Raw genomic sequence first — 57,671 nt, 5'->3', positions numbered from 1 at the left:
AGACTTTTTCGAACAGGTGCCGGCAGCCGACGTCTACGTCTTGTCCGCAATCCTGCAGGACTGGAGCGACGCTTACGCCCTGCGGATCCTCGCCAACGTCAAAGCCGCCGCACCAACCGACGCGCGCCTGGTGGTGATCGACATGGTGGATCCCGACGCCGATGTTCCCGATCCCGGCACTGCCGTCGACATCATCATGCTTGCGATGGTGGGCGGACGGCAACGCAGCCGAGCCGAATGGTCAGATCTCATGGCGCGTGCGGGATTCTCGGTGCGGCGCATCGTTCGCGGCTCGGGCAGCCACGTCGCGCTCGAGGCGACCCTCGCATGAGACGACCGCCACGCCCACTTTGGCCGGAATGCGCACGCTTTTGGACGGATGACGCCGGTTCGCCACGTCGGCGGGTTGGGGGCACTATCGATGGGGATAGCGTTGTCGTGCACGGGTGGGAGGCAGATGCAAACGAGACAAGCCGAGGATGTCGAGAACAAAGGGGCAGAGCATGTTTCGCACGCGTGCGCGTGGGGGACGCCGAAGAGTTTCGATGATTTCGCGCTCGCCTGCTGCGGTCACCCACACCTGAATCTGAGGACGGATCCGGAATTGTTTTCAGTCGTTCAGCGGCTCGGCCAGGTGGGCGCGGTCACGGTGTCCGATTTCGTGGTCGGCTCGGACACCTGGATGGATAACGGTGCGGAGTGCAGCGCGTATCGGGTGCTCGTGCTGGAAGCGGGCCGCGCGGAACGGGTTCAGCAAGGCTTGCCCAGTACGGCCGGTCCCGGCAGCGCCACCGTGTACGCGCCCCATGGCCTGGGGGCCGTGCGCTGGGTGGCGGCAACCAAGGTGACCTGTTTCCGGATCGACGCATGCACGTTGCACGACGCACTCAGCGATACCCTCGGTCGTCCTGTGACGCCGCCTATCGACGTCAATCCCGTGCTGCCGACCACGGCGGAATCGACCCGAAGCTGGATCGAGATGCTGTTGCTGTTCAAGCAACAGCTTTTCCGCGCGGACGGCCTGCTCCGGCAGCCAATGGTCGGATTGCCATTCGCGGAGAGCCTGGTACGGGGGTTCCTGCTGGCCGCCGAGCACCCGCACCGTGACGCCCTGTCGGGGCACGAGCGGCTCGCCGCACCTCGCGCTATCCGCGCCGCGGTCGAAATCATCGAAGAGGAAGCGCATTTGCCGTTGACGCTGTCCGAGATCGCGACTCGTTGTCACACGAGCGTCCGTTCATTGCAGCAGGGCTTTCAACGGCATCTGGCAACGCCGCCGATGTCGTATCTGCGTGACGTGCGGCTGCGCCGGGCCCACCAAGCGCTGCTGGACTCCGACCCCTCGACGGTCACGGTTGCATCGGTGGCGTACCGATGGGGATTCACCAATCTCGGCCGGTTCGCCGCTGCCCACGCCGCACGCTACGGCGAGCCGCCGTCGAAGACGTTACGCCGCAACGGGTAGCCGCGTTTTCCGGCTGCCGCGACGCGTACTTTGGCTAGACGAGTTCGCTTGGGGTGCATAACGTTAGCCCACATGGGGGCGAAACCGAACACACTTGATATCGACCTGACCGACGGCCACTTCTACTCCGGCGGGCGTGCCCGCGAAGCCTATCGCTGGATGCGTCAGAATCAGCCGGTCTTCCGCGACGCCACCGGACTGGCCGCGGCAGCCACCTATCAGGCCGTTATCGACGCCGAGCGCAATCCGCAGCTCTTCTCCAATGCCGGCGGCATCCGACCCGCATTCGCGCGGATGCCCTACATGATCGACATGGACGATCCCGAACATCTGCTGCGGCGCAAGCTGGTCAGCGCCGCCTTCACCGGCAAGAGGGTACGGAACAAGGCGCCGGCAATCCTGCGGATGTGCGACGCCCTGATCGACGACGTCTGCGAATCAGGAACCTGCGACCTTGTCCGCGACATCGCCGCGCCGCTGCCGATGGCGGTGATCGGTGACATGCTGGGCGTTTTGCCCGAGGAGCGCGCGACGCTGCTGAAGTGGTCGGAAGCGTTGGTGGGCGGCCCCAGCGCGCCGGACGACGAGGCGTCGGTGCAAGCGGTGATGGACGCATTCGCCGCGTACACATCGTTCGCCAGGGACGCCATCGTCGAACGCCGGAGCCGCCCGACGGATGACCTGTTCAGCGTGCTGGCCAACGCCGAAATCGACGGCCGTAGGCTGTCGGACGACGAACTCATTTACGAGTCACTGCTGATCCTCATCGGCGGCGATGAAACCACCCGCCACACCCTCTCCGGCGGGATCGAACAGTTGCTGCGGCACCGCGACCAATGGGAAGGGCTGCGCAACGACCCGAGCCTGCTGCCCTGGGCGGTCGAGGAAATGCTGCGGTGGACGTCGCCGATCAAGAACATGTGCCGCACCCTCACAACAGAAACCGAGTTCCACGGTGTGCGGCTGCAGACCGGCGAAAAGATCATGCTCTTGTTCGAGTCGGCCAACTTCGACGAGACGGTTTTCGGTGACCCCGAAAACTTTCGGATAGACCGAAACCCGAACAATCACCTCGCATTCGGCTTTGGAACCCACTTCTGCCTGGGCAACCAGTTGGCGCGGCTGGAGCTCTCGCTGATGCTCGCCCGGGTGCTGGACCGTCTGCCCGACCTGCGCCTCGCCGACAGCGCCGAATTACCCCGGCGTCCAGCGAATTTCGTCAGTGGATTGGAATCGATGCCAGTCGTGTTCACGCCGTCGAGGCCTGTTGCACCGCAATAGCCTGCCCGGCCGCCGCGTCTCTTCCGAGGCGGCTGCGCGCTTCGCGTCACCGCACAGCCCGTCGCTCACAGGTGCCGCCGGCGCGGCGTGAACTCCAGCGTCAACAGCACGACCACCAACTGGACCAGCTGGGTCATCGAGATCACCGCGTAGCGCCGGGCGTCCATCGCGTGGAACTTGCGCACGTAGCGGTACAGCGACTCGAGCGCGATCAGCGGGTCGAGCACGTGGATCAGCCGGTAGAACACCCGCTGGACCCGGCCGCGGTCCTTGTCCTCGAAGATCTCCGGAAACGCCGCGAACGACAGCGATACCCGTTGCGCACCAGCTTCTTTCGCGGCCATGATCATGTCGACGCTGAGCCGCTCGTCGATGCCGTTGGGCGCCCCGCGGCGACGCCACGGCACGTCGAGGCTGACGTCGCTGCCCCCGCCGGCGGTCGCGTACCGATGAAAACCCTGCACCCGGCCCGAGGCGTCCCTGGCGATGATCAGCCGGATGCCCGGGAACCGGCCCTCCAGCACGCCGTCGAGGTTCATGTAGAAGCCGCGATCATAATGAGCGCCGCTGGGCGAGGAGCGCACCACGTCCGTGAGCTCGGCAAGCAGTTTCTCGTCGAGTTGCTGCTCGTCCACGATCTCGGTGGTGACGCCGAAGTTGTGGGTGCGCTTCACCGCCTGCCGCAGGTTGCGGAACTTGCGTCCCTCCATCTCGAAGCTCGCCACGTCGACGACGACGTCGCGCCCGATCGGTATCGCGCGCAACGTTTGCCCGAGCACCGCCGGGTCGCGCCATAGGCCGAGTCGGCGCTCGCTGCACCCGACCACCGCGATCCGCCACCCGTGGGTGTGGCACATGGCGGCGAAGTCGGCGACCAACTCGGGGAACTTCGCTGCGTCGCCGACGGGGTCGCCACCGACCGCGGCGTAACCCAGCCGGGTCCGATACGCCAGCGCGGCGGTGCCGTCCGGCGTGAAGTGGTAGCACTTGCCCGTCTGCATGGTGAACGGGGCCAGCGGGTCGTCGGTGCTGGCATCGATCAACTTCCAGATGCGGGGCAGGTCCTCGGGCCGCGGGTGCGCGGTGGTCGGCCACATCAGCACCATCCCGGAGCCAACGATCAGCAAGTCCCCGAGCAGGTCGAAGGACAGCACGTGCGCGCCCAGCCCCGCCACCACGAAAAGCGCCGCGGCGACGGCGTGCATGGCCGTCACCGGACGGCCCAGGAAGATGCCGCGCGCGATGAAGGCCACCGCGCCCAGGACCGTCAGCGACCAGCCCAGCCGGTCGGAGTAGTGCCAGTAAGGCTGTTGGTGGTGGCGCGCCAAGATGAGGATCAACCACCCGGCCGCGCACAGCATGGCCAGCGCCCCAACCCAGCGCGCGGCCCGTGAATCGACGTGGACGACAACGCGTTCCCCCGCGCGGGGTTTGGCTGCGACGTCAACGGGCCCGTTCACTCTCACCTCCCGATGCGATAAGTCCAGCTTGGCGGCCTGATCACCGCCTTCGCAGCGAATACCCGGCTGATTGGAACTTACGCCCGATCACGGCCCGAGTGGGCGCAAATCAGGCGGTTTTCCTGCGGGTATGCCGCACTGTGACCTGTCTATCGTCCGGAAGCCGGGAAATATAACAGCACGCCCTCCTGCACCACCGTGGCGACGACCTGCCCGGAGCGGTCGAAGAAATGGCCGGTGCCGAGCCCGCGGGAATCCGCGGCCACCGGCGAGGACGTCGAGTACAACACCCAGTTGTTGAAATCGACCTGTCGGTGGAACCACACCGAATGGTTGGCGGACGCCGCGAAGATGCGGTCAAAGCCCCAGGACAGCCCGTGCGTGGTGATGGCCGAGTCCAGCACCGTGGTGTCCGAGGAGAACAACATGGTCGCGGTGTGCAGCACCGGGTCGTCGGGCAACGCACCCAGCGCCTTCATCCAGACCCTGTTATGGGGCAGCCGCTCGCCCTTGTCGCGCATGACCCACGAGGGATCGTTGGTGAAGCGCCATTCGATCGGCTGCAGGGCATTGACGAAGTGCGGCACGATCTTTTCGTAGCCGCGCAACAGCTCGGCGAGCGACGGCTGCGCGTGCGGCGAGGCGACCTGCGGCGGGTCGACGCCGTGCTCGAGGCCGGGGCCGCCCGACATGTAGGAGATCAGCGCCGTGGACAGCAGGATCCCGTCCTGCACGGCGTCGACGCGCCGGTTGGCGAACCGCCGCTCGTCGCGCAGGCGCGTCACATGGAATTCGATGTCCTTCGTGATGTCGCCGCCGTTGATGAAGTGCACCGAGAGCGCGCTGGGCGGCAGATCGTCCTGAGCCAGCGTGCGGCTGCTCGCGACGAACGACTGCGCCATGAGCTGGCCGCCGAACGTGCGCATCGGGTTCTTGCTGGGATGGGAGCCGACGAACTGATTTTCGGAGATGCAGTTCAGATCGAGCAGGGCTAGCAGTTCCTCGAAATCGTTGCCAGCCGGCACGGGCACTCCTCAGCTCCTTAGACGTCGTCCTCCCCGATCCGGTGCACATGGATCAGGTTGGTCGAGCCTACTGTGCCCGGCGGCGCGCCCGCGACGATGACCACCAGGTCCCCGCGCTTGTAGCGACCGAGCTCGAGCAGCGACTTGTCGACCTGGCGGATCATGCCGTCGGTCGACGTCATCATCGGGACGATGAACGTCTCGGTACCCCAGGTCATCGCGAGTTGGCTGCGCACCTCGGGCCACGCGGTGAAGGCGAGCAGCGGCAGCGGGGTGTGCAGCCGCGCCAACCGCTTCACTGTGTCGCCGGATTGGGTGAATGCGACCAGCGCCTTGGCGTCCAGGCGCTCGCCGATGTCGCGGGCGGCGTAGGAGATCACTCCCCGCTTGGTGCGCGGCACGTGCGCCAACGGCGGGGCGGCGGTGGAATTCTCCTCCACCGCGCAGATGATGCGCGCCATCGTGCGGACCGCCGCCAGCGGATACTTGCCCACCGACGTCTCGCCGGACAGCATCACCGCGTCGGTGCCGTCGAGCACGGCGTTGGCGACGTCGGACGCCTCGGCGCGGGTGGGGCGCGAGCTTTCGATCATCGAGTCCAGCATCTGGGTCGCCACGATGACGGGTTTGGCGTTCTCCCTGGCGATCTGGATGGCCCGCTTCTGCACCAGCGGCACCTCTTCCAGCGGCAGCTCGACGCCCAGGTCGCCGCGGGCCACCATGATGGCGTCGAAGGCCAGCACGATGGCTTCCAGGTTGTCGACGGCCTCGGGCTTCTCCAGCTTGGCGATCACCGGTACCCGCCGCCCGATCTGATCCATCACCTCGTGCACCAGCTCGACGTCGGACGGCGAGCGGACGAACGACAGCGCGACCAGGTCGACGCCCAGGTTCAGCGCGAAGGTCAGATCCTCGATGTCCTTTTCGGACAAGGCGGGGGCGGAGACGTTCATGCCGGGCAGCGAGATGCCCTTGTTGTTGCTGACCGGGCCGCCCTCGACGACGGTGCAGACGACGTCGTCGCCGTCGATGGCGTCGACGACGAGGCCCACCTTGCCGTCGTCGATCAGGACGCGGTCACCGACCGTGGCGTCCTTGGCCAACTTCTTGTAGGTGGTCGAGACCCGGTCGTGGGTGCCTTCGCAGTCCGCGACGGTGATCCGGACCGTGTCCCCGTCGGCCCAGAACGTCGATCCCGTCGCGAAGCGCCCGAGCCTGATCTTCGGGCCCTGCAGGTCGGCGAGCACGCCGACCGCGCGCCCGGTGGTGTCCGAGGCGGCCCGCACGCGGTCGTAGGCAGCCTTGTGGTCGGCGTAATCGCCGTGGCTGAAGTTCATTCGGGCGACGTCCATTCCGGCCTCCACCAGCGCCAGAATCATCTCGTCCGAGTTGGTTGCAGGGCCAAGGGTGCAGACGATCTTCCCGCGTCTACTCACGGCGACCCAGCATAGTCGTGCTAGGCGATCGCAGCCCGAGTTAACCGACTCGACGGACTGCGGCTACCCGCTGAGGACGGTCGGCACCAACGGGAAACCCGGAAGATTGCGCAGTACCGTCCAGGCGATCGCCGCGACCACGACGGTCACCACCGCCGGCATCGGCAGGACCGACCGGCCGGTGCGGCGGCGAAGCAGGATCCATCCGGCCAGCATCGGGATACCGAACAGCAGGAAGACGTTGTCGTTGATGGTGGCCATCAGGTCACCGTGCAGCAGGTCGTGCGTCATGCGCAGGCCACCGCAGAGGGGACAATTCCAGCCGGTGAGCCACTTGAACGGGCACAGCGGATACACCGAATTCACGTTGTGTGGGTCGACCAGGCCGACATAGCCGAGCGCGCCGGCCAGCAACACCCCGGTGCCCGCCGCGACGGCGGTCCGGTGACGGTGCGTGGCGTCCGGCACGCGCGATGAGGAATCAGGTGCCATCGCGCAGCGGGCGTCCCTGTGAGTCGGGGACGTTGCCGGTCAACATCAGAATCGCGTCGACGATCGGCCAGATCAGTCCGATTCCACAGGTGAGCCAGCCCACCAGCAGCTGTGCGACGCCGATCCCGATGTCACCGATGTAGAAGCGCCCGATGCCGCCGACGCCGATCAGGCTGAGCAGCTGCAGCAGGCCCGCGACGGTTTTCGATTTGTCCGAAAACGGTTGCCCGGTCACCGGATGCCGGCCATAGGGCGCCGCCGGGTCGTAGTAAGGGCCAGCCGCGGGATGTTGCGGGTACTGCGGCGGATATCCGGGCTGATATCCCGGCTGCTGCGGCGGCGGGCCCGACGGGGTGGCGTCGTTCCACGGCTGGTCAGTCACGATTTCAGCATGCCAGATCCGGTCCCCGCCCGCCGAAGAGTTTTGGCCGTCAGCCGCGGCGTCGGGTCCTCAGCCGGAAGTTCAGCCGCCGCCGGGTTGAACCGGTGTCATCGGCGGGGGTTTCGTCGGCGTCCGTCGCGGGCTCGGCCTGCTGCTCCTCGGCCGCGGGTTCGTCCGGTTCGGGCGGCTCCGAATCATCTTGCGGCTCTTCGGCTTCGGGCTCGTCGGCCTCCGATTCCTCGGCTTCCGGTTCCGCCTCGGCCTCGGGTTCCGCCTCGGCCTCGGGTTCGAGCTCTTCAGCTTCGGGCTCCTCGACTTCGGCGTCCGCAGCCTCGGTCGCGACGGCCTCATCCTCCGCGGCCTCCGCGGGCTCGGCTTCCGCGGGTTCACTTTCGACCGCCTCCGCCACGGCGGCCTCCGCGTCCGCGACCTCTCCCTCGTCAGATTCTTCGGTCTCGGGCTCTTCGGCCTCGGCTTCTTCGGCTTCGGCTGTTTTGGGCTCTTCGGTCGCGGCCTCTTCGGCCCCGACTTCTTCGGCCTCGGCGTCCGCTTCGGCTTCCTCAGGCTCTGGAGTTTCGGGCTCCGCTACTTCCGGTTCCGCGACCTCGGCCTCGGCAGTTTCGGCCTGTTCCTCTTCAGCCTCTTCGGCCTCGGCTTCGGCGGTTTCGGGCTCTTCGGTCGCGGGCTCTTCGGCTTCTTCGGCTTCGGCCCCGGCTTCTTCGGCTTCGGCCTCCGCTTCGGCTTCCTCAGGCTCTGGGGTTTTGGCCTCCGCTACTTCCGGTTCCGCGACCTCGGCCTCGGCAGTTTCGGCCTGTTCCTCTTCAGCCTCTTCGGCTTCCGCGACCTCTTCCTCAGCGGTTTCGGCTTCTTCAGGCTCCGCGACTTCGGCCTCGACGGTTGCCGGCTCTTCGACCGTCGGCTCGGCGGCCTCCGCTTTCACGGTCTCGGCCTCGTCGGCTTCTGCCTCGTCGGCCTCCAGCGGACCCGACCGCCTCCGCGGTATCAGCCGTTTCGTCGCCTTCCCCGCCGCCAAGACCGCGGCCACCCCGGCCGCCGGCAATACCCGCAAGCCGGTGATCGGCTCGAGTTCGGGCTCAGCTTCCGGCTCGCGGTCAGGCTTGGGTGCCGGCTTGGGCTTTGGCGCTTCCTCGGCGCCGTGATCGGTGCCGTGCAGAGTCGCGGGGTCTTCGCGGCCCTTGGGCGCCAGGATGATGTAGACAACGGCCCCGATGAACACGAAAGTTGCTGTGAAGACGTTGATCCGGATCCCGGCGATCTGCGTGGCCGTGTCGTTGCGCAGCAGCTCGACGCCGAAGCGCCCGACGCAGTAGGCGGCGACGTAGAGCGCGAAGAGCCGCCCATGGCCGAAGTTGAATCGCCGGTCGATGTAGATCAATGCGACGAAAACCAGCAGGTTCCAAAGCAATTCGTACAGGAACGTCGGTTGCACGACGAGCGCGACCTGACCCGTCGAGACGCCGTCGAGCGAATGCGGGTCGACGTATCCGGAGGGATCACGCCGGTAAAAGATCTCCAAACCCCACGGCAGTGTGGTGTCCCGGCCATAGAGCTCCTGGTTGAAGTAGTTTCCCAGCCGGCCGATCGCCTGCGCCAAGATGATTCCGGGCGCTATCGCGTCGCCGAACGCCGGCAACGGAATTCCGTGACGCCGGCAGCCTATCCACGCGCCGACGGCGCCGAGGGCCACCGCGCCCCAGATGCCCAGGCCGCCGTCCCAGATGCGCAGCGCCGCCACGGAACCGGCGCCGCCCGGACCCCAATAGGTCCGCCAGTCGGTGGCCAGGTGATAGAGCCTGCCGCCCACCAAGCCGAACGGCACTGCCCACAGCGCGATGTCGTAGATCACGCCGCGCTGCCCGCCGCGCGCCTCCCAGCGCCGGTCGCCGATCATCAGCGCCGCCACGATGCCGGCGATGATGAACAAGGCATAGGCCCGAATGGGCACCGGCCCCAGGTGCCACACGCCCTGCGGCGGGCTGGGGATGTAGGCGAGCAGATGCGTCACGATGCGGCCACCCTGAGCCGCACACCGGCGGCCAGTTCTGCCGTCAGCGCGCGCAGCGCGGGCAATCCGCCGTCGCCCAGCGCCGACACCAACGCGGACCCGACGATCACCCCGTCGGCGTAGCTGCCGATCTGCGCGGCCTGCTCCCGCGAGCGGACCCCGAGGCCGACGCCGACGGGAATGTCGGACACCTCTTTGACCCGGCGCACCAATTCGGGCGCCGCCTGAGACACCGCGTCACGCGCGCCCGTCACCCCCATGGTCGAAGCGGCGTAGACGAATCCCCGCGACGCCTCAACCGTCGTGACCAACCGCTGCGGGGTCGAGGACGGCGCCACCAGGAAGATGCGATCCAACCGATGCTCCTCGGACGCCGCCAGCCACTGCCCGGCTTCGTCGGGAATGAGGTCGGGGGTGATCAGGCCGTGCCCGCCCGCCGCGGCCAGATCGCGCGCGAAGGCGGCAACGCCGTAGCGCAGCACCGGGTTCCAGTACGTCATCACCACCGCGCGCCCGCCGGCCGCGCTGATCGCCTCGACCGCGGCCAGCGTGTCGTGGACCCGCACTCCCCCGTGCAGCGCCGCCTCGGTGGCCCGGGCGATGGTGGGGCCGTCCATGCCCGGATCCGAATACGGCACGCCGACTTCGATGATGTCGCAACCGGATTCGACGAGGGCGATCATCGCTTCCCGCGAAGTGGCCACGTCGGGATAACCGGTGGGCAGATAACCGATCAGCGCCGCGCGATTGTCCTTGCGGCAGGCATCGAAGGTCGGCCCCAGCCGGCTTGCTTGGCTCTGTTCGACCGTCACTTGTCGCCGGACCCCAGCAGGCCGAACCACTTCGCGGCCGTCTCGACGTCCTTGTCGCCGCGCCCCGACAGGTTCACGACGATGACCGCACCCTTGCCCAGCTCGGCGCCGAGCTTGACGGCGCCGGCCACCGCGTGCGCGGATTCGATGGCCGGGATGATGCCCTCGGTACGGCACAGGAGCCCGAACGCGTCCATCGCCTCGGCGTCGGTGATGGGCCGGTATTCGGCGCGTCCGGTTTCCCGCAGCCACGCGTGTTCGGGGCCCACGCCCGGGTAGTCCAGACCGGCTGAGATGGAATGGGATTCGATGGTCTGGCCGTCCTCGTCCTGCAACAGGTACGAGTACGACCCCTGGAATGCCCCCGGGGAACCGCCGGTGAACGTCGCCGCGTGCCGGCCGGTCTCGACGCCGTCCCCGGCCGCCTCGAACCCGATCAGCCGCACGCTCGGATCGTCGATGAAGGCGTGGAAGATGCCGATGGCGTTGGACCCGCCGCCGATGCACGCGGTGACCGCGTCGGGCAACCGGCCGGCCTGCGCCTGGATCTGAGCGCGGGCCTCCAGGCCGATGACGCGCTGAAAGTCGCGCACCATGGTCGGGAACGGGTGTGGGCCCGCCGCGGTGCCGAAGCAGTAGTAGGTGTTGTCGGCGTTGGTGACCCAGTCGCGGAACGCCTCGTTGATGGCGTCCTTGAGCGTTTGCGAGCCGCTGTCGACGGAGACGACCTCGGTGCCCAACAGCCGCATCCGCGCCACGTTGAGCGCCTGGCGCGCGGTGTCCACGGCGCCCATGTAGACCACGCAGTCCAGCCCGAGCAATGCGCACGCGGTGGCGGTGGCCACGCCGTGCTGGCCGGCGCCCGTTTCGGCGATCACCCGGGTCTTGCCCATCCTCTTGGCCAGCAGAGCCTGGCCCAGCACATTGTTGATCTTGTGAGAACCGGTGTGGTTCAAGTCTTCTCGCTTGAGGAAGATCCGCGCCGACCCGGCGTGCTCGGACAGCCGGGTGGCCTCGTAGAGCGGCGAGGGCCGGCCCGCGTAGTTGGCCTGCAGGTCGTCGAGGGTGTCCAGGAAGTCGGGGTTGACGCGTTCCTTTTCGTACGCGGCGGTGACTTCCTCGATCACCGCCATCAGCGCCTCGGCGACGTAACGGCCGCCGTACACGCCGAAATGACCACCCGGATCGGGGTCGTGACGGGTGGGTTCGGCGATGGCCGCACTCGAAAGCGGAAGCTCCGGGCGGGACAGGTCTACCATCACCAATTCTCGACGCGGGGACGGCTCATCGGCGTCCTAGCGAGACGGTTTCGGGCAGGACGGGTGGGTGCCCGCGGTGACCAGATCGGCAACCGCCGCGCGGGGGTCACCGGCTTTGACCAGTCCTTCACCGACCAGCACGGCGTCGGCGCCGGCGCCGGCGTAGGCCAGCAGGTCCCCGGTGCCGCGGACGCCGGATTCGGCGATCCTGATCACGTTGCTGGGCAGCCCCGGAGCGATGCGCGCGAAGCAATCCCGGTCCACGTTCAGCGTGGTGAGATCGCGCGCGTTCACGCCGATCACGTTGGCCCCCGCCTTCAAAGCCCGGTCGGCCTCTTCCTCGGTGTGCACCTCGACGAGCGCGGTCATACCGAGCGACTCGGTGCGGTCGAGCATCGACACCAGCGCCGACTGCTCCAGCGCGGCGACGATGAGCAACAGCATGTCCGCGCCGTGCGCACGCGCCTCGTGGATCTGATAGGGCTGCACCACAAAGTCCTTGCGCAGGACGGGAATTGAGACCGCGGCGCGCACCGCGTCGAGGTCGTCGAGCGAGCCGTTGAAACGCCGTTCCTCGGTCAGGACGCTGATGATGCGGGCGCCACCGTCTTCGTAGGCCCGGGCCAGCTTGGCCGGATCGGCAATCGGCGCTAGTGAACCCGCCGACGGGCTGGCGCGCTTGACCTCGGCGATGACGCCGATACCGGGCTCGCGCAACGCTGCCATGACGTCCAAGGGCGGGGGCGCCGCGGCGGCGGCCGCTTTGATCTCGCTCAGGCTGACAACGGCTTCGCGCGCGGCAACGTCGGCTCGGACTCCCTCGAGGATGGAGTCAAGCACGGATGCCGGACTCATGCCTGTCGTTCCCTTCCCACTGCCATCCCACTGTCACTCGGTTACTCAGCCGATTTCGATGACGTCAATGAAGGGTAGCGACCGTCGCCTCACGGCTCATCACCGACCCTCGCTGTCTGACCCACCGGCCCGATCGGTCGGGTCGTGTCCCTCGTCAAGCGCATCCCAAATCATCCGCTCCGACATCTCCGGCTGCTGCCCCTCCAGCATCGCCCCGCGATCGGTTTCGCGTAGCGCATTCGAACGGCGGGTCGCGGGCGCCGCGTATTTCGTTGCGCTCTCGCGCGGCAGCCCACCGGACCGCATCAACAAGACGGCCGTGATCAGTGTGCACACGGCGGCGGCCACCGCGACCGCGGCGCCGACGTACCGCCGTTCGCTTCCGACCAGGAACATCAGCGGGACATGCGCCAGTTCGGCGCCGCGCGCGGCCACCTCCGGAAGCACCCACAGGCTGATCCCCAGATAGCCGACCGCCAGGCTGGCCGCGGCCAGCAGCACGGCCAGGATCCGCAGCGGCCAGCCCCGCACCGCGAGCGCCGCGACGGCGGTGGCCAGCATCAGCAGCGCCAACGGCAGCAGCGCCGTCGACCAGGAGCCGCCCGACAACGTCACCTGCTTCGGGGGGCCCAGCCCGTCGAACGAGCGGATCACCACCCACGGCAGCCGCGACGCCACCCACAGCGCGCCCGCGGCCACCACCAGCAGCAGTTGGGCGATAACGATCGGGAGCCGGGACCGGCGGGAATCAGCCATCGCGGCCCGGCGGCGGCGCGGTCAGCGTCTCCGCGGCCGCGATCGCGTTGAGCACCGCCCGCGCCTTGTTGGAGGCCTCGGTGTACTCGTAGGGGCCGTTGGAATCGGCCACCACCCCACCGCCGGCCTGAACGTAGGCGGTGCCGTCGCGCATCAGCGCGGTGCGGATGGCGATCGCGAAGTCGGCGTTGCCGGCGAAGTCGAGGTAACCGACCACGCCGCCGTAGAGGCCGCGGCGGGTCTTCTCCACCTCCTCGATGAGCTCCATCGCCCGCACCTTGGGCGCGCCCGAGAGCGTGCCGGCCGGGAAGCAGGCCGTCACCGCGTCCAGCGCGGTGCGGCCCTCGCCGAGCATCCCGGTCACCGTCGACACCAGGTGCATGACGTGGCTGTAGCGCTCGATGTGGCTGTAGTCGTCGACGCGGACGGTGCCGGGGGTGCAGACCCGGCCGAGGTCGTTGCGGCCCAGGTCGACGAGCATCAGGTGCTCGGCGCGTTCCTTGTCGTCGGCCAGCAGTTCCTTTTCCAGCAGCTGATCCTCTTCGTCGGTGTCGCCGCGCCAGCGGGTCCCGGCAATGGGGTGCGTGGTGGCCCAGCCGTCGGCGACGGTGACCAGCGCCTCCGGGCTGGACCCGACGATCGAAAAGTCCGTTGCCCCAGCGCTGTTGGGCACGTGCACCAGGTACATGTAGGGGCTCGGGTTGGTGGCCCGCAGCATCCGGTACACGTCGATGGGGTCGACGTCGGTGTCCATCTCGAAGCGCTGCGAGGGCACCACCTGGAACGCCTCGCCCGCCGCGATCTGCTCGACGAGGTAGTCGACGATCTTGCCGTATTCCTCGACGGTGCGCTGCGAGCGGTGCCTGGGCTCGGGCCGAGCGAACGTGGCGACGGTCGACGGCAGCGGCTGGCCCAGCGCCTTGGTCATCACGTCCAGGCGAGCAACCGCGTCGTCGTAGGCCTCGTCGACGCGCTCGTCGGTGCCGTTCCAGTTCACGGCGTTGGCGATCAGCGTGATGGTGCCCTCGTGGTGGTCCACGGCCGCGAGGTCGGTGGCCAGGAGCAGCAGCATGTCGGGCAGGTGCAGGTCGTCGACGGCCAGTTCGGGCAGGCGTTCCAGCCGTCGCACCAGGTCGTAGGCGAAAAAGCCGACCATGCCGCCCGACAGCGGCGGCAGCCCGGGCATGGCGGCGGTGGCCAGCAGCTCGAGGGTGGCGCGCAGCGCCCGCAGCGGGTCGCCGCCCGTCGGCGCATCCTGCGGCACTGCGCCCAGCCACACCGCTTCGCCGTCGCGCACGGTCAGCGCCGACGGCGCCCCCGCGCCGATGAAGGACCACCGCGACCAGGACCGCCCATTTTCCGCGGACTCCAGCAGAAACGTGCCGGGCCGGTTGTCGGCGAGCTTGCGATAGGCCGACAGCGGAGTTTCGCTGTCGGCCAAGACCTTGCGGGTCACCGGGACCACACGGTGCTCCGCGGCGAGGTGGCGGAACTCCTCCCGTGAGGTGCCGGAGGCGAGGTGGGCGTGCACCGACCCATCTTCCCAGACGTGTGTGGGCGGCCCGCGAGCGTAACGTGGCTGCGATTTCAGGGCCCGCTTTTCGCACTGCCGTTACGCTCGCGGCACGCGTAGCGTGACGCGCATGAAACCTGGTGACACCGTGGCCGACTTCGAGCTCCCCGACCAGACGGGAACGCCGCGCAAGCTGAGCGCCCTGCTTGCCGACGGCCCCGTGGTGCTGTTCTTCTACCCCGCCGCGATGACGCCCGGCTGCACCAAGGAGGCCTGCCACTTCCGCGACCTGGCCTCCGAATTCGCCGCCGTCGGCGCCAACCGGGTCGGCATCAGCGCCGACCCCGTCGAGAAGCAGGCCAAGTTCGCCGACCTGCGCAAGTTCGACTACCCGCTGCTGTCGGACACCGAGGGCACGGTCGCCGCGCAGTTCGGCGTCAAGCGTGGCCTGCTCGGCAAGCTGATGCCGGTCAAGCGCACGACGTTCGTCATCGACACCGACCGCACAGTGCTCGACGTGATCGCCAGCGAATTCAGCATGGACACCCACGCCGACAAGGCGCTGGAGACGCTGCGGGCACGGTCTTCGGCGTAGCACCGCCCTCCTCGCGAACAGACGCAAAATCGCCCTAAATCGTGTCGTTTTGGGCGATTTTGTGTCTTCTCGCGGTCTTTGATCAGGGAATGATCGCCAAAAACACGTAGGCGGCGAGCAACACCAGGTGCACCTCGCCCTGCAGCCGGGTGGCGCGGCCGGGCACCACGGTCAGCATGCTGATCACCACGGTCAGGGCCAGCAGCACCAACTGAGTGGGCGCCAGGCCGAGCACCAGCGGCCCTTTCAGCCAAATGCTCGCCAGCGCGATGGCGGGGATCGTGAGCCCGATGCTGGCCATCGCGGAGCCGTAGGCGAGATTGAGGCTGGTCTGGATGCGGCCGCGTCGGGCCGCGCGCACCGCCGCGAGCGTCTCGGGCAGCAGCACCAGCATCGCGATCACGACGCCGACGAACGACTGGGGGAAGCCGGCCGCCGTCACCAGGCGTTCGACGGCCGGCGACTCCTGTTCGGCCAGGCCCACCACCGCCACCAGCGCGACGAGCAGCAACACCAGGCTGACCAGCGCCGCACGCGCGCTCGGCGGGTCGGCGTGGTTCTCGTCCTCCTCGAAGAGCCGCTTCTGGCCCTTCTGCGCGACCGGCAGGAAGAAGTCGCGATGCCGGACGGTCTGGGTGAACACGAACAGCAGGTAGAGCAGGAGCGAGATGACCGCCGTGAAGATGAGCTGGCCCGGCGAGAACTCCTTGCCGGGATGGCTGATGGTGAACGCGGGCAGCGCGAGGCTCAGGGTCGCCAATGTCGTCAGCGTGGCCAAGGCGGCTCCGCTGCCCTCGGCGTTGAACAACGTCACGCCGTAGCGCCGGGAACCCCACGACAGCGACAAACCCGCGATCCCGTTGGTGGTGATCATGAACGCGGCGAACGCGGTGTCCCGGGCGAGCGTGGCCGCCTCGTTGCCGCCCGACGCCATCAACTCGACGATCAGGGCCACCTCGATGATCGTCACCGCGCCCGCGAGCACCAGCGACCCGAACGGCTCGCCGACGCGGGCCGCGACCACCTCGGCGTGCTGGACGGCCGCCAGCACGGCGCCGATCAACAGCACGGCCTGCAGCGCGATCAGCACCGGCCCGAGGTGCTCGCCCCAGGTGGCGGTCAGCACGAAGACGGCGATCACCGGCACCGCTGTGGTCCAGGACGCCCAGGACAGCCGTTTCAGCATCGCCCGCCATTGTCGCCGATGACGCGCACCGGCGCCCGACGGGTGCGCCCGGGTCAGGCCGGCTTCACGCCTTGGTCGCCGCCACGAAGTAGCCGCGCGGCACGCCGGGCACGTCCATCGGGACGACCGGGTGCTCCCAACGGTGCCACCGACTGCGGGGTTCGGCCACGTCGGTGACGACGGCGGTCCAGCCGCGGCCCTCGACGAGGGCGCCCGGTGTGTCGGTGCCGAAGACCCATGGCGCGCCGAGGCGGCGCATGAATTCCTGCGTCGACTGCAGGAACGGCGCCTCCAGCAGGGTCTGGCCGATCACGTTGTAGAGCAGCACATGCCCCGGGGCCGACAGCGCGTCGATGCGCGCGAACAGGCTGTCGACGGCCTCCGCCTCGATGTACTGCAGCAAGCCCTCCACCAGCCACGCCGTCTTCGCCGATGACGAATACCCTTGGCGGACAAGCGCTTCCGGCCAATCGTCGGACAGGTCGATGCCGACCGCGACACGGCGGCATCGCGGCGTCGCACCGGCCAGTCGCTCGTCCTTGGCCGCGATCACCTGCGGCTGGTCCACCTCGTAGACCGTCGTGCCCGGTCGCCACTGAAGGCGGTATGCGCGGGCGTCCATGCCGGCGGCCAGGATCACCACCTGCGACGCGCCGTCGCGCTGGGCGTCGAGCAGAGCCTCGTCGAAAAAGCGTGTGCGAATGGCGATCTCCGCCGGCGACTGTCCGGTCGCCGCGACCGCGTCGGCCAGCAACCGTCGGCCGTCGTCGCCGGCCAGCCGTTCGGCGAACGGGTCGGCGAAGAGCGGCTCGTCGCGCCCGGCTTCCTCGGCGCGCACCGCCGCCGCGAGCAGCCCGGTGGCCGCTACCGCTTCTCTGGTGTTGTCCATGCCCCGATCATGACGCCGCCGGCGTGGGCGGTATTGGATTTTTGTGCCCCTCGACGGGGACGTGGCTGGGCAGCACGAGCGGCTGCCGACCGTATTGCGTCGGCGTCATCGCGGTAAACGCGCGGAACTCGCGAACGAAGTGTGCCTGGTCGAAATAACCGGTGTCCGCGGCGATGCGCGCACCGCCCGCGGTCGCCGCGCCGAGCTGCCGCAGCGCCGCCTGCAGGCGACGCACCCGCGCGTAGGCCTTCGGCGCCAGCCCGACCTCGGCCCGGAACAGCGCGATCATCCGCTTGGTCGACAGCCCCGTCAGGCGGCGCAGTTCGGCCATCCGCACCGAGGGGTTGGCCTCGACGGCCCCCAGCGCGGCGGCGACACCCGGGTCGCGGCGCACGGAGAACCGGGCCCGCGACAGCAAGAACTCTTCGAGGATGCCGAACCGGGCGGCGACCGACGGGGCGGCGATCAAGCTCTCGTGCAGCTCGCTGCCGCTGCGCCCCCAGATGTCGTCGAGGCCCACGGCGACGTCTTGCAGGTCGCCGAGCGGGATCCCGAGAAACGGAAACGCGCCCCCGGGCCGGAAGTGAATGGCCATGGCGGGCTCGTCGGCCGCGATGTCTGTGATGTACGCCGCGCGGTGCGGTCCGGTCACGACCGCGGGCGGAACCGTCAAACGGGTGCGGCCGTCGGCGGCGTAGAAGTCCAGGCGCTGACGCCGCCCGACGTCGAAGACGATGGTCACCGCGCCGCGGGGCAGCGCCCGGCTTCGGTAGGTGGGCCCGCGGTGTCGCCAATGACCGAAGAACTCGACATGCTCGGCCAGGGGCCGCGCGGGCCGGTACAGCGCGGGTCGGGCCGACACCATGGGCAGCTCCTTGCGATTACGGCTTTGCGTGTCCGCTGGCTCAGTACCATGCTCACATGCCAGAAAGCGGTGCCCGCAGCGCAGGCCTGACCGAGGGGCAGGTTTTCGCCGGGTACACGATCATTCGGCGTCTGGGGACCGGCGGCATGGGCCAGGTGTATCTGGCGCAGCACCCGCGGCTGCCGCGCCGCGACGCCCTGAAGATCCTGCCCAGCGAGCTGACCGCGAACGACGAATTCCGCCAGCGCTTCAACCGCGAGGCCGACCTGGCGGCGAGCCTGTACAACGAGCACATCGTCGGCATCCACGACCGCGGGGAATACGACGGGCAGCTGTGGATCTCGATGGACTACGTGGAGGGAACCGACGCGGCGAAGCTGCTGCGGACTCAGTATCCGTCCGGGATGCCGAAAGCCGATGTGGTCGAGATCATTTCGGCCGTCGCCGACGCGCTCGACTACGCCCATTCACGCGGGCTGCTGCATCGCGACGTCAAGCCGGCCAACATCCTGCTCACCGATGCAAGCCCGCGACGGCGAGTTCTGCTCGCCGACTTCGGGATTGCCCGCGAGCTCGGCGACATCAGCGGCCTGACCGCGACCAACATGTTGGTGGGCACCACCGCGTACTGCGCGCCCGAGCAGCTGCAGGGCCTCGACGTGGACGGGCGGGCCGACCAATACGCGCTGGGCTGCACCGCGTTCGACCTGCTGGCCGGGTCCGCCCCGTTTCACCACTCCAACCCGGCGGTGGTCATCACCCAGCACCTGTCCGCGCCGCCGCCGAACATCAGCGAGCGCAGGCCCGAGCTGGCCGACCTCGACGGCGCCATCGCCAAGGCCCTCGCGAAGAAACCCGAGGACCGCTACCCGACGTGCGCCGACTTCGCCGCGGCGCTGGGCGGCCAGGTCGGCACCGCCGCGTCAGAAGTGACCGCCGGGCCCACCACGGTCATTCCGGCGCCGACGGCGGTGATCCCGAAGTCCACGAGCGCGCCGCCGCCCGCGCCCAAGGCAGGCGGGCGCGGCCCGGTCGTGGCGATCGCGGCCCTCGTCGCAATCGCGGTGGTCGCCGTCGGCGCCTACTTCGGGGTTCGCGCCCTGGGCACCCGAAGCCACCGGCACAACCCCGCCGCGTCGTCGGCGTCGGTCGCGCCGTCGGCGCCCGGCAACGCCGCTACAACCCCGGCGCCGATCCAGCTCTCCGGACAGATCACCGATCAGTCGGGCGTGCTGGGCCCGCTCGAGTACGACGCGGTGAACCGCGCGCTCACCAACCTGTACAACGGGCGCGGCACCCGACTGTGGGTGGTATACGTCCCGAGCTTCGGCGGCCTCAAGCCGTTCAAGTGGGCCGAAAACGTCATGGTCGCAAACCATTTCACCGATAGCGACGCCATCCTGGCGGTGGCCACCGGCGAAACCGCGTTTTCCTTCCGGGTGCCCAACGCGGCGCTCACCGGAAAGGCCATCGACTTGGAGATGATCCGCCGTGATCGCATCGCGCCGGCCGTGTTCCGCCACGAATGGGCGCGCGCCGCGATCGCCGCGGCCACCGGGTTGGACGTCGCGCCGAGCTGAGCCGATGGCGGCGACCCGCAGCGCCCGGCTACGCCGCGCTTGCGATCGCCACTAGGATCGATCAGTCCTGGGGCCCCAGCAACTGGTCGGCGTCGAAGCAACTGTGATCGCCGGTGTGGCAGGCGGCGCCGACCTGATCGACGGTCAGCAGGACGGTGTCCCCGTCGCAGTCCAGGCGCACCGAGTGGACGTGCTGGGTGTGGCCCGAGGTCGCCCCCTTGATCCACTGTTCGCCGCGGGATCGCGAATAGTACGTGGCCTCACGGGTTTCCAGGGTCCGGGCCAGCGCGTCGTCGTCCATCCAGGCGACCATGAGCACGTCGCCGCTGCCGCGCTCCTGTACGACGGCGGTGACGAGGCCTTCGGCGTTGCGCTTCAACCGCGCGGCGATGTTCGGGTCGAGCGTCATCGGACCGTGATCTGTTCTGCCGCCATCGCGGCCTTCACCTGGCCGATGGTCAGCTCGCGGAAGTGAAACACGCTGGCCGCCAAGACCGCATCCGCCCCGGCGGCGACGGCGGGCGCGAAGTGTTCCACCGCCCCGGCTCCGCCGCTGGCGATCACCGGCACCGTGACGGCCGCGCGGACCGCGCGCAGCATCGGCAGGTCGAAGCCCGCCTTGGTGCCGTCGGCGTCCATCGAGTTGAGCAGGATCTCCCCCACCCCGAGCTCGGCGCCGCGGGCCGCCCATTCGACGGCGTCGATGCCGGTGCCCCGGCGCCCGCCGTGGGTGGTGACCTCCCAGCCCGACGGCGTCGGCGCCGATCCGGCGGGCACCTTGCGGGCGTCGACGGACAACACGATGCACTGAGAACCGAATTGCGTTGCCATTTCGGCGAGCAGGTCGGGCCGCGCGATCGCGGCGGTGTTGACGGAGACCTTGTCGGCGCCCGCGCGCAACAGGGTGTCGACGTCGGCCACGGTGCGCACCCCGCCGCCGACCGTGAGCGGGATGAACACCTGCTCGGCGGTGCGGCGCACCACGTCGAGCATGGTCGCCCTGCCCGACGACGACGCCGTCACGTCCAGGAAAGTGAGCTCGTCGGCGCCTTCGGCGTCATAGGCCGCGGCCAGCTCGACCGGATCACCGGCGTCGCGGAGGTTTTCGAAGTTGACGCCCTTGACCACCCGCCCGGCGTCGACGTCCAGGCATGGGATTACCCGCACGGCAAGGCCGGTATCCGCGTACATCTCAGTAGTCCTCCGGATCGCCGACGGCACGCAGGATCTCGAGGATCTCGCCGTGCGCCCCGGGCGCCGCGGCCAGCACCGAGTCCGACTTGGGCGTCCACGGTTCGCCGGCCAGGTCGGTGACGATGCCACCCGCGGACCTCACCTGCGCCACCCCGGCGGCGTGATCCCATACGTGTCCGCCGAAACTTATTGCGGCGCCCAGTATTCCGTCGGCGACGTAGACGAGGTCGATGCCGGTGGAGCCGTGCATGCGCAGCCGCGACGAGACCCGGCTCAGGTTCTCCAGCAGGGCAATCCGGTAGCGCCCCGGGAACCGGCCGCGTGAGTCGGCGCTGAACGTTCCGACCGCGAGGAGGCTGTCGGCGAGCTGCGTGTTTTCCAGGGACGGTTGCGGCGTACCGTTTTTGACCAGCGGACCGCCCGCGATGGCGGTGTAGCGCTCGCCGACGAACGGCAGCCAGGTCAGGCCAGCGACCGGCTCGCCGTCGTGCAGCAGGGCCAGCAGGATCGCGGCCATCGGCGACCCGGCGGCGTAATTGAACGTGCCGTCGACGGGATCCAGCACCCACACCCACGGCGAGTCCACGTCGGTGCCGCCGAATTCCTCGCCGTGCACGCCGATCCCAGTGGTGGCCTGCAGCGCGGTGACGACCTGCCGCTCGATCGCGAGGTCGATCTCGGTGGCGAAGTCGTTGCCCTTCTTGGCAACCGCGGAATCGGCGCGGTGGCCCTCGAGGAAGCGCGGCACCGCGGCGTCGAGGATGACGGACGCCTTGTCGACCAAGGGCGACACCATCGCGTTGAGGTCCATGTGGCTAGGCCCTCACCGCGGCCAGGGCCTGCGGCAGGGTGAACCGCCCGGCGTACAGCGCCTTGCCGACGATGGCGCCCTCCACCCCGCGGTCGGTGAGCGTGGTGATGGCGCGCAGGTCGTCCAGGCTCGACACGCCGCCCGACGCGATCACCGGGGCCGCGGTGCGGTCGGCCACCGCGCCCAGCAGCTCCAGGTTGGGGCCGCCCAGGGTTCCGTCCTTGGTGACGTCGGTGACGACGTACCGCGAACACCCTTGGCCGTCAAGGCGTTCCAGCACTTCCCAGAGGTCGCCGCCGTCGCTCTCCCAGCCGCGTCCGCGCAGCCGATGCTGGCCGTCAACGATCTGCACGTCGAGCCCGACGGCCACCTTGTCACCGTGTTCGTCGATCGCCCGCGCGCACCATTGCGGGTTCTCCAAAGCGGCCGTGCCGAGGTTGACCCGCGCGCAGCCGGTGGCCAGCGCGGCGGCCAGCGAGTCGTCGTCGCGGATCCCGCCGGACAGTTCCACGTTCACGTCGAGCTCGCCCACCACCTCGGCGAGCAGCTCGCGGTTGGAGCCGCGGCCGAACGCGGCGTCTAGGTCGACCAGATGGATCCACTCGGCGCCGTCGCGCTGCCAGCCCAGCGCGGCGTCCAGCGCCGAGCCGTACTCGGTTTCGCTGCCGGCTTTGCCTTGCACCAGGCGCACGGCACGGCCCTCGACCACGTCGACGGCCGGTAACAGAATCAACGGCATTTACAGTCCCTCAACCCAATTGCTCAGCACGGCCGCTCCGGCGTCACCGCTCTTCTCCGGGTGGAATTGGGTGGCGGACAGGGGGCCGTCCTCGACCGCGGCCAGGAACGGCACCTGGTGTGTCGCCCACGTCAGCAACGCCTCGTCCGAACCCTCCCAGCGCTGTGCGGCGTAGGAGTGCACGAAGTAGAAGCGAGCGTCGGCGGCCAGCCCCTTGAACAGCACGCTGCCGGGCGCGGCGTTGACGACGTTCCAGCCCATGTGCGGGATCACCGGGGCGTCCAGCCGCGTGACGGACCCCGGCCACTGCCCGCAGCCCCTGGTCTCCACTCCGAATTCCACCCCGCGGGCGAACAGGATCTGCATGCCCACGCACACGCCCAGCACGGGGCGCCCGGCGGCCACCCGCTCGGCGATGATGCGATCTCCCCCGACCTTCCGCAGGCCCGTCATGCAGGCCTCGAAGGCGCCGACCCCCGGCACCACCAGCCCGTCGGCTGCCGCAGCGGCGCCCGCGTCGGCGGTCACCTCGACCGACGCGCCGACCCGCTGCAGCGCGCGTTGCGCCGACCGCAGGTTGCCCGAGCCGTAGTCGAGCACCACGATTGATTTCGTCACAGAACACCCTTGGTGGACGGCACACCCGACACCCGGGAATCGAGCTCGACCGCCTGACGCAGCGCGCGGGCCACCGCCTTGTACTCGGCTTCGGTGATGTGGTGCGGGTCGCGGCCGTACAGGACGCGCACGTGCAGCGCGATGCGGGCATTCGAGGCCAGCGTCTCGAACACGTGCCGGTTGACGACGGTGTGATACGGCACCGAGCTGCCGGTGATCGTGGTGTGCTGCAGGTGATCCGGCTCGCCGGTGTGCACGCAGTAGGGACGCCCGGACACGTCGACCGCGGCGTGGGCCAGCGCCTCGTCCATCGGGATGAAGGCGTCCCCGAAGCGCCGGATGCCCTTCTTGTCGCCCAGCGCCTGCCCGAGCGCCTGGCCCAGCGCGATGGCGGTGTCCTCGATGGTGTGGTGGCCCTCGATCTCGGTGTCGCCCTTGGTGCGCACGGTCAGGTCGAAGCTGGCGTGGCTGCCCAGCGCCGTGAGCATGTGGTCGTAGAACGGCACCCCGGTGTCGACCTCGACCTGTCCGGTGCCGTCGAGGTCGAGCTCGACGACGATGTCGGATTCCTTGGTGCGCCGTTCGATTCGCGCGCGGCGTGCTTCGGTGGTCACGGGGCTCCTACTGAGGTGGCTGGGGCCAGTTCGGTGGCCGCGATCTGGGCGCTGGCCCGCAGGAAGGCGTCGTTCTCCTCGGCCAGGCCCGTCGTGGCGCGCAGGTAGCCGGGGATGCCGACGTCGCGGATCAGCACGCCGGCGTCCAGGTAGCGCTGCCAGGTGGCCGGCGCGTCGGCGAATTCCCCGAACAGCACGAAGTTCGCATCGCTGGGGATCACCCGAAAACCCATGCTGCTCAACGCCGTTGCGACCCGTTCCCGTTCGGCGATCAGCGTGGCGACGCTGCCCAGGGTGTCGTCGGCGTGCCGCAGCGCGGCGCGGGCCGCGGCCTGGGTGACCGACGACAGGTGATACGGCAGCCGCACCAGCAGCATCGCGTCGATCATCGCCGGCGTGGCGATCAGGTAGCCGAGCCGGCCGCCGGCGAACGCGAACGCCTTGCTCATGGTGCGGGTGACGACGAGCTTGGTCGGATACTCCTGGACCAACGCCACCGCGCTGGGCTGCGAGGAGAATTCGCCGTAGGCCTCGTCGAGGATCAGGATGCCCGGCACCACGTCGAGCAGCCGCCGCAGGTCGTTGAGCGAAACGCTTTGCCCGGACGGGTTATTCGGGCTGGCGACGAAGACGACGTCGGGTTGGCGTTCGGTGACGGCAGCGACCGCGGCGTCCACGTCGAGGCTGAAGTCGTCGGCGCGCGCCGCCTCGAGCCACTCGGTGCGGGTGCCGTCGGCGATGATCGGGTGCATCGAGTAGGACGGGACGAACCCGATCGCGCTGCGCCCCGGCCCGCCGAACGCCTGCAGCAGCTGTTGCAGGATCTCGTTGGAACCGTTTGCGGCCCAGAGGTTTTCGACGTCGAGCGGGGTCCCGGTCTGGGCGGTGAGGTAGGCGGCCAGGTCGCGGCGCAGGGCCACCGCGTCGCGGTCGGGGTAGCGGTGCAGGTCGACCGCGGCCTCGCGCACCGACCGCACCACGTCGTCCACCAGCGCCTTGGTGGGCGGGTGCGGGTTCTCGTTGGTGTTCAGGCGCACCGGAACCGCCAATTGCGGTGCCCCGTACGGCGATTTGCCGCGCAGGTCGTCGCGCAGCGGCAGGTCGTCCAGCGTGGGCTGCTTGCGTTCCGTCATCGCTCGAACCTCCGCCGGACCGCCTCGCCGTGCGACGGCAGGTCCTCGGCCTCGGCCAGCGCGACCACATGTCCGGAGACGTCTTTCAGCGCCGCCTCGGTGTAATCGACGACGTGGATGCCGCGCAGGAACGTCTGCACCGACAGGCCGCTGGAGTGGCGGGCGCTCCCGCCGGTCGGCAGCACGTGGTTGGACCCGGCGCAGTAGTCGCCGAGGCTCACCGGGGCATACGGGCCCACGAAAATGGCTCCGGCCGAACGGATCCGGCCCGCGACCGCTGCCGCGTCGGCCGTCTGGATTTCCAGGTGTTCGGCGGCGTAGGCGTTGACCACCTCGACGCCGGCGTCCAGGTCGTCGACCAGGATGATCGCGGACTGGGGGCCGCTTAGTGCGGCCGTCACCCGTTCACGGTGCACCGTCGTTTGCAGCTGGGCGGCCAGCTCGGTGTCGGTGGCGGCGGCCAGGCTTTCGCTGGGGGTCACCAGCACACTGCCCGCCATCTCGTCGTGCTCGGCCTGGCTGATCAGGTCGGCGGCCACGTGCGCGGGGTCGGCGGTGTGGTCGGCGAGGATGGCGATCTCGGTAGGCCCCGCCTCGGCGTCGATGCCGACCCGGGAGCGGCATAGCCGCTTGGCGGCGGTGACGTAGATGTTGCCGGGGCCGGTGATCATGTCGACCGGCACCAGCTCCCTACCGTCGGTGTCGGTGCCACCGTAGGCCAGCAGCGCGACGGCCTGGGCGCCGCCGACGGCCCACACCTCGTCGACGCCGAGCAGCCGGGCCGCGGCCAGGATCGTCGGGTGAGGCAGCCCGTCGAAGGCGGCCTGCGGCGGGCTGGCCACCACCAGCGAGCCGACCCCGGCGGCCTGCGCCGGAACCACGTTCATCACCACGCTGGACGGATAGACAGCGTTGCCGCCGGGTACGTACAACCCGACGCGCTCGACGGGAACCCACCGCTCGGTGACCGTCGCGCCGGGGCCGAGCGTGGTGGTGACGTCGGTGCGGCGCTGGTCGGCGTGCACGGCGCGGGTGCGCTCGATCATCACCCGCAGCGCCTCGGCTACCGCGGGGGCCAGATCGGCCAGTGCCTGGTCGAGCGCCGCGGCGGGCACCCGGACGGCCGGCGGCCGCACCCCGTCGAAGGAGGCGCCGTATTCCAGCGCCGCCTCGGCCCCGCCCTCCGCGACCGCCTCCACGATGGGCCGCACCGTGGGCAGCACGCTGTCCACGTCGGCGCCGCCGCGCGGGAGCGCCGCCCGCAGCCGGGCGGCCGTCAGCTGCGCGCCGCGCAGGTCAATGCGGGCGATCGGCGACGGTTGGGTGGGGGTCACGTTGTCCATTGTCCCTGATGGGAGCAACCGCATTTGCCCTCGGGGTTCGGGACCGCGCGAATCGGCGTTCAGCTGCCGAACGCGTTGCTTCCCATGACCAGTGCCGCGGTCCCGCCGTACAGATATCCCACCTCGACCGCTTCGGTGACCTCGGGTTCAGTCGCCCCCGCCGCCCGGGCGTTGTCCGCCAGCATCCGGACACCATCCGGGTGAGCAGCGATGGCATCGGTGACCATGCCGATGAGCAGCTTGTATTTGGCGGGGATCGCGCCGTCCCTCAGGATGCGCTCACGCATCGCCAGGTAGGAGTCGGCGAATTGGGGATCGCGACGCTGGATCACCGACAGCCACGGCGGCTGGGGAATGCCGGCCTGCGGCGGCGGGTCCCCGGCGGGCGCGCCGGGCTGGCTGCAGCCACCCGCCGACGCCTGGACACCGCCGACGTCGCCGCACACGTCGGCCCGGACCGGTGCGGCGGTCTGCATCAGCAAGGCCGCGCCGACCATCATGGCCGCCGCCCACAGCGCCAGGTAACTCCGCAGCGTCCGCGCCCGCGGGGCGGCAGCGCCAACGGATCGTCGGATCTCGACCGCCTCGGCGATCTCTGCTTCCGAGGCGCCGGCCGCGCGAGCGTCGGCGGCGAACGCGCTGACACCGTCGGGGCGCGCGGCGGCCAGGGCCATGAGCAGTCTGTACTTTGCCGGGATAACGCATTGCTTCGGCATGGGCTCGCACGCGTTGGTCATGGGCAAACCGTACGCCTGCAACGGCACCGACCGCAAAACGAAATCCCTTGTGCGGCTTGGCTTATTGCGACATTGCAGCGACGAACCGTCATCACGCAAGCGGCATTCGCGTACCGCCCATTCTCCCAGATCGGCTGAAGGCGACACCGGACCGGTACAGTGCCGGTGAAAGGCCGGCTAAGACCGGTTTGGGCCCGCAGAGATTACTCAAGGAGCCGTGATGTCCACAAAGGATCACCCGAACAACGCCCCGGGCGTCCCGATGGTATTCCCGGTCTGGTTCGAGCGTTTCCAGATCAAGTACTTCAACCCGGCGATCAAGCCGCTTGCGCGCTTTCTGCCCATCACCGCGACCATCAAGCACCGCGGCCGCACGTCGGGCAAGGAATACGAGACGATCATCACCCCCTACCGCAAGGGCAACGTCGTGGCGATCGCGCTGGCCCACGGCAAAACGAACTGGGTCAAGAACGTGCTGGCCGCCGGCGAGGCGGACCTGCAGTTCGGCCGCAATCGCGTGGTGCACCTCACCAACCCGCGGATCGTGCCCGCGGGTTCCGACGGCCCGGACGTCGAGCGGCTGCCGCGGATGGCGCGCGCGCAGGTGCGCCGGGTCGGGGTGTTCGTCGCCGACATCGCCTGACGCTTCGCCGCGTTGCGGGTGAACTGACGGCTTTTCGCGTGTACTGGCGGCGGGATTTCGTCGATTTTCCCGCCCTACACTCACACGCAAAGCCCCAGGTTCACAGTCAACGCCCTAGCCGCGCGTGAAGACCGTTTTACCCGTCATCGCCGGCCAGGCCGACGGGGCGTCTTCCCAGGCAACAACGCGGTCGACGGCCGGGGACAGGTCCAGTCCACCGGCGAGCAGTTCGAGCACGCGTGGAATGACCGTGCGCGCGCTGACGCGTCCGGTGACGAACCGCACGCCCCGGGTGTACATCGGCAACAGCGGCATCTCGACCTTGTATTCGGGGTAAATCCCCGTGTCGGTGCACACGCCATCCGGCCAGGTCGCGCGCAGCGTCGCCGATAGCGTCGCGGCGTCGCCGGTCGTGTGCACGGTGACCGGATAAGAGCCCCAAGACTTGTCGGGTTTGGCGACGTCATGGACCGCCGCGCCGAGCTTCTCGGCGGCGGCCAGCCGCTGCGGGTCGGTGTCGACGTAGTCGACGTGAGCGCCCAGCGCCACGCCGAAGGCGGCCGCATACAACCCGATCGACAGTCGACCGAGTACCAGGACGCGGCGATCGGCCGGATCGAGCGCGCTCAGCTCGTCGGCGAACGGCCCGACGGTGCGCCAGCCGTCGGGAATGTTGTCCGACAGGGACGCGATGGAGACGGGGTCGACCGGGTCGGGAAACGGGATGAGCATCGCGTCGGCGTAGGGCACTAGCACCAGATCCGACATGAACCCGCCGCCGTCCAGCCCGGCGATCGGCGCCATCCCATACATCGCCATCAGCGGCCCCGAGCCGCACGAGCCCGTCACGCCGCGACGGCATTCGCGGCACGTCCCGCAGCTGATCTGGAAAGGCACCACCACCCGGTCGCCCACCCGAACGCCTTTGACGTCGTCACCGACCGCCACCACCTCGGCCAACCCCTCGTGGCCGACCGCGTATGCCGGCGGCAACGGGAGCCTGCCTTGGCAGACCGCGACGTCGAGGTCGCAACACGCCACCGCCAGCGGCCGGACCAGCGCCTGCTCGGGCGCGGCGAGCTGCGGTTCGGGCACCTCGCGCCACGCGTATCGCCCGGTCTCTTCGTAGGTCAGCTGCCTCATCTCTGCATTCTTGAGTGATCATTCAAGTAAAGTCAATAGCATGCCGAGACCGGATCGCAGCCGCCCCGCGCTGATCGACACGGCCGCCACCCTGTTTCGCCGCCAGGGCTACGCGGCGACCGGGCTCAACCAGATCCTCGACGAGGCCGGCGTCAAGCCCGGCTCGCTGTATCACCACTTTCCGCAGGGCAAGCAACAGCTGGCGGCGGCGGTCGTCGAGACGGAGGGAAGCGGCATCGAACAACTGCTGCGCCGGTTGCTGGCAACGGGGCGGCCGGTGGCCGACATCGTCGATCGGTGGATCGACCTGCTGGCCGCGGGCTTGGCGGGCGACCGGCGCGACGGCTGCCCCATCGAACCGATCGCCACCGAGTCCGTGCACGCGAGCCCGCTGGTGCGCGAGGCGTCGGCGCGCGCCTTCGGGGGATGGTCCGCGGCCGTCGAGGAGCGGCTGCGCTCCGACGGGTGGGGTGCGGCCGAGGCGAAACAGGTTGGGCTGGCGGTGATTTCACTGATCGAGGGGGCACTGATCCTGTCCCGGATCTCCGGCGACGCGGGCGCGCTCGAGGCGGCCAAGCCCGCGGCGCGCACGCTACTGCGCGGCTAGCTCGCCTTCAAGGCTGGCCTTGATCGCCCGGGCGGCGTCCTCCATCGCGGCGTGCAGCCGAACCGCCAACTCGTCCGGCAGAACGTCCCTGGTCCAGATGAAGCGGCACCGTCGCGCGCCGTCGGGCACGATCTGCATCGCGGTGTTGTCGTGTTCGGGTCGCGCCGTGTCGCCGATGAGGGAGTAGACGATGCGGCGCGCGGCTTCGTCTCGCGCGACGAGCCGTTCCCGGGCGACATTGCCGTTCGCGAACGTCACCACGCGAACGTCGCCGTCGGCCTGCGCCGACACCACGTAACCGCGCGCCATGCCGACCGGGCCGTCGGCCCAGTCCCCGATCACTTGCCAAACGCGGTCGGCGTCGAGGTCGATTTGGAACTCGGTGCGTATTGATGCCATGAAGCCAGCTTCGCGTCCGGATGCCGCGCGGTCTTGAACATCCTTGCGGCCGGCTGTCACCCCGCGGCGCTAGCCTGGCGGCGTGCTGTCGATGGTCACCCTCGCCGCCCGGCCCCACTTCAGCCTGCAGGCCTGGACATGCCGTCCCGACGGCTCGAGCTGGTCGGCGATTGAGCGCCCGATCGACGGACGGCTGGTTTTGGTCAGGTCCGGCCGGTTTCAGCGGCGAGGCTCAGACGGGCCGGTCAATCTCGATCCGACGGTCGGCTACGTCGGCGGGCCCGGCGAGGAAGACCAATTCGCACATCCCCACGGCGGTGACGTGTGCACCTCGGTGCGGCTGAGCGCGGCGTCGTGGCGGCGGCTGGTCGGCGACGGCGGTCGACTGCGACACTCGACCTTCTACGTCGACGCTCGGCTAGAGCTCGCGCACCGGCGGCTGTTGGCCGGCGGCGAAATCGACTACCAGCTCGCCGAGAATGTCGTCGCGCTCATAGCCACGGCGGTACGAGCGGTAACCGACCGACACACGCCGCTGGCCGATCGGCCGGGTCCCGCCGACGCACTTCTCGTGCGGCGAGCGCGCGCGGCCATCCACGACGACGACCCGGCGGCGCGCGGTCTGTTCCCACTGGCGGAGCTGCTGGGCACGTCGCCATACCGGTTGAGTAGGGCGTTCCCGCGCGAGCTGGGCGTATCGCTCACTCGGTATCGCAACCGCGTCCGGGTGAGCCGGGCGCTCGACCGGCTCGAGCGCGACGAGTCGACGCTGGCCGCCGTCGCCGCTGACCTCGGATTCGCCGACCAGGCGCACTTCACCCGCGTTGTTCGCCAACATCTGGCCCAGACCCCGGCGGCGATCCGGCGCGAGCTGTCTCTGCATTGAGTGTGCGCTCACGGCTTTCGGTGTGAGTTCGCGGCGGGATTTCGGCGATTTTTCCGCCGGGGTTGCACACGCAAGCGGAAGCCGCCTTCGCCTCAGCCGTCTTCAGCTCCCAGTGGTCGCATGTGCCAGACCCCGCTGATGAGCGCACAGCACGGCCATTTGCAGGCCTCAGTTGACCCGGGACGCGCGACACGGCGCGGTCTCGCAAGCCGAGAACCGATGATCGCCATGCCCCAGCCGGACCAAGGACTTAGGGCCCTACGCCCACGCGCCGGTGCAGCGCGACAATTGCAGCTCCACATCAATCAGCCTCACGCAGAAGGGATCTTGCAATGGCTGACAACGACCTGACCACTCAATTCGAAAAGCTCTCCGCCGCGGCCAAGGAGGCGAACGAAAAGGTACGCGCCGCGGGGCAGCAGGCCCGAGAACAGGTCCAGGCGGACGCGGCTCGCGCGCGCGACCGGGCATCCAAGGCCGCCGATCATCTGCAAGACCGGGCCGTAACCGCCCGCGACGATGCATCGCAGCACTGGCGGGAGCTGGCCGGCAATTGGAAGGCCCACGTCGCCAAGATTCGCAATGACATGGCGGAAAAGAGGGCCGCGCACGAAGCCAAAGAGATGGACGTCTATGCCAACATGGCCATCAGCTATGCGCTTGACGCGATCGATTTCGCGGAGTCCGCTGTCTACGAAGCGGAATATGCAGTGCTCGACGCGCTTTCGGCACGCTCAGCCGCCGACGCGATGGCCACCTGAGGGCGACGAGCGGGCGAGGACTACATGTCCAGGCCGATGTCGAGCACGCGCACCGAGTGGGTAAGCGCGCCGACGGCCAGGTAGTCCACGCCGGTCGCGGCGTAGGTCGCCGCGTTCTCCAGGCTGAGTCCCCCGGACGATTCGAGGAGCACGGCGGGCGCCCGGGCGTCGCGGCGCTGTACGGCCGTCTGCGTCTGCCACACCGGGAAGTTGTCCAGCAGGATCAGCTCGGGCTTTTCCGGCAGCACCTCGTCGAGCTGCTCGAGCGAATCCACCTCGACCTCGCAGGGCAGGTCGGGGGCCGCTTCGCGCACCGCGCGCAGCGCCTCGACCACCGATCCGGCGGCCGCGACGTGGTTGTCCTTGATCAGGGCCGCGTCGCCGAGGCCCAGGCGGTGGTTGACGCCACCGCCGACGCGAACCGCGTATTTCTGCAGCGCCCGCAGGCCGGGCAGGGTCTTGCGGGTGTCGCGGATTTTGGCCTTGGTGCCGTGCACCGCGTCGACCCAGGCCGCGGTGGCGGTGGCGATTCCCGACAGGTGGCAGATGAGGTTCAGCGCGGTCCGCTCCGCGGTCAGCAGGCCGCGGGTCTGCGCCTGGACCGTCAGCAGCGGCTCGCCCGGCCGCAGCCGGGCGCCGTCGTCGACGCGATCGAGCACCTGATAGCCGCCGGCGCCGAGGACCTCGTCGAGCACGAGCAATGCGACGTCCACGCCGGCGATCACGCCCGGCTCGCGGGGCACCATCGAGGCGGTGGTCACCGCGCCGTCGGGGACCGTGGCCTGCGTGGTGACGTCGGGCCCGTAGCGCAGATCCTCCTGCAGAGCGCGCCGGATCAGATCCCGGGCGGTGTCGAGTTCGTCGTCGGACAGCATCGTCACCCCACCGCCGCCAGCGCCTCCACCAGCACCGAGTTCTGGTCGTCGGCCAGCCGGAGCACGCTGCTGCGGGCTTGCTCGGGCGCCGCGTCCGGGTACTCCGCGCGGTGGTGACACCCGCGGCTTTCGTTGCGCGCCAGGGCGCCCGCGGTCACCGCCCGGGCGGCCAGCGTCAACGCGATGTCCTCGAAATCGCGGCGGCCGGTGATGTCGCGGATGGGCGCCCCGGATAGCTTGTCGGACAACCGGTTCAGCCCGGCGGCGTCGCGCACCACCGAGGCGTCGCGGCTCATGGCCCGGTGCAGGTCGCCGCGCGATGCGGCGGTGTGGGCGACGAGTTCGGGCGCGAGCGCGCGGGTCCGCCCGGCCGCCGAGGAGTGCGCGGCCGCGGCCCTGCCGGCGCGACCGCCGACCACCAGCCCCTCGAGCAAGCTGTTGGACGCCAAGCGGTTTGCGCCGTGCATCCCGGTGCGGGCCACCTCGCCCGCGGCGAACAGCCCGGGCAACTCGGTCTGCCCGTGCACGTCGGTGACGACGCCGCCGCAGCTGTAGTGCGCGCCGGGGACGACCGGAATCGGTTGGCGGACGGGGTCGATCCCGGCCTCCCGGCACGCGGCGGTGACGGTCGGGAACCGCGCCTCGAAGCCCGCGATGCCGCGCGCGTCGAGGAAGACGCACGGGTCGCCGGTCTCCCGCAGCCGCGCGTCGATGGCCGCCGCGACGACGTCGCGGGGGGCCAGGTCGCCCATCGGGTGAACGCCGGCGGTGACCGAGTTACCTTGGGAATCAAGCAGTATCGCACCCTCGCCGCGGATCGCCTCGGTGACCAGCGGACGGCGCCCGCCGCCACCTCCGAAAAGCATCGTCGGGTGGAACTGGATGAACTCGAGATCGCTGACCGGCACGCCGGCCCACAGCGCCAGCGCAATACCATCGCCGGTGGAGCCGTCGGGATTGGTGGTCGCCCCATACAGGTGCCCGAGCCCGCCGGACGCCAGGATCACCGAGGGCGCGCTGATGACGCCGTAGCCGTCCGGGTTGCCCGCCCACACGCCGGTCACCGCGGCCCCGTCGTGCAGCACCCGCAGGGCCACGTGGCCGGTGCGGATGTCGAGCGTGGCCGCCGCGTGGTCCAGCGCGCGCTGGACCTCGGCGCCGGTGGCGTCGCCCCCGGCGTGCACGATGCGCCGCCGCGAGTGTCCGCCCTCGCGCGTCACGTCCCACCGGCCGGGCACGGCCTCGTCGAATCGCGCTCCGTCACCGACCAATTCGGACACGGCGCGGTAGCCGTCGGCGACGATCGAGCAGACGGCGTCGGGGTCGCACAGGCCGGCGCCGGCGGCCAGGGTGTCGGCGACGTGGGCCTCGACCGAGTCGTCGTTGCCTGGCAACACCACCGCGATGCCGCCCTGCGCGTAGTGCGTAGCGGTCACCCCGCGCGCATCGTGTGCCTTGGACAGCACCACGACGCTGCGGCCGGCGCGATGGGCGGCCAGCGCCGCGGCCAAACCCGCTACGCCGGTTCCGATTACAACGACATCGGCGGAATGGGTCCAATCCGGACGGGCGATCATTCGCCGCCGCCCGGCTGCCCGATCTGGATCATTCGCTGCACGCTGCGCCGGCCCGCCGCGGCGATCTCGGGGTCGACGTGGACTTCGTCGGCCCCCTCGACCAGGCAGCGCAGCAGCGCGGCCGGGGTGATCATCTTCATGTACTTGCAGGAGGCCCGGTCGTTGACGGCGCGGAAGTCGACTTGCGGTGCGGCGCGGCGCAATTGGTGCAACATGCCGACCTCGGTGGCGACCAGGACCTTGCGGGCGTTCGTTTCGTGGGCGGCCTCGAGCATGCCGCCGGTGGACAGGATCTTCACCCGCTCCGCCGGGAAGGCGCCCTCGCCGGCGAGGTACAAAGCCGAAGTGGCGCAGCCACATTCGGGGTGTACATAGAGTTCGGCGTCGGGGTTTGCGCGCGCCTGCTCGGAGAGCTCGTCGCCGTTGATGCCGGCGTGCACGTGGCACTCGCCGGCCCACACGTGCAGGTTCTTACGCCCCGTCACGCGCCGGACGTGGGCGCCGAGGAATTGGTCCGGGCAGAACAGCACCTCGCGGTCGGGGTCGATGGACTCGACGACGTCGACCGCGTTGGACGACGTGCAGCAGATGTCGGTCAGCGCCTTCACCGCGGCGGTGGTGTTGACGTAAGAGACGACGACGGCACCGGGGTGCTCGTCCTTCCAGGCGCGCAGTTCGTCGGGGGTGATGGAATCGGCGAGCGAGCAGCCGGCCCGCTGGTCCGGAATGAGCACGGTCTTGTCCGGGCTGAGAATCTTGGCGGTCTCGGCCATGAAGTGCACACCGCAGAACACGATGGTGTCCTCGGGCGCGTCGGCGGCGATCCGCGACAGCGCCAGCGAATCGCCCACGTGGTCGGCGACGTCCTGGATGGCGGGCAGCTGGTAGTTGTGCGCGAGCAGCGTGGCGCCGCGCAGCGTAGCCAGCCGGCGAACCTCGGCGGCCCACTGCTCGTCTCCGTCCAGGCCGGTGTACCCGGCGGGGGTGTCGGTGATGCGGGCACTCAGGTCGTCCGCGAGGGTGTCCATGCCAATCGAAACCGTCACAGCGGTTCCTTTCGTCCCGGGAGGTTTTCGACTTACAATCGAAAACATGGGCCATACTAGCACTGAACACGAGGTGCTGGCGGTCGTGTTCCAGGTTCGTCAGGTAACGGCGGGCCCCCGTAGACAGAAACCGCAGTTGAACGTCCTGTTATGGCAACGCGCCAGGGAACCGCAGAAGGGCGCCTGGTCGCTGCCGGGCGGCCGGCTGCGCACGGACGAGGACATGACCACCTCGGTTCGGCGCCAGCTGGCCGAGAAGGTCGACCTGCGAGAGCTGGCTCACTTGGAGCAGCTCGCTGTGTTCTCCGACCCACACCGGGTGCCCGGTGCCCGGGTGATCGCCTCGACGTTCCTGGGCCTGGTGCCCTCCCCCGCCACCCCGGAGCTGCCCCCGGATACCCGCTGGCATCCGGTGGATTCGCTGCCGCCCATGGCGTTCGACCACGGCCCGATGGTGGCCCACGCCCAAACCAGGCTCGCCGCCAAGATGTCCTACACCAACATCGGATTCGCCTTGGCCCCAAGGGAATTCGCGCTGTCCGCGTTGCGCGACATTTACGGCGCCGCGCTGGGCTACCAGGTCGACGCGACGAACCTGCAGCGCGTGCTGGTCCGGCGCGGGGTCATCAGCCAGACGGGCACCATCGCGCAGTCCGGCCGCAGCGGCGGACGGCCGGCGGCGCTTTATCACTTCACCGACTCCCAGCTGCGGGTCACCGACGAATTCGCCGCGTTCCGGCCGCCCGGCGTTTAACGCCCCGCCCGCCGCGACACGCCGGTACATTGGGCAGAACACCTTTCGCCCGTGAGCTGGGGGGACCACGAGAACTGGCTCACAACGCGGCGATTACGTTTTGGTCACCGTCCGTTCATGCGCGAGAATGCCGGATGGCCAAGGAGGGATCTGCGAATGGTTGAGCTCGGCAATCTCGCGGGGACGCGTGGCGCTCAGTGGATCGGACGGCCGCACCACGAGGACCTGCAGCGCAAGGTCCGGCCGCTGCTGCCCTCGGACGACCCGTTCTACCAGCCGCCGCCCGGCTACCAGCACGCCGAGCCCGGGACGGTGCTGCGCTCGCGCGACGTCGAGCTGGCGTTTTTGGGTCTGGTGCCCCAGCCCGTCAAGGCCGTCCAGCTGCTGTACCGCACGATGGACATGAACGGCCAGCCCGAGGCGACGGCGACCACCGTGATCGTCCCGGCCCAGCTGGCTCCGGGGCAGAGCTGCCCGGTGTTGTCGTACCAATGCGCGATCGACGCGATGACGTCGCGTTGCTTTCCGTCCTACGCGCTGAGGCGCCGGGCCAAGGCCCTCGGGTCGCTCAGCCAGTTCGAGTTCTTGCTGATCACCGCCGCCGTCGCCGAGGGCTGGGCCGTGTCGGTGCCCGACCACGAGGGCATCCACGGTTCGTGGGGCGCGCCGTACGAGCCCGGTTACCGCGTGCTGGACGGCATCCGCGCCGCGCTGAGCTCGGAGCGGCTCGGGTTGTCGCCGTCGGCGCCGATCGGGCTGTGGGGCTACTCCGGCGGTGGTCTGGCCAGCGCGTGGGCCGCGGAGATGTGCGGCGATTACGCACCCGAACTGGACATCGTCGGCGCGGTGCTGGGCTCGCCCGTCGGCGACCTCGGCCACACGTTCCGCAGGCTCAACGGGAGCTTCCTCGCCGGCCTGCCCGCGCTGGTGGTGGCGGCGCTGGCCAAGATCTACCCCGACCTGGACCGGATCATCAAGGAGCACACCAACGAGGAGGGACGCGCCCTGCTCGACTCGCTGCACGACATGACGACTGTGGAGGCCGTCCTGCGGATGGCCGGCAAGAACATGGGCGACTATCTCGACGAGCCGCTCGAAGAGATCCTGTCGACCCCCGAGGTCACCTACGTCTTCGACAGCATCAAGCTGGGCGCGGCGGTGCCGACGCCGCCGGTGCTGATCGTGCAGGCGGTGCACGACTACCTGATCGACGTGCACGACATCGACGAGCTCGCCGACGCCTATTCGGCCGGCGGTGCCCGGGTCACCTACCACCGGGACGCGTTCAACGAGCACATCTGCCTGCACCCGCTGTCCGCGCCGATGACGCTGCGCTGGCTCACCGACCGGTTCGCCGGCCGGCCGCTAACCGAGCACCTGATCCGCACCACGTGGCCGACGATGTTCAACCCGATGACCTACGTCGGCATGGCCCGGCTGGTCAAGATCGCGGCCAAGGTCATCACCGGCCGAAAGATCCCGCACCGCCCGCTCTAAGGTCCCTGGACGTCGAGATCGGCACCCGGGTGTTGAGTGTGTGTCCTGGGCTTTGCGCGTGAATCCACGGCGGAAAAATCGCCCAGATCTCGCCGTGGGTTCACACCGAAAGCCGTGAGTTCACACTCGACACGGCTGCGACGCTGGGACGCCTACGAGACGGCGGCCTCCGGGGCCTCGGGCTCCATCGGCAGCGCGCCGGAAGGCCGGCCGGCCACCGGAAGACCACCCAGGTCGTCGCGGGCGTCGGCTGCCGCCAAAAGCGCGAACACCAGCGCGGCGATCCCCGCGGGCCACGCCAGCGTCACCGCCACCTGCGCCAGGTGGAGGGCGAAGAACACCGGCGGCGCCTGGGTGACATAGGCGACCGGCGGGGTGCCCGAGACCGCGACCGCGTCGAAGTTCAGCGCGCCGTAGCGCAGCCGAACCAGCAGCGCACCCGTCCCCGCAGCCACCGCCGCGGCGACCACCATGCCGAGCGACAGCCCCAGGACCATCGCGGGCCCGCGGTGCTCGCGCCGCTGCCACACCAGCACCGCGCCCACCACCGCCAGCGCCGTCAACAGGCCCAGCAGCATGGCCGGGGCGATGAAGAAGTGCTCGGACTCGGTGCCCAGATAGTCGTGGACCCGCTCGCCGGCCCGCGTGATCGCCACCACCGCGCGAATCGGCGGCGCGATCCAGGCCCACAGCCCGCCGATCGCGACACCGGTCGCGGCCACCCCCAGCGCCGCGACGAGGACCGCGCGCGCCCGCGCCTTGCGGGGGACGCCGGCGGGGTCGAAGGGCGCGGACTCGGCGTGCTCGGTCACCGCTGTGCCTCCATGTCCGCAGAGTCGACCTCGCCGTGCCGCGAGCACCGCGCCCGCCAGCCGTCGGGCCGGACCTGGACCACCATCCGGCGTCCGCATTCGGCGCAGAACCGGGGCGGCTCGAGGCCAAGCTGGGCGGCCGTCGGCACGGCCGTGCCCCCCTGCTCCCCGGTGTAGACGTTGTAGACGCCGGCGCTGACCGGGGCGCCCAATTCCCGAACCACGGTCTCCAGTCTCTTACAGGCTGGCGTTGAGCGCCTTAATCGGCATCTGCAAATCCTGCAGCAGTTCCAGGTCCGCCTCGGCGGGGCGCCCGAGCGTGGTCAGGTAGTTCCCGACGATCACCGCGTTGATGCCGCCCAGGATGCCCTGCTTGGCGCCGAGGTCACCCAGCGTGATCTCGCGCCCGCCGGCAAAGCGCAGCATCGTGCGCGGCAACGCCAGCCGGAAGGCGGCGACCGACTTCAACGCCTCGCTGACGGGCAGCACCTCCAGGTCGCCGAACGGGGTGCCCGGCCGCGGGTTCAGGAAGTTCAGCGGCACCTCGTCGGGCCGGAGCTCGGCCAGGTCGGCGGCGAACTCCGCGCGCTGTTCCAGGGTTTCGCCCATGCCGAGGATGCCGCCGCAGCACACCTCCATGCCGGCGTCGCGCACCATCGACAGCGTCTCCCAGCGCTCTTCCCAGGTGTGTGTCGTCACGACGTTGGGGAAGAACGAGCGGGCCGTCTCCAGGTTGTGGTTGTAGCGGTGCACGCCCATCGCCGAGAGCTGCTCCACCTGCTCGGCGCTCAGCATCCCCAGCGAGCAGGCGATGTTGATCTCGACCTCGTCGCGGATCGCCTCGATGCCGGCCGCGACCTGCGCCATCAACCGCTCGTCCGGGCCGCGGACCGCGGCCACGATGCAGAACTCGGTGGCGCCCGACTTGGCCGTCTGCTTGGCCGCCTCGACCAGGCTGGGGATGTCCAGGCGCGCGCTGCGCACCGGCGACGAGAATAGCCCCGACTGGGAACAGAAGTGGCAATCCTCCGGGCACCCGCCGGTCTTGAGGCTGATGATGCCCTCGACCTCGACCTCGGGGCCGCACCAGCGCATCCGCACCTCGTGGGCCAACGCCAGCAGCTCCTCGAGCCGGTCGTCGGGCAGCTGCAGCACCCGCAGCACCTGGTCGCGGGTCAGGCCCTCGCCGCCGTCGAGCACCTGCCTACGGGCAACCGCGAGGATGTCGTCGTTCGAGTCGTCGGCGTCGGTCGTCGGCCGAGTTGCCGCTTGAGTCACCAGGTACTCCCCTGCATCTTTTTGCGTGCGCGCGCACCCGCACCTGCCATTCGTGATGGCAGCCTGAACAAATCGGTTCAAAGTAGGGTAACGGCCTCCGAGGGAGGGGACAGACGGGGTCCGCCGGGGTATGTCTGATCAATGACTCTTTGGGAGGCCCAGGCGCACGTCGAGTACCTGGCCCACCACATGCTGCTGCTGGCGATCCCCGCCTTCCTGCCGGCGATCGTGGTGGTCGGCGTCATCCTGTACGTCGCGCTGAGAGACCGCCGCAACGGCGGCGACGCGGCGGCGAGCCAGCAAAGCGACGCCGCCGACAAAAAGCGTGATTGACGGGCCCTCGATCGGGGCATTCCGGTTCCTGCGAGCTGCATCACAGCTCGCCAGGCCGGGGTGCAGGAGGGTTTGACGATGAAATCGGCGGAACTCACTTTTGTGGCCGAGGCGCCGGCGCGCGGCGCCGGCCTCAACCAGGTGATTGGGTTGTCGATCGCCGCCGTGGTGATCGGCGCGGCCATGCTGTGGATCGGTTATGCGCACCGCACCCACCGCATCGAATGGTTGACCCGCATCGCCGACAAGATGGGCGAAAAGTTTCACCGCCCCAACTGGGTGGCCCTACCGGTCCTGATCTTCACCACGTTCATCATCTGCGCCCTGTTCGGGTTCATCTGGGACGTCAGCTGGCACATCGGCAACGGCCGCGACCCCGGCCCGCTGGCGAACCCGGCGCACTACTTCATCATCATCGGCCTGTTCGGAATCTTCGTGGCGGGCATGTTGGCGATCGTGCTGCCGTTCGACCGGCCCGGCCCGGCGGCGGTGCGCATCACGCGTAACTGGTACGCCCCGGTCGGCGGGATTCTGATGGCGGGCTGCGGGTTGTACGCGATGATCGGGTTCCCGCTCGACGACATCTGGCACCGCATCTTCGGCCAAGACGTAACCCTTTGGGGCCCAACGCATTTGATGATGATCGGCGGGGCCTGCTTTTCCCTTTTCTCGGTGCTGATCCTGGAGCGCGAGGGCGAGGCCCACGAGGGCGCGGAGGTCTTCCACGGCCCGTTCATCACATTCCTGCGCTACCTGTCCTTCGGCGGTCTGTTCATCGGGCTGTCCGTCTATCAGATCGAATTCGACTTCGGCGTCCCGCAATTCCGGCTGGTATTCCAGCCGATGCTGATCGCCGCGGCGTCCGCGCTGGCGGCGGTTGCCGCCCGCCTGACCATGGGGCGCGGCGGCGCGGTCATCGGGGCCTTGTTCGCCGTCGCGCTGCGGGGCCTGGTCGCGTTGCTGGTCGGGCCCATCCTGGGCGCGCCGATCAACTGGTTCCCGCTCTATGTGGGTCCGGCGCTGGTCGTCGAACTGGTGGCGCTGACCCCACTCCTCAAGCGCCCCATCGCTTTTGGTGCCGTCTCCGGCCTGGGCGTGGCGACCGTCGGGCTGTGGCTGGAGTCGCTGTGGATCGGCGCGGTGTACCACTACCCGTGGCCGACGAGGATGTGGGGCGAGGCGCTGGCGATGTCGGTGCCCGTGGCCGTGCTGACCGGGGTGTGCGGAGCGATGTTCGGGATGGTGCTCACCGGACAGCGGCTGCCGGGCCGCCGGGTCGGCATCGCCGCGGTGGTGTTGACGGTGTTGGTGATCGGCGCCGCGGTGGCCAACGGCTTGCACATCTTGGTGCCGAGCCACAACACCGCCACCGTCACGCTGACCGACCAGCCCAGCCAACCGGGGCGGCGGATGGTCTCGGCGGACGTGCAGCTCACCCCGCCGTTCGTCAGCGACCATCCGGAGTGGCTGACGATCCTGTCGTGGCAGGGCCGCATGGAGAACAACCGCGGCCTGATGATCGACCGACTGGAAAAGGTCGGGCCGGGGCACTACCGGTCGACCCAGCCGGTTCCCGTGTGGGGAGAGTGGAAGACGCTGCTGCGGGTGCAGGACGGCCGCACGATGACGGCCCTGCCGATCTGGGAGCCCGCAGACGATGCCATTCCGGCACCCGAGGTTCCCGCGCTGGCGCAAAGCGTGCGGCCGTTCGTCCTGGAGGTCACGATCCTGCAGCGCGAACGCGACCAGAGCGCGCCGGCCTGGTTGTTCACCGCGGGCGGCATCGTGGTGCTGATCCTGACCCTGATGGTGATCAGCGCGCTGACGTGGGGCGCCGGCCGGCTGAACAATGCCCAGGAGTCGCCGGAGCCGGTCGAGGAAAAGCAGCCCGTGCCGGGCGCTCCCAGGGCGGCCTAGCTTGATGACGGTTCGCCGTGCCCTCGTCACCGCGTGGGCGGCCGCGCTGACTTGCGGGCTCGTCGCCTGCGGCGGTTCGCAGCCCTCGTCGCCCGCCGCGGCCCCCGTCGTCGACGTCACCATCGCCAAGGGCCAGGTCACCCCGACCAACGCCACGCTGCAGGCCAAGGTGCACCAGCAAATCACCCTGCGGGTCACCAGCGACGCGCCAGACGAGTTGCACGTGCACTCGACGCCCGACCACAAGTTCCCGGTCGCGGCCGCGCCCGGCCAAACCTTCCAGTTCAGCGTCGACGTCCCGGGAAACGTCGAGGTCGAGCTGCATCACCTGGACCGCACGATCGCGACGATCCAAGTCCAGCCGTGAGCGCCGCCGGCGCGACGACGGTGCTCGCGCACGGCCTGGGCGGCTCGGGCGACCTCCCGGTGCCGTACCTATACGCGATGGTCGGGGCGGCGTGGGCGCTGACGTTCACGTTCGCGCTGGTCGCGTTCGCGTGGCGGCGGCCGCGGTTCGATCCGAACCAGCCCGGCCGGCCGCTGCCGTCGGCGCTGACCTCGTTCGTCGACGCCCGGGCGACCCGCTGGACGGCGGCCGGGCTGGCATTGGCGTTCGCGGTGTGGGTGGTGCTGGCCGGGGTGTGGGGTCCGCGGTCGGAGTCCAACGCCCTGCTCGGGGCGTTCTACGTGCTGCTGTGGGTCGGGCTGGTGGCGGTGTCGTTGCTGTTCGGCCCGGTCTGGCGGGTGATCTCGCCGATGCGCACGGTGTATCTGCTGCTGCGGCGTGTGGTGCCAGCGCGCCTCGGCCGGCCGCGGTGGTCCTACCCCGAGGGCTGGGGCTATCGACCGGCGGCGCTGGGCCTGTTCGCGTTCGTGTGGATGGAGCTGGCCAGCCCCAACTCGGCATCGCTGCCGCTGGTCCGGGCATGGCTGGCGACGTATGCGGCGCTGATGCTGGTCGGGGCGTGGCTGTGCGGGCAGCGGTGGCTGGCCCGGGCCGACCCGTTCGGCGTCTACAGCATGGCGGTTTCCCGGCTCTGCCCATTTCGGCGCAACCCGGCCACCGGCAAGATCGTCGTCGGGAATCCGCTCGACCACCTGCCCTCGCTGCCCGTGCGGCCCGGGGTGGTGGTGCTGCTGGCGGTGCTGCTCGGGTCGACGGCGTTCGACAGCTTCTCGGCGTCGCCGACGTGGCGGGGATTCGTCGACGAGGTTTCGCGTGGCTTCCGCCTGGCGCCGACGTTGTCGTCGTCGCTGCTGCGCAGCTTTGGGCTGATCGTGTTCATTTCCGTTGTGGCGGTGACGTTTTCACTTGCGGCGCGCGCCACCGGCGGGGTCGACCGCGAGCAACGCCGCGCCCTGCCCGGACGGATGGCGCATTCGCTGATCCCGATCGTGGTGGGCTACATCTTCGCGCACTATCTGTCCTACCTCGTCGAGCGCGGCCAGCAGGCGGTGTTCGCGCTGGGCGATCCGTTCGGCCGCGGCTGGAACCTGTTGGGGCTGGCGCATTGTCACGTCGCCTACGTGTTGTCGGCGCATCCCCCGCTGCTCGCCGGCATCAAGGTGGCCTCGGTGGTGACCGGCCACATCGTGGCGGTGGTCGCCGCCCACGACCGGGCCCTGCGGCTGCTGCCGGCCGGCCATCAGCTCACGGGGCAGCTGACGATGATGCTGGTCATGGTCGGCTACACGTTCACCGGCCTGTATCTGCTGTTCGGCGGTTAGTGTGAGCCCACGGCTTTCGGTGTGAACCCACGGCGGGATCTGGGCGATTTTTGCGCCGTGGCTTCACACGCGAAGCCCAGGATGCACACGCGAACACCACGCCCTACAGCGGGTGTTCGACCTTCTTGCCGCCGTCCCAGCGGCGCAAGCCGGCGAAGCGGCCGTCGAGCTGCGACGGCCGGCCCGCGATGCGCAGCGCACGGCCGAGCTGGTGACCACCGACGCGGCGCGCCATCGTCACGTGCGCGGTCCATTGGCCGGGCCGGCTGTTCGACATCGGCGCCGGCTCGAAATGCGGACCGCACAGCCGGTGCACCTCGGCGTGCAGCGCCAGCAGTTCGCTGGTCGGCACGATCAGCCGGGCGAACACGACGTTCGCCCGCCCGAACAGCACCGGCGCGCCGATCGCCGCGTCCAGCGGGAGTCGTCGGGCGACCGGCCCCAGCAGCCCGTCGACGCACAGATCGATGCGTTCGGCGACGGCCAGCGTGACGTGCGGCCGGCTGGCCGGCGCCTGGCTGGGAATGCCAGCGTCGGCCAACTCCCGCCAGATGCCACGAATGGCCTCTTCGGTGTCGGGATCGAAGACCAGCTCGATGGAATGGACCATCAGCGCACCAGCGCGGTCACCCAGTCGCGGTCGAACGCCCCGGCGCTCATGGCCGCGAAGTCGGGCCTGGATGCCGCGTCGGCGGGCAGCGCGGTCCGCACCGGGGCCAGCTTCGCCAGCGCCGACCGGTTCGACGTCTCGACCAGGCCGGGCCGGGCCGGCCAGCTCCCGATGACCAGCCCGGCGCACGGAACTCGTTGGGCGGCAAGCGCTTCCAGGGTTAGCGCGGTGTGGTTGAGGGTGCCCAGCTCGGCGCCGACCACGACCAGCGCCGCGGCGCCCAGCCCGACGGCGAGGTCGCGCAGCGTGACGCCGGGGTCGGCGAGTTCGACCAGCAGGCCGCCCGCGCCTTCGACCAGCGTCAACCGGCCGGGGCGGTCCAGCTCGCCGACGAGCCGCAGCACCCGCTCGCCGGTGGGCAGCGCCGTCCCGGCCTGCTCGGCCGCGGCGGCCGGCGCCATGGGCAGCGGGTAGCGCGCCAACCCGACGAGTTCGGTCACCCCGGATAGCCGGCCCACCTCGGCGAGGTCGTCGTCGCCGGCGTCGGTGCCGGTCTGGACCGGCTTGCACACCGCCACGTCGAGGCCGGCCTGACGGGCGTGGCAGGCCAGGGCCGCGGTGACGACCGTCTTGCCGACCCCGGTGCCGGTGCCGGTGACGACCAGGACGGTCAACGGCGCGCCACGCCGAGCACGTCCGTCAGCACCCGGCGCGCGGTCTCAAGGTCGTCGGCGTCCAGCGACGCGCGCGCCGACAGGCGCAGCCGCGACGTCCCGGCGGGCACGGTCGGGGGCCGGAAGCACCCCACCTTGACGCCGGCGTCCAGGCAGGCGGTCGCGGCGGCCAGCGCGACTTCCGGATCGCCCAGGATCACCGACACCACCGCCGACGCCGGCACTTCCGGCACGCCGCACGTGTCGGCCAGGAAGCGGGCGTGGCGAAGCACTGCGTCCGGCCGCCACGCCTCGGCCCGCAGCACCTGCAGCGCGGCCCGCGCGGCGCCCACCGCCGCCGGCGCCAGGCCGGTGTCGAAGATGAACGGCCGGGCCACGTCGATCAGGTGCGCGCGCACCGCCGCCGGTCCGAGCACCACCCCGCCCTGGCTGCCGAGCGCCTTGGACAGCGTCGTGGTCATCACGATGTCGGGCGCGCCCGCGAGGCCGAGCTCGTGCAGCAGCCCGCGTCCGCCGCCGCGCACCCCGAGGCCGTGCGCCTCGTCGACGATGAGCAGCGCGCGGTGGCGGCGGCACACCTCGTGCAGTTCGCGCACCGGGGCCAGCGAGCCGTCGGCGCTGAAGACGGAGTCGGTGATGACGACGGCGCGCTCCTCGTCGCGGGAGGCCAGTGCCGCGTCGACGGCGGTCACGTCGCGGTGCGGCGTCACCCGCACCCGGGCACGAGACAGCCGGCACGCGTCCACCAGCGAGGCGTGCGAAAGAGCGTCGGACACCAGCAGCGAACCGGGGCCGGACAGGCCGACGACGGCCCCCAGGTTGGCGGTGTATCCGGAGGAGAACAGCAAGCCCGACGCGGCGCCGACGAACTCGGCGAGCTCGGACTCGAATTCCTGGTGCAGCTCGGTGTCGCCGGTGACCAGGCGCGAGCCGGTGGCCCCGGCGCCCCACATGCGCAGCGCCGCAACGCCCCCGTCGATCACGTCGGGGTGCTGGGACAGGCCGAGGTAGTCGTTGGAAGCCAGGTCCAGCTCGGTCGTGACGGCGGGACGCGGGCGCAGCGAGCGACGCAGCCCGGCCCCGCGGCGCTGCTTCTCCACCGCGTCCAGCCACGCCAGCGGTGATACCTCGATCGGTGCCCGCGGTAAGGCATTCATGGGCGTTCAGCCTACGGGGCGGGCGAATTCGGCCGTCGCTACGGTGTGATGACCTGCCCGGGGTTGCCGGGGGTCCCGCCGGTGCCGCCGGCCGCGCCGCCGGTTCCGACGGTGGTGTTGCCCGGGGTGATCGCGAAGACGTTGCCCCCGTTGCCCCCGTTGCCGCCGGTGACGCCGCCGCCGCCGGTCCCGCCGGTGCCGCCGATGGAATGTCCCGTCGCCAAGTAGTTCTGCGCGGTGCCGCCCGTACCGCCGGTGCCGCCGACCGTGACGCCGAATCCACCGGTGCCGCCGAGCCCGCCGGTGGCCGTGCCCCACCCGGGCGGGTAGAGCGCCAGGCCGTTGAAAGTGTCGATGGTGAAGTTATAGGGACCCATGATCGCGCCGCCCCCGTGGCCGCCGTTGCCCCCGGCGCCGACCGTGCCGATGCCGCCCTCGCCGCCGGTCCCGCCGGTGGCGGTTCCCCAGCCCAGGTTGAACGCGACACCGCCCGCGCCGCCGTCACCGCCGGTGGCGCCCTGGCCACCGGCACCGCCGGTACCGCCCAACGTAAAGCCGGCGCCGCCGGCCCCGCCGGTGCCGCCCTGGCCGGTGAGGCTCATGCCGCCCGCCCCGCCGGTACCGCCTTGCGGAACGCCCACGCCCAATTCGGCGCCCCCGAGGAAGCCCGTGTTGCCGCCAGCTCCGCCGGTGCCGCCGGTCGCATCCGTTGCGCTGCCGCCGGTCCCACCGGCCCCACCGACACCCGACAGGAACCCACCGGGCCCGCCGATGCCGCCGTTACCACCGTTCACCCCTGAGGTGAGGGACGCCCCGCCGGCACCGCCGGCCCCGCCGTTGCCGCCCCAAATGGCGGCCCCGCCGTTCCCGCCGGCCGCACCGGCGCCGCCCAGGCCGCCGGCGCCGCCGTTGCCGAAGATCCCGGCCTGCCCGCCGTTGCCGCCCGCCACGCCGGCGATGGTGGAGTCCCAGCCTTTACCGCCATTGCCGAGCAGCAAGCCACCGTTCTGGCCGTTGGGGCTGGCCTGGGTCCCGTCGGCGCCGTCGAAGAACAGGGGGGCACCGACGAGCTGCTGGCTGGTCTGGTTCAACTCGTACATCACGGTCCCCAGGACGTCGGTCCTGGGCGGCGGGGTCGCCCCGGAGGCGTCGGCCACCGCGTTCCAGATCGGCGCGAAGATCGAATAGGGCGAAATGCTGGCGGCGTTGGTCGCCTCGGCCGCCGCATATGCCCCGCCCGACCCGGTCAGGGCCTGCACGAACTGGGATTGAAACGTCGCCGCCTGAGCGCTCAAGGCCTGAAACTGCTTTGCGACGTCGGAGAACACGGACGCGACCGCCGCCGAAACCTCGTCACCGGCCGCCGCGACGACACCGGTGGTCGAGGCCGCCGCCGCCGAATTCGCAGCGCTGACCGACGAGCCGATGCTCGCCACCTTCGCCGCCACGGCCGCAAGCACATCCGGCGCTGCGATCACATAGGACACGGCTGACCTCCGAAGACCGCCTCCGGCTCGCAGGCCTTCACACGACGATCACGATCCACTGACGAAAGTGAAAACGTATCCCGTTGTACACGTGCCTTACAACGTTTCGCGGGATTTCGTCCGTGGTGTTCCGCAGCCGCGGCGGGCAAGTGGGAAACGGCGACCAGGCGGCGTCCCGGCGTTCGCGCTTGCCACTGCAGCGCGGTCACCGTTGCCAACCCCGGTCACGATCGGCACACATAACGTCATTCATCTCATCCCGCCGTAATCGATCCTAAATCACGATCCGCTGCGGCATTCTCAACTTTGCGTATCTTTCGGTCGATCGGTGCAAAAGTTCGCGAAACCGCGCCGGGTTGCCGCCAACCGAGTACGTCGGACGCCATCGGCGGGGCGCGTCGACGCGCCGAGAGCCGTCCGCCCCGGTCGGCCGGCTCCCCCGAGCCGGTGAAATTTCCGTTGCCGGCAATTTCCCGGGCTCGTCGGCGCCCGTCTCGTCGCCGCCGTTCGGGCTGGTGAACTCCAATTACGTTCGGCGGCGAGCGTGCGGGTCGGCAAACCAAGTGAAAACCTAAATTTGCGTCAGGGACACTTCGCCGGCTTCGAAAAGGAATTTGCCCTCCCCGAGCCCAACGACCCGTACCATCGACCCTTCCTCGAACCCGGGCCGGTACCAGATGCCATGTCAAGCAGGGCAATCAGTTCGTAATGTCCGCACGGGAGGTCCATTTCCGGGCGATAGTTGCCGACATGAAAATGTTTACTGGATCCATTCTCACTTGGCAGATGTTTAATAGCGAAATGCCGTGGGTAAAAATTGCTAAAACTGCCTTCCAGATGGAAAATTACCGATACTGGATCGGTGGCGCGCGATTGGGGGAGCATGGACGAGGACGACTTTCTGGTCGCCGTGGGGGAAGCGGCGCAGGACGCGGTGTGGAAGACGCAGCACCCACTCACCCACCACTTGGCAGAGGACGACCCGCGCCGCGTGCAATACCTGCGTGAGTACCAGATGGCAGTCGGTCGCCAAGTGCTCAACGCGATCGAGAAACTGCGGCGCGGTGGTTCCTGCCTTGACACACCCAGGGAATGCGCGCCCGTAGCTAATTTCGCGTTCCTTCCGGTAGCGCAGGTGCCGGGTGAGCGCCTCCTTCCGTAAGCCTTAGCCGACTCGACGCCCTCGCCGGACCCCACCCCGGGGTCCGGCGTATGGCTATCACGAATCGCACACATCCTTCGGGTGGGCGACGGTAGTTTCAGTGCTGTGCCGCCGGTATGGCTGCGGCAATGAACGCTGCGCTCTTAACGTCCCACGGACGGACGAAGGAGGATGGGTGAAAACCATTCCTAAAATGCTGGTCTTCGGTGTTGTCGAGTTCGTCGTGTTCGGCGCGATGCTGTTTTTTCCCGCGGGCACATTCAATTACTGGCAGGCATGGGTTTTTCTGGTGGTCGTCGGAATCACGGCCTGGATCCCCGCGGTCTACTTACTCCGTAGGAATCCCGCCGCGCTGGAGGCCCGGATGCGAGGGGGCCCCGCGGCCGAGGCCCGGCTGGCGCAGCGCGTCATCATCGCCGGCTTGTACGGATCGCTGGCCGCCATGGTCGTGGTCAGCGCCCTCGATCATCGCTTCGGCTGGTCGCCGGTGCCGACGGCGGTCTGCGTGGTCGGAGACGTCCTGGTGGCCATCGGCCTGGGCGTGGTGGCGCTGGTGATCATCCAGAACAGCTACGCGTCGGCGACCGTCCAGGTGCAGTCGGGCCAAGAGGTCGTCTCCAGCGGTCTGTACGGGCTGGTGCGGCATCCGATGTACACGGGCAACGTGATCATGATGGTCGGCATCCCCCTTGCGCTCGGTTCTTACTGGGGACTGGTTTTCGTCGTTCCCGGCCTGCTCGCGCTGGCCTCGCGCATCCGCGACGAGGAGAAGCTGCTCCAGCAGGAGTTGGACGGATACCGCGAGTACACGCAGAAGGTTCGCTACCGCCTAGTGCCGTCCATGTGGTAGGGACCGCACCGGCCCCGTGCGCGGCTAATCGCCGGCCGGGCTGGCGGCGGGAACGTCCACCGCGCAGGCATGTCCGGCCAAGCGCTGGCTCAACCGCCTGACCGACGGGGCCTCGAACAGCGCGGTCACCTCGAGGTCGGCGTCGAGGGCCGTGTTGATCGTGGCGGTAGCTCGCATCGCGGCAAGGGAGTCCCCGCCGAGGTCGAAGAACGACTCGTCGATTCCGACGTGGTCCACCCCGAGCACCTGCGCGTAGATGCCGGTCAAGATCTGTTCGACCAGGCTGGTGGGGGCATGGTGGCCGTTGCCGTTGCCGTTGCGGTTGTGATCCGGCGCTGACGGGGCCGGCGCCGGGTGGTAGCTCGACCGGTCTGGTCGCACATGCTTCCCGTCGTCTCGCACCTCGATCGACGACAACGGTCGCGTCGGACCGGTGGTCATCGCGACCAGCGTCTGCTGGAACCGCTCGATCAGCGCCTCGATGTCGGCCGGCTCGAACACGTCCGCGCGGAATTGGACGTGCAACTCCAACTCCCGGCCCGGCAGCGCTTGGACGGTGAGCGGGTAGTGGTAGTAGTCGCGGTTGGCGATGTCGGTGATGGCCAACCCGTCGGTCCCCGCCAAGGCGGCGGGATCGGCGGGGTAGTTCTCGTAGACAAACACGGTGTCGAAGAGCCTTGTGTGGCCGGTGACGCGGTGGACCTCGCTCAGCGCCAGATGCTGGTGGTCCAGCGTGCGGTTGTGTTCGCCTTGCAATTGATCCAGCAGGTCGGTGGTGGTGGTCTCCCCCGTGATGGTCGCCCGCACCGGGACCGTGTTGATGAACAGGCCGACCATCGAGTCCGCGCCGGGCACCTCGGCCGGCCGCCCGGAGACCACGGCGCCGAAGGCGACGTCGCGTTGGCCGGTCAGCCACGTCAGCAGCTGCGCCCAGGCGGCCTGCAGCACGGTGCTCACCGTGGTGTGCCGCGTGCGCGCCAACTCGCCGAGCGCCCGGGTGGTGTCTTCGGGCACCCGGAACGACGTGACGCCGCGCCGGCCCAGCCCGAACCAATCCGGCGGCCCGACGAGTGTGGGCGCGTCGAAGCCGTCGAATATCTCGCGCCAGACGGCGCGGGCGCCGTCGACGTCACGGCCGGCCAGCCACGACACGAACCTGCGATAAGAACCGGCCGCGGGTAGCCGCTGGCCGTAATAGCTGGCGAACAGTTCGCCCAGCAGGATCGGCAGCGACCACCCGTCCAGCACGATGTGGTGATTGGTCAGCACGAATCGGTGCCGGTCTTGCCCGGTGCGGATCAGCGCGACCCGCAGGGCGGGATGCTCGGCCAAGTCGTAGACCGCGGCGCGTTCGGCGGCGCAGACCTCCTGGATCTGCGCGTCGACGTCCGCATCGCCCCCGCTGAGGTCGAGATAGCGCCACGGCACCACGGGGTCGGCCGGGATGATCTGCACCGGTTGGTCGAACCGCGCGCTGAAGCGGGCCGCCAGGTTGGGGTGTCGGGCGACCACGGTGTGCACGGCGTCCCGCAGGCGGTGCTGGTCGAGCCGACCGCTCAGCGTGACGTCGAGCTGCACCGCGTACACGTCGTCGCCGCCCTGGGCGGTGCTGGCGTGGAACAGCAGCCCCTGCTGCAGCGGGGTCAGCGGCAGCACGTCGGCGATGCGGTGTTGCCGCGCCAGCTCGTCGATCTGCAGCTGGGTCAGCCGGGCGGGCGCGATGTCCGACGGCGTCAAGCCGCCGCCACCGCTGCGCACGTGCGCGCAGATGCCGGCCAGCGCGTCGAACCACAACCGGCTCAGCCGGGTGACCCGCGCCCGATCCAGGGCCGACGGGGCCCACGTCCACCCCGCGCGCAGGCGGGGACCGGTCTCGGCGTCCAGGGTGCCCGCGTTGAGCTCGACGGTGTGCATCAGCGGCATGGGCGTCGCCGCGGCGACGCCGGTCACCGACCAGCCGTCCTGGCGGATCTCCCAGATGTCCCCGGACACCTCGGTCGCCGCGGCGCCCAGCCGCCCGAGGTAGTTGAACCCGATCGTCGGGTCGGGCCCCTCCAGGTCGACGTCGCTGTTCAGGTAGCGCAGCATCCCGTAGGTCAGGCCGTCCGGCAGGGCGCGAAGCTGCTCCTTGGCGTCTTTGATCACCGCGCCCAGCCCCGCGTCACCGGCCAGGACCTGCGCCCAGTCCAGGCCGCCCACCGCGAGCGCCACGGGGTACTTGGTGGTGAACCACCCCACCGTGCGCGACAGGTCGACGCCTGGGTCCAGCTCCTCCTGGCGCCCGTGACCTTCCGCATCGATCACGATGGGTGCGGCCCCGGTGCCCAAGAACTCGGCACAGGCCAAGGCGAACGCGATCAACAAGATCTCGTGGATGCCGGCGTGGAACGCCGCCGGCACCTCGCCGAGCAGCATCCGGGTCGTCTCGGCGTCGAGCTCGACCGACAGGTTCCCGGCAGTCGCATAGGTGTCCACCGCGGGTTGCACCGCCGGCAACTCCGCGGGCAGCGCGGCGATCTGCCGCCACGCGGGCGCCTGCTCCACGACCTCGGGACGGTGGGCGTGCTCGGCCAGCAGCGCCGCCCACCGGGCGAACGATGTCCGCGGCGCCGGCAACACCACCTGCTGGCCGCCGCGGTGCTGGGCCCAGGCCAGGTTGAGGTCCTCGAGCAGGATCCGCCACGACACCCCATCGACCGCCAGGTGGTGAACGATCAACAGCAGCTGCCCGGTGGGAGCCGCCCACAGCGCGCTCAGCATCACCCCGGCGGCCGGGTTCAACCGCGACCGCGCCGCGGTGACCGCGTCGTCGGACAGCACGTCCACCGTCTGCAGGCACCCGCGCGCGTCCACCGCACCGGGCTCGGGCACCGTCACCGACCACCCGTCGGTGTTGTAGTCGTCGACGCGCAGCCGCAACATCGGGTGCCGATCCAGCAAGGCCTGCAACACCGCCACCACGTCGGACGACGTCACCCCCACCGGGGCCTGCACCAGCACGGTCTGGTTGAACTCGTCGACCGGTCCATCCACGCTCTGCAGCCAGCGCATGATGGGCGTGGCCACCACCGCGCCGACGCCCTCGTCGATCACCTCGGCGTCGTCGGCGACCACCCCGGCCGCCCGGGCGAGCTTGGCCACCGTCTGCTCGACGAAGATGTCGCGCGGCCGAACCACCACGCCGGCGGCGCGCGCCCGCGCCACCACCTGCATCGACAGGATGCTGTCCCCGCCGAGTTCGAAGAACGACTCCTCGACCCCGACCCGCTCCAGCCCCAGCACCTGCGCGTAGATGCCGGCCAGGATCTCCTCGACCGCATCGGCCGGGGCGCGGTAGTGATCGACGTCCTGATACTCCGGCGCCGGCAGGGCGCGGGTGTCGAGTTTGCCGTTGACCGTCAGCGGCAGGGCGTCCAGCGCCACCACCGCGGCCGGCACCATGTAGGCCGGCAGCCGGTCGGCCAGCGCGGCGCGCACCTCGGCCGGGTCCGCCGTCCCGGTCACGTAACCGACCAGGCGCTTGTCGCCGGGGCGGTCCTCGCGGGCGATCACCACCGCCTGCTCGACGCCGTCGAGGCCGTTCAGTGTCGCCTGGACCTCGCCGAGCTCGATGCGATAGCCACGGATCTTGACCTGCTCGTCGGCGCGCCCCATGTAACGCAGCTGCCCGTCGGCGCCCCAGCTCATCAGGTCGCCGGTGCGGTACATGCGCGCCCCCGGCCCGCCGAACGGACACGCGACGAACCGCGTCCCGGTCAGGCCCGCGCGCCCGATGTACCCGTGCGCCAAGCCGGCGCCGGCGACGTACAGCTCGCCGACCACACCGGGGGGCACGGGCTGCAACGACCTGTCGAGCACGAAGAAACCCAGGTGGCCCAGCGGCACCCCGATGGGGCTCACGGCCGTGTCGACGTCGTCGGCGACGATCTCGCGGAACGAGGCGTGCACCGTCGTCTCGGTGATGCCGTACATATTGATCAGCCGGGGCCGAGCCGGGTGACTGTCCAGCCACGTGCGCAGGCGCTGCGGTTCGAGCGCCTCGCCGCCGAACACCACGGCCTCCAGCTGCAACTGGGACGCCAGCTCGGGCTGCAACGCGTCGGCGGCCTGCAGGGCGTAGAACGCCGACGGCGTCTGGCTCAGGATGCTGACCCTTTCGGTCATTAGCAGGGCGTGCAGGTCTTCGGGCGAGCGCACCACCGAGTCGGGCGCCACCACCACGCGACCGCCGTAGAGCAGCGCGCCCCAGATCTCCCACACCGAGAAATCGAACGCCAGCGAGTGACACTGCGACCACACCTGGCCCACCAGGTCCATGTCGCCGGCCAGGGTGTCCAGCAGCCGGGTGACGTTGCGATGCGGGACCGCGACGCCCTTGGGCGTCCCGGTCGTGCCCGAGGTGTAGATGATGTAGGCGACGTCGTCCGGGCAGGCCGCCGACAACGAGGTGCCGAGGCGGGCGTCGGCGGCGTCTTCGGTGGCGTCTTGGACATCGATGATCAGCAGATCGTGTCCGTCCAGCCGCGGGCGGTACTCCGCGATGGTGATCGCGGCGACGGGCGCGGCGTCGCCGAGCACGAACTGCATCCGGGCCTCCGGCACCGCCGGATCGATCGGCACGTACGCCGCCCCGGTCTTGACCACCGCCAGGATCGCCACGATGGCCTCGGCCGAGCGGGGCAGCAGCAGCGCCACGCGCCGGCCCGGCCCCACGCCCCCGCGGGCCAACAGGCGAGCCAACCGGTTTGCCGCGTCGTCGAGTTCGCGGTAGGTCATCGACCGGTCTTCGAAGGTCACCGCGGGGGCGTCGGGCACCCGCGCCACCTGGGCGGCGAACAGCTCCGGAATCGACACCGGTGGGCTCGCCGGCTCGGTCAACGCGACCCGGTTGCCCCAGTCCTCCAACCGGATTCGCTCGGCGTTATCGAGCACGCCGATCGACGACAGCCGCCGGGTCGGGTCGCTGGTCATCGCAACCAGCACGCGCTGCAACCGCTCGATCAGGGTTTCGATGGTGGCCGCGTCGAACACGTCGGTGCGGAATTCCACCACCCCGCCGATGCCGGCCGGCTCACCGTCCGCATCCAAGTGCTCTTCGAGGGAAAGCGCCAGGTCCATGCGGGCGGTGCCGGTGTCCACCGGCATCTGGGTGAGCTCCAGCTCTCCCGCCGCGAACCTGGCGGTGGGGTCGCCGGCGGTGTCGTGCAGGGTCCGCCAGGCCAGCATCACTTGGACCAGCGGATGGTGGGTCAGCGACCGGGTCGGGTTCAGCCGCTCGACGACCACTTCGAAGGGCACGTCCTGGTGTTCGTAGGCGGCCAGGCTGCGCGCCCGCACCTGGGCCAGCAGGTCGGCGACGCTCGGGTCGCCCGCCACGTCCACGCGCAACACCAACGTGTTGACGAAGAAGCCGACCAGCTCGTCGAGCGCGGGGTCGCGGCGTCCCCCGATCGGGAAGCCCACCGCCACATCGGAACTCGCGCTGAGCTTGGCCAGCAGCACGGCCAGCGCGGCCTGCATCACCATGAAGTTGGTCGCGTTGTGTTCGCGGGCCACCCGCACGACCTGCCGCTGCAGCTCGACGGGCCACTGCAGCACCACGCTGGCGCCCCGCTGATCGGCCACCGGGGGGTAGGGCCGATCCGTGGGCAGCCCGAGCCGCTCGGGCATCCCCGACAGGGCTTCCTGCCAGTACGCCAGCTGCGCGGCGATGGGGCTGTCCTGATCGTTGAGATCGCCGAATTGCGCGCGCTGCCACAGCGTGTAGTCGACGTACTGGACCGGCAACGGCGTCCAACCGGGTGCCTGTCCGAGACACCGACTGGCGTAGGCGACGGATATGTCACGCACCAGCGGGGGGATCGACAGGCCGTCGGCGGCGATGTGGTGCACCACGGCGACCAGCACGTGTTCGTCGTCGGCGACGCGGAAAAGCCTTGCCCGCAAAGGGATCTCGGCCCCCAGATCGAAGCTGTGCCGCGCCGTCTCCTCGATGCCCGCCTGCAGCCGGCGTGGCGACCACGCGGTCGCGTCGACCACGTCCCAACCGAAGTCGGCCTGCTCGGCGGGCAGCACCAGCTGTTGCGGTATCCCGTCGGGGGCGGCGAACAGGGTGCGCAGGCTTTCGTGGCGGCCCACCACGTCGGCCAGCGCCGCGCAGAACGCGTCGGCATCCAGCCGCCCGCGCAGCCGCAGCGCCACCGCCAGGTTGTAGACCGGTGACGGGCCCTGCAGCTGGTCGATGAACCACAACCGGTGCTGGGCGAACGACAATGGAATGACCGCGGGCCGCTCGACGGCCACCAACGGGTCCAGGCCGCCCTCGTCACCGTGCAGGCGCGTCGCCAACTGGGCCACCGTGGGCGCCTCGAACACGGCGCGCACCGCGACGCCGGCGCCGAGGCCGGTGTTGATCGCGGCGACCAGGCGCATCGCCGACAGCGAATCCCCGCCCAGGTCGAAGAACGAGTCGTCCACCCCGACCCGGTCCACGCCCAACACCTGGGCGTAGATGCCGGCCAGGATTTCCTCGGTCGGGTTGCTCGGCGCACGATAACGATCGGTGGCCTCGTATTCCGGTGCCGGCAGGGCCCTGGCGTCGAGCTTGCCGTTGACCGTCAGCGGCAACGCGTCCAGCGCCACCACCGCGGCCGGCACCATGTACGCCGGCAGCCGCTCGGCCAGCGCGGATCGCAGGGCGGCCGGATCCGCGGTCCCGGTGATGTATCCGACCAGGCGCTTGTCGCCGGGGCGGTCCTCGCGGGCGACCACCACCGCCTGCTCGACGCCGTCGAACGCGGCCAGCGCGGCCCGGACCTCGCCCGGTTCGATGCGGTATCCACGGATCTTGACCTGCTCGTCGGCGCGGCCCAGGTATTGCAGCTGTCCGTCGGCGCGCCACCGCACCAGGTCGCCGGTGCGGTACATGCGGGTCCCGGGCGCGTCCGCGCCGGCGAACGGGCAGGCCACGAAGCGCGAGGCGGTCAGCCCGGTTCGGCCGACGTATCCGACGCCGACGCCGCGGCCGGCCACGTACAGTTCCCCGACCACACCGGCCGGCACCCGCCGCAGCGACTCGTCCAGGACGAACAGCGCCGCCGTCGACACGGGCGCACCTATCGGAGCCGCGCCGGACCCCGCCTGCAGCGGCGCGCTCATCGAGGCGTACACCGTGGCCTCGGTAGGTCCGTAGGCGTTGACCACCACCCGCCCGGGCGCCCATTGGTCCACCACCTCGGCCGAGCAGGCCTCGCCGCCGAGCAGCACCGCCTCGGCCCCCAACCGTTGGGGGGACAGGGCGGCCACCGCCGACGGGGTTTGGGTGAGCACGCTGACCTGTTCCCGGGCCAGCAGGTCGTGGAAGTCGTCCGGTGAGGCGACGACGGACGGGGGCACCACCACCAGCCGCCCGCCGCCGAGCAGCGCGGCCCAGATCTCCCAGACCGAGAAGTCGAACGCGTACGAGTGGCATTGCGTCCACACCTGCGTCGCCGGCAGCGCCGGGTGCGACGACTGCGCCAGGTGCGCCAGGTTGCGGTGGGCGATCGCGACGCCCTTGGGCGTCCCGGTGGTCCCCGAGGTGTAGATCAGGTACGCGATGTCGTCGGCCGACGGCGCCGGCAGCGCGGTGGCCGGTTGGTCGTGGACGGCGGGGGCCTCGAGATCAGCGATGTCGATGACCGTCAGCTCCCGCCCGTCCAGCCGGTCGGCCAGCCCGGCGGTGGTGACCGCGGCGACGGGCGCGGCGTCGCCCAGCATGAAGTCGATACGGGCCGCGGGCAGCGCGGGGTCGATGGCCAGGTAGGCCGCCCCGGTCTTGAGCACCGCCAGCATGGCCACGACGGCCTGGGCCGACCGCTCCAGCAGCAATGCCACACACGCACCGGGGGCCACCCCGAGGCCAGACAGCAAGTGCGCGAACCGATTAGCGGCCTCGTCGAGTTCCCGGTAGGTCATCGTCCGGCCCGCGAAGGTCACCGCCGGCGCCTCCGGGGCGCGGGCCATCTGCGCGGCGAACAGCTCCGGTACCGACACCGCGGCCGGCGCGGGCAGGCTCAAGACCGCGCGGTTGCCCGCCTCGTCGAGGCGGACGTGCTCGGCCTCGTCGAGCAGATCCACCGACGACAGTCGCCGCCCCGGGTCCGCCGTCATGGCGGCCAACACCCGCTTCAGCCGCTCGATCAGCGTTTCGATGCTGGCGGCGTCGAACACGTCGGTCCGGAATTCCACCGACCCGGCGATTCCGGCGGGCTCGCCGTCCTCGGTCCACGTCTCCCCCAGCGAGAACGCCAGGTCGGTGCGGGCGGTCCGGGTGTCGAGCGGCAGCGGTGTGACCTGCAGCCCGCCCAGGGTGAGCCCGGCGGCGGGTCCGCCGGGCCCCTGCCCTTGCCCGCTCTGCCAGGCCAGCAT

General features: G+C 70.0%; 53 protein-coding genes (2 of these 53 cut by a window edge). 17 read left to right on the top strand and 36 right to left on the bottom strand.

Annotated elements, in window-relative coordinates:
* From AWB92_RS26835 to AWB92_RS26825, 3 genes are all read left to right on the top strand, one after another.
* Positions 1-331, top strand: partial view of a methyltransferase gene (locus AWB92_RS26835; protein WP_158090415.1) — the 3' end only. 677 nt of this gene lie to the left of the window's left edge; the window shows 331 of its 1,008 coding nt (coding positions 678-1,008); its start codon lies beyond the left edge, outside the window; the stop codon is at positions 329-331.
* A 126-nt stretch (positions 332-457) separates the two neighbouring features.
* Positions 458-1,465, top strand: a complete 1,008-nt coding sequence (locus tag AWB92_RS26830; RefSeq protein ID WP_158090414.1) for an AraC family transcriptional regulator — start codon at positions 458-460, stop codon at positions 1,463-1,465.
* Positions 1,466-1,537: 72 nt separating this feature from the next.
* Complete coding sequence (locus tag AWB92_RS26825) at positions 1,538-2,746, top strand: cytochrome P450 (RefSeq protein ID WP_085191076.1); 1,209 nt, start codon at positions 1,538-1,540, stop codon at positions 2,744-2,746.
* A 65-nt stretch (positions 2,747-2,811) separates the two neighbouring features.
* Here the strand turns inward: AWB92_RS26825 and AWB92_RS26820 are convergent, their stop codons facing one another.
* The 11 genes from AWB92_RS26820 to AWB92_RS26770 all read right to left on the bottom strand — a co-directional run bounded on the left by AWB92_RS26820 (position 2,812) and on the right by AWB92_RS26770 (position 14,780).
* Positions 2,812-4,206, bottom strand: a complete 1,395-nt coding sequence (locus tag AWB92_RS26820) for a phosphatidylglycerol lysyltransferase domain-containing protein (protein ID WP_085191074.1) — start codon at positions 4,204-4,206, stop codon at positions 2,812-2,814.
* A 149-nt stretch (positions 4,207-4,355) separates the two neighbouring features.
* Positions 4,356-5,237: an acyl-CoA thioesterase II gene (locus AWB92_RS26815; protein ID WP_142282331.1), complete on the bottom strand. Its 882-nt coding sequence runs from the start codon at positions 5,235-5,237 to the stop codon at positions 4,356-4,358.
* 11 nt (positions 5,238-5,248) lie between these two features.
* The gene (gene pyk / locus AWB92_RS26810) at positions 5,249-6,667 is read right to left on the bottom strand and encodes a pyruvate kinase (RefSeq protein ID WP_085191072.1); all 1,419 of its coding nucleotides are present in this window, start codon (positions 6,665-6,667) and stop codon (positions 5,249-5,251) included.
* Positions 6,668-6,730: 63 nt separating this feature from the next.
* The gene (locus AWB92_RS26805; protein WP_241523601.1) at positions 6,731-7,135 is read right to left on the bottom strand and encodes a DUF2752 domain-containing protein; all 405 of its coding nucleotides are present in this window, start codon (positions 7,133-7,135) and stop codon (positions 6,731-6,733) included.
* 13 nt (positions 7,136-7,148) lie between these two features.
* Positions 7,149-7,541 carry a TM2 domain-containing protein gene (locus tag AWB92_RS26800; RefSeq protein ID WP_173817497.1) on the bottom strand — a complete coding sequence of 131 codons (393 nt, stop codon included), beginning with the start codon at positions 7,539-7,541 and terminating at the stop codon, positions 7,149-7,151.
* Between the two features lie 49 nt (positions 7,542-7,590).
* The gene (gene lgt, locus AWB92_RS26795; RefSeq protein ID WP_241523600.1) at positions 7,591-9,567 is read right to left on the bottom strand and encodes a prolipoprotein diacylglyceryl transferase; all 1,977 of its coding nucleotides are present in this window, start codon (positions 9,565-9,567) and stop codon (positions 7,591-7,593) included.
* On the bottom strand, positions 9,564-10,379 hold the full coding sequence (trpA, locus tag AWB92_RS26790; protein ID WP_085191066.1) for a tryptophan synthase subunit alpha: 816 nt from the start codon (positions 10,377-10,379) through the stop codon (positions 9,564-9,566). Before trpA ends, lgt begins: the two co-directional genes overlap by 4 nt.
* A complete protein-coding gene (gene trpB, locus AWB92_RS26785; protein ID WP_193791432.1) occupies positions 10,376-11,641 on the bottom strand; it encodes a tryptophan synthase subunit beta in 1,266 nt (421 codons plus the stop codon). Before trpB ends, trpA begins: the two co-directional genes overlap by 4 nt.
* Positions 11,642-11,674: 33 nt before the next feature.
* The gene (gene trpC / locus AWB92_RS26780) at positions 11,675-12,493 is read right to left on the bottom strand and encodes an indole-3-glycerol phosphate synthase TrpC (RefSeq protein WP_068103923.1); all 819 of its coding nucleotides are present in this window, start codon (positions 12,491-12,493) and stop codon (positions 11,675-11,677) included.
* A gap of 99 nt (positions 12,494-12,592) precedes the next feature.
* Positions 12,593-13,249, bottom strand: a complete 657-nt coding sequence (locus tag AWB92_RS26775) for a TIGR02234 family membrane protein (RefSeq protein WP_085191064.1) — start codon at positions 13,247-13,249, stop codon at positions 12,593-12,595.
* Positions 13,242-14,780, bottom strand: a complete 1,539-nt coding sequence (locus AWB92_RS26770; RefSeq protein WP_085191062.1) for an anthranilate synthase component I — start codon at positions 14,778-14,780, stop codon at positions 13,242-13,244. Before AWB92_RS26770 ends, AWB92_RS26775 begins: the two co-directional genes overlap by 8 nt.
* Positions 14,781-14,892: 112 nt before the next feature.
* On the opposite strand from AWB92_RS26770, the gene AWB92_RS26765 reads away from it, so the two are divergent.
* Positions 14,893-15,357, top strand: coding sequence for a peroxiredoxin (locus tag AWB92_RS26765; protein WP_068177757.1), 465 nt, complete (start codon positions 14,893-14,895; stop codon positions 15,355-15,357).
* Positions 15,358-15,439: 82 nt separating this feature from the next.
* On the opposite strand, the gene AWB92_RS26760 is transcribed toward AWB92_RS26765, so the two are convergent.
* The 3 genes from AWB92_RS26760 to AWB92_RS26750 form a co-directional block, all read right to left on the bottom strand.
* Positions 15,440-16,543 (bottom strand): ionic transporter y4hA, encoded by a 1,104-nt coding sequence (locus AWB92_RS26760; RefSeq protein WP_085191060.1) that lies wholly within the window; start codon positions 16,541-16,543, stop codon positions 15,440-15,442.
* A gap of 64 nt (positions 16,544-16,607) precedes the next feature.
* A complete protein-coding gene (locus AWB92_RS26755) occupies positions 16,608-17,432 on the bottom strand; it encodes an SAM-dependent methyltransferase (RefSeq protein WP_085191058.1) in 825 nt (274 codons plus the stop codon).
* A gap of 7 nt (positions 17,433-17,439) precedes the next feature.
* A complete protein-coding gene (locus AWB92_RS26750; RefSeq protein WP_085191396.1) occupies positions 17,440-18,294 on the bottom strand; it encodes a helix-turn-helix domain-containing protein in 855 nt (284 codons plus the stop codon).
* Between the two features lie 59 nt (positions 18,295-18,353).
* Between AWB92_RS26750 and AWB92_RS26745 the strand changes: the two genes are divergently transcribed.
* A complete protein-coding gene (locus tag AWB92_RS26745) occupies positions 18,354-19,877 on the top strand; it encodes a serine/threonine-protein kinase (RefSeq protein WP_085191056.1) in 1,524 nt (507 codons plus the stop codon).
* 61 nt (positions 19,878-19,938) lie between these two features.
* Here AWB92_RS26745 and hisI read toward each other — a convergent pair whose 3' ends face one another.
* Genes hisI through AWB92_RS26700 form a run of 9 tightly spaced genes read right to left on the bottom strand, consistent with a single transcriptional unit; the run spans position 19,939 to position 27,003 of the window.
* Positions 19,939-20,286, bottom strand: a complete 348-nt coding sequence (hisI, locus tag AWB92_RS26740) for a phosphoribosyl-AMP cyclohydrolase (protein WP_085191054.1) — start codon at positions 20,284-20,286, stop codon at positions 19,939-19,941.
* Entirely contained in the window at positions 20,283-21,068 is a 786-nt protein-coding gene (gene hisF, locus AWB92_RS26735) for an imidazole glycerol phosphate synthase subunit HisF (protein WP_085191052.1), read from the bottom strand. The genes hisI and hisF overlap by 4 nt, the downstream gene beginning before the upstream one ends.
* A 1-nt stretch (position 21,069) precedes the next feature.
* On the bottom strand, positions 21,070-21,882 hold the full coding sequence (locus AWB92_RS26730; RefSeq protein ID WP_085191050.1) for an inositol monophosphatase: 813 nt from the start codon (positions 21,880-21,882) through the stop codon (positions 21,070-21,072).
* A 4-nt stretch (positions 21,883-21,886) separates the two neighbouring features.
* The gene (priA, locus tag AWB92_RS26725; RefSeq protein WP_085191048.1) at positions 21,887-22,621 is read right to left on the bottom strand and encodes a bifunctional 1-(5-phosphoribosyl)-5-((5-phosphoribosylamino)methylideneamino)imidazole-4-carboxamide isomerase/phosphoribosylanthranilate isomerase PriA; all 735 of its coding nucleotides are present in this window, start codon (positions 22,619-22,621) and stop codon (positions 21,887-21,889) included.
* Positions 22,622-23,239 (bottom strand): imidazole glycerol phosphate synthase subunit HisH, encoded by a 618-nt coding sequence (gene hisH, locus AWB92_RS26720; RefSeq protein WP_085191046.1) that lies wholly within the window; start codon positions 23,237-23,239, stop codon positions 22,622-22,624. It lies immediately after the preceding gene.
* Positions 23,236-23,853 (bottom strand): imidazoleglycerol-phosphate dehydratase HisB, encoded by a 618-nt coding sequence (gene hisB, locus AWB92_RS26715; RefSeq protein WP_085191044.1) that lies wholly within the window; start codon positions 23,851-23,853, stop codon positions 23,236-23,238. The genes hisH and hisB overlap by 4 nt, the downstream gene beginning before the upstream one ends.
* Complete coding sequence (locus tag AWB92_RS26710; protein WP_085191042.1) at positions 23,850-24,986, bottom strand: histidinol-phosphate transaminase; 1,137 nt, start codon at positions 24,984-24,986, stop codon at positions 23,850-23,852. The genes hisB and AWB92_RS26710 overlap by 4 nt, the downstream gene beginning before the upstream one ends.
* On the bottom strand, positions 24,983-26,329 hold the full coding sequence (gene hisD / locus AWB92_RS26705; protein WP_085191039.1) for a histidinol dehydrogenase: 1,347 nt from the start codon (positions 26,327-26,329) through the stop codon (positions 24,983-24,985). Before hisD ends, AWB92_RS26710 begins: the two co-directional genes overlap by 4 nt.
* A gap of 59 nt (positions 26,330-26,388) precedes the next feature.
* Positions 26,389-27,003, bottom strand: a complete 615-nt coding sequence (locus AWB92_RS26700) for a carboxymuconolactone decarboxylase family protein (RefSeq protein ID WP_142282329.1) — start codon at positions 27,001-27,003, stop codon at positions 26,389-26,391.
* A 283-nt stretch (positions 27,004-27,286) separates the two neighbouring features.
* Here AWB92_RS26700 and AWB92_RS26695 point away from each other — a divergent pair, with 283 nt between their 5' ends.
* Positions 27,287-27,709, top strand: coding sequence for a nitroreductase family deazaflavin-dependent oxidoreductase (locus AWB92_RS26695; protein ID WP_085191034.1), 423 nt, complete (start codon positions 27,287-27,289; stop codon positions 27,707-27,709).
* Between the two features lie 114 nt (positions 27,710-27,823).
* On the opposite strand, the gene AWB92_RS26690 is transcribed toward AWB92_RS26695, so the two are convergent.
* A complete protein-coding gene (locus AWB92_RS26690) occupies positions 27,824-28,852 on the bottom strand; it encodes an alcohol dehydrogenase catalytic domain-containing protein (RefSeq protein ID WP_085191032.1) in 1,029 nt (342 codons plus the stop codon).
* 40 nt (positions 28,853-28,892) lie between these two features.
* Between AWB92_RS26690 and AWB92_RS26685 the strand changes: the two genes are divergently transcribed.
* Positions 28,893-29,459, top strand: a complete 567-nt coding sequence (locus AWB92_RS26685; protein WP_085191029.1) for a TetR/AcrR family transcriptional regulator — start codon at positions 28,893-28,895, stop codon at positions 29,457-29,459.
* Here the strand turns inward: AWB92_RS26685 and AWB92_RS26680 are convergent.
* Positions 29,445-29,858 (bottom strand): SRPBCC family protein, encoded by a 414-nt coding sequence (locus tag AWB92_RS26680; protein WP_085191394.1) that lies wholly within the window; start codon positions 29,856-29,858, stop codon positions 29,445-29,447. The genes AWB92_RS26685 and AWB92_RS26680 overlap by 15 nt on opposite strands.
* A 91-nt stretch (positions 29,859-29,949) precedes the next feature.
* On the opposite strand from AWB92_RS26680, the gene AWB92_RS26675 reads away from it, so the two are divergent.
* Together AWB92_RS26675 and AWB92_RS26670 are read left to right on the top strand one after the other, a co-directional pair.
* Entirely contained in the window at positions 29,950-30,744 is a 795-nt protein-coding gene (locus tag AWB92_RS26675; protein WP_085191392.1) for a helix-turn-helix transcriptional regulator, read from the top strand.
* Positions 30,745-31,076: 332 nt separating this feature from the next.
* A complete protein-coding gene (locus AWB92_RS26670) occupies positions 31,077-31,505 on the top strand; it encodes a hypothetical protein (protein WP_085191027.1) in 429 nt (142 codons plus the stop codon).
* A 20-nt stretch (positions 31,506-31,525) separates the two neighbouring features.
* Here the strand turns inward: AWB92_RS26670 and nadC are convergent, their stop codons facing one another.
* The 3 genes from nadC to nadA are packed head-to-tail and all read right to left on the bottom strand — an operon-like array spanning position 31,526 to position 34,985.
* Positions 31,526-32,380: a carboxylating nicotinate-nucleotide diphosphorylase gene (gene nadC, locus AWB92_RS26665; protein ID WP_173817503.1), complete on the bottom strand. Its 855-nt coding sequence runs from the start codon at positions 32,378-32,380 to the stop codon at positions 31,526-31,528.
* A 2-nt stretch (positions 32,381-32,382) separates the two neighbouring features.
* Positions 32,383-33,954, bottom strand: a complete 1,572-nt coding sequence (locus AWB92_RS26660) for an L-aspartate oxidase (protein WP_173817502.1) — start codon at positions 33,952-33,954, stop codon at positions 32,383-32,385.
* A complete protein-coding gene (nadA, locus tag AWB92_RS26655; protein WP_142282344.1) occupies positions 33,954-34,985 on the bottom strand; it encodes a quinolinate synthase NadA in 1,032 nt (343 codons plus the stop codon). Before nadA ends, AWB92_RS26660 begins: the two co-directional genes overlap by 1 nt.
* Positions 34,986-35,049: 64 nt before the next feature.
* On the opposite strand from nadA, the gene AWB92_RS26650 reads away from it, so the two are divergent.
* The gene (locus AWB92_RS26650) at positions 35,050-35,757 is read left to right on the top strand and encodes an NUDIX domain-containing protein (RefSeq protein WP_085191019.1); all 708 of its coding nucleotides are present in this window, start codon (positions 35,050-35,052) and stop codon (positions 35,755-35,757) included.
* A gap of 156 nt (positions 35,758-35,913) precedes the next feature.
* A complete protein-coding gene (locus AWB92_RS26645; protein ID WP_068177689.1) occupies positions 35,914-37,254 on the top strand; it encodes a lipase family protein in 1,341 nt (446 codons plus the stop codon).
* Between the two features lie 152 nt (positions 37,255-37,406).
* On the opposite strand, the gene AWB92_RS26640 is transcribed toward AWB92_RS26645, so the two are convergent.
* From AWB92_RS26640 to bioB, 3 genes are all read right to left on the bottom strand, one after another.
* Complete coding sequence (locus tag AWB92_RS26640) at positions 37,407-37,982, bottom strand: DUF2567 domain-containing protein (protein ID WP_241523618.1); 576 nt, start codon at positions 37,980-37,982, stop codon at positions 37,407-37,409.
* 80 nt (positions 37,983-38,062) lie between these two features.
* Positions 38,063-38,290 carry a hypothetical protein gene (locus AWB92_RS26635; RefSeq protein ID WP_085191014.1) on the bottom strand — a complete coding sequence of 76 codons (228 nt, stop codon included), beginning with the start codon at positions 38,288-38,290 and terminating at the stop codon, positions 38,063-38,065.
* Positions 38,291-38,303: 13 nt separating this feature from the next.
* Complete coding sequence (bioB, locus tag AWB92_RS26630) at positions 38,304-39,344, bottom strand: biotin synthase BioB (protein ID WP_085191011.1); 1,041 nt, start codon at positions 39,342-39,344, stop codon at positions 38,304-38,306.
* Positions 39,345-39,485: 141 nt separating this feature from the next.
* Between bioB and AWB92_RS26625 the strand changes: the two genes are divergently transcribed.
* The 4 genes from AWB92_RS26625 to AWB92_RS26610 all read left to right on the top strand — a co-directional run bounded on the left by AWB92_RS26625 (position 39,486) and on the right by AWB92_RS26610 (position 43,322).
* Positions 39,486-39,677 (top strand): hypothetical protein, encoded by a 192-nt coding sequence (locus tag AWB92_RS26625; protein WP_085191008.1) that lies wholly within the window; start codon positions 39,486-39,488, stop codon positions 39,675-39,677.
* A gap of 78 nt (positions 39,678-39,755) precedes the next feature.
* On the top strand, positions 39,756-41,594 hold the full coding sequence (locus AWB92_RS26620; protein ID WP_085191006.1) for a hypothetical protein: 1,839 nt from the start codon (positions 39,756-39,758) through the stop codon (positions 41,592-41,594).
* A 4-nt stretch (positions 41,595-41,598) separates the two neighbouring features.
* On the top strand, positions 41,599-41,961 hold the full coding sequence (locus AWB92_RS26615) for a hypothetical protein (RefSeq protein ID WP_085191004.1): 363 nt from the start codon (positions 41,599-41,601) through the stop codon (positions 41,959-41,961).
* Positions 41,958-43,322 (top strand): hypothetical protein, encoded by a 1,365-nt coding sequence (locus AWB92_RS26610; RefSeq protein WP_085191001.1) that lies wholly within the window; start codon positions 41,958-41,960, stop codon positions 43,320-43,322. The genes AWB92_RS26615 and AWB92_RS26610 overlap by 4 nt, the downstream gene beginning before the upstream one ends.
* A gap of 103 nt (positions 43,323-43,425) precedes the next feature.
* Here the strand turns inward: AWB92_RS26610 and AWB92_RS26605 are convergent, their stop codons facing one another.
* From AWB92_RS26605 to AWB92_RS31225, 4 genes are read right to left on the bottom strand one after another with little or no spacing between them, the layout of a single operon-like run.
* On the bottom strand, positions 43,426-43,932 hold the full coding sequence (locus AWB92_RS26605) for a 2'-5' RNA ligase family protein (protein WP_085190999.1): 507 nt from the start codon (positions 43,930-43,932) through the stop codon (positions 43,426-43,428).
* Positions 43,932-44,606 (bottom strand): dethiobiotin synthase, encoded by a 675-nt coding sequence (bioD, locus tag AWB92_RS26600; RefSeq protein WP_085190997.1) that lies wholly within the window; start codon positions 44,604-44,606, stop codon positions 43,932-43,934. Before bioD ends, AWB92_RS26605 begins: the two co-directional genes overlap by 1 nt.
* Positions 44,603-45,763 carry an 8-amino-7-oxononanoate synthase gene (locus tag AWB92_RS26595; RefSeq protein ID WP_085190995.1) on the bottom strand — a complete coding sequence of 387 codons (1,161 nt, stop codon included), beginning with the start codon at positions 45,761-45,763 and terminating at the stop codon, positions 44,603-44,605. Before AWB92_RS26595 ends, bioD begins: the two co-directional genes overlap by 4 nt.
* A 38-nt stretch (positions 45,764-45,801) precedes the next feature.
* Entirely contained in the window at positions 45,802-47,250 is a 1,449-nt protein-coding gene (locus tag AWB92_RS31225; protein ID WP_085190992.1) for a PE family protein, read from the bottom strand.
* Between the two features lie 883 nt (positions 47,251-48,133).
* On the opposite strand from AWB92_RS31225, the gene AWB92_RS26585 reads away from it, so the two are divergent.
* Both AWB92_RS26585 and AWB92_RS26580 read left to right on the top strand, forming a co-directional pair.
* Entirely contained in the window at positions 48,134-48,412 is a 279-nt protein-coding gene (locus tag AWB92_RS26585) for a hypothetical protein (protein WP_085190989.1), read from the top strand.
* Between the two features lie 175 nt (positions 48,413-48,587).
* Positions 48,588-49,262 (top strand): isoprenylcysteine carboxylmethyltransferase family protein, encoded by a 675-nt coding sequence (locus AWB92_RS26580; protein WP_085190987.1) that lies wholly within the window; start codon positions 48,588-48,590, stop codon positions 49,260-49,262.
* A 24-nt stretch (positions 49,263-49,286) separates the two neighbouring features.
* Here the strand turns inward: AWB92_RS26580 and AWB92_RS31220 are convergent, their stop codons facing one another.
* A protein-coding gene (locus AWB92_RS31220) for a non-ribosomal peptide synthetase (protein ID WP_173817494.1) crosses the window boundary here: on the bottom strand, positions 49,287-57,671 show its 3' portion. The gene runs 4,215 nt beyond the window's last position; the window shows 8,385 of its 12,600 coding nt (coding positions 4,216-12,600); its start codon lies beyond the right edge, outside the window; it ends in the stop codon at positions 49,287-49,289.

Source organism: Mycobacterium sp. IEC1808 (assembly GCF_002101935.1).
In the GTDB taxonomy this organism is placed as follows: Bacteria; Actinomycetota; Actinomycetes; order Mycobacteriales; family Mycobacteriaceae; genus Mycobacterium.
Note: the sequence above shows the minus strand (reverse complement) of the source record. Positions and strands in the feature narration are given on the sequence as shown.

Coding starts and splice junctions, on each gene's coding strand:
- AWB92_RS26585 (WP_085190989.1), top strand. CDS start 48,134: ATGGACGAGGACGACTTTCTGGTCGCCGTGGGGGAAGCGGCGCAGGAC.
- AWB92_RS26730 (WP_085191050.1), bottom strand. CDS start 21,882: ATGGACCTCAACGCGATGGTGTCGCCCTTGGTCGACAAGGCGTCCGTC.
- AWB92_RS26700 (WP_142282329.1), bottom strand. CDS start 27,003: ATGGCCCTGGCCGCCGCGCGCCCCGACGGTGTCAGCGCGTTCGCCGCC.
- nadC (WP_173817503.1), bottom strand. CDS start 32,380: ATGCTGTCCGACGACGAACTCGACACCGCCCGGGATCTGATCCGGCGC.
- AWB92_RS26760 (WP_085191060.1), bottom strand. CDS start 16,543: ATGCTGAAACGGCTGTCCTGGGCGTCCTGGACCACAGCGGTGCCGGTG.
- AWB92_RS26695 (WP_085191034.1), top strand. CDS start 27,287: ATGTCCACAAAGGATCACCCGAACAACGCCCCGGGCGTCCCGATGGTA.
- AWB92_RS26675 (WP_085191392.1), top strand. CDS start 29,950: ATGGTCACCCTCGCCGCCCGGCCCCACTTCAGCCTGCAGGCCTGGACA.
- AWB92_RS26775 (WP_085191064.1), bottom strand. CDS start 13,249: ATGGCTGATTCCCGCCGGTCCCGGCTCCCGATCGTTATCGCCCAACTG.
- AWB92_RS26685 (WP_085191029.1), top strand. CDS start 28,893: ATGCCGAGACCGGATCGCAGCCGCCCCGCGCTGATCGACACGGCCGCC.
- AWB92_RS26825 (WP_085191076.1), top strand. CDS start 1,538: ATGGGGGCGAAACCGAACACACTTGATATCGACCTGACCGACGGCCAC.
- AWB92_RS26830 (WP_158090414.1), top strand. CDS start 458: ATGCAAACGAGACAAGCCGAGGATGTCGAGAACAAAGGGGCAGAGCAT.
- AWB92_RS26745 (WP_085191056.1), top strand. CDS start 18,354: ATGCCAGAAAGCGGTGCCCGCAGCGCAGGCCTGACCGAGGGGCAGGTT.
- priA (WP_085191048.1), bottom strand. CDS start 22,621: ATGCCGTTGATTCTGTTACCGGCCGTCGACGTGGTCGAGGGCCGTGCC.
- AWB92_RS26765 (WP_068177757.1), top strand. CDS start 14,893: ATGAAACCTGGTGACACCGTGGCCGACTTCGAGCTCCCCGACCAGACG.
- AWB92_RS26710 (WP_085191042.1), bottom strand. CDS start 24,986: ATGACGGAACGCAAGCAGCCCACGCTGGACGACCTGCCGCTGCGCGAC.
- AWB92_RS26755 (WP_085191058.1), bottom strand. CDS start 17,432: ATGGACAACACCAGAGAAGCGGTAGCGGCCACCGGGCTGCTCGCGGCG.
- AWB92_RS26595 (WP_085190995.1), bottom strand. CDS start 45,763: ATGAATGCCTTACCGCGGGCACCGATCGAGGTATCACCGCTGGCGTGG.
- AWB92_RS26645 (WP_068177689.1), top strand. CDS start 35,914: ATGGTTGAGCTCGGCAATCTCGCGGGGACGCGTGGCGCTCAGTGGATC.
- hisD (WP_085191039.1), bottom strand. CDS start 26,329: ATGGACAACGTGACCCCCACCCAACCGTCGCCGATCGCCCGCATTGAC.
- AWB92_RS26670 (WP_085191027.1), top strand. CDS start 31,077: ATGGCTGACAACGACCTGACCACTCAATTCGAAAAGCTCTCCGCCGCG.
- AWB92_RS26680 (WP_085191394.1), bottom strand. CDS start 29,858: ATGGCATCAATACGCACCGAGTTCCAAATCGACCTCGACGCCGACCGC.
- AWB92_RS26620 (WP_085191006.1), top strand. CDS start 39,756: ATGAAATCGGCGGAACTCACTTTTGTGGCCGAGGCGCCGGCGCGCGGC.
- AWB92_RS26650 (WP_085191019.1), top strand. CDS start 35,050: ATGGGCCATACTAGCACTGAACACGAGGTGCTGGCGGTCGTGTTCCAG.
- AWB92_RS26625 (WP_085191008.1), top strand. CDS start 39,486: ATGACTCTTTGGGAGGCCCAGGCGCACGTCGAGTACCTGGCCCACCAC.
- AWB92_RS26615 (WP_085191004.1), top strand. CDS start 41,599: ATGACGGTTCGCCGTGCCCTCGTCACCGCGTGGGCGGCCGCGCTGACT.
- AWB92_RS26605 (WP_085190999.1), bottom strand. CDS start 43,932: ATGGTCCATTCCATCGAGCTGGTCTTCGATCCCGACACCGAAGAGGCC.
- nadA (WP_142282344.1), bottom strand. CDS start 34,985: ATGGACACCCTCGCGGACGACCTGAGTGCCCGCATCACCGACACCCCC.
- hisF (WP_085191052.1), bottom strand. CDS start 21,068: ATGTACGCGGATACCGGCCTTGCCGTGCGGGTAATCCCATGCCTGGAC.
- hisI (WP_085191054.1), bottom strand. CDS start 20,286: ATGACGCTCGACCCGAACATCGCCGCGCGGTTGAAGCGCAACGCCGAA.
- AWB92_RS26690 (WP_085191032.1), bottom strand. CDS start 28,852: ATGAGGCAGCTGACCTACGAAGAGACCGGGCGATACGCGTGGCGCGAG.
- trpC (WP_068103923.1), bottom strand. CDS start 12,493: ATGAGTCCGGCATCCGTGCTTGACTCCATCCTCGAGGGAGTCCGAGCC.